The organism is Photorhabdus cinerea (genome assembly GCF_011189575.1).
GTDB lineage: Bacteria > Pseudomonadota > Gammaproteobacteria > Enterobacterales > Enterobacteriaceae > Photorhabdus > Photorhabdus cinerea.
Genome location: NZ_PUJW01000016.1, coordinates 1 through 57,671 on the forward strand (window position 1 = coordinate 1; position 57,671 = coordinate 57,671).

General features: G+C 41.4%; 51 protein-coding genes and 2 pseudogenes (1 of these 53 running past the window's edge). 13 read left to right on the forward strand and 40 right to left on the reverse strand.

What is annotated here, in order from left to right:
- Window positions 1-178: 178 nt before the first annotated feature.
- The 4 genes from hemG to pepQ are packed head-to-tail and all read right to left on the reverse strand — an operon-like array spanning window position 179 to window position 4,173.
- Complete coding sequence (gene hemG, locus C5469_RS15350) at window positions 179-715, reverse strand: menaquinone-dependent protoporphyrinogen IX dehydrogenase (protein ID WP_166308401.1); 537 nt, start codon at window positions 713-715, stop codon at window positions 179-181.
- Between the two features lie 23 nt (window positions 716-738).
- Window positions 739-2,190, reverse strand: coding sequence for a Trk system potassium transporter TrkH (trkH, locus tag C5469_RS15355; protein ID WP_166308404.1), 1,452 nt, complete (start codon window positions 2,188-2,190; stop codon window positions 739-741).
- Window positions 2,191-2,227: 37 nt separating this feature from the next.
- Window positions 2,228-2,839, reverse strand: coding sequence for an IMPACT family protein (locus tag C5469_RS15360; protein WP_166308407.1), 612 nt, complete (start codon window positions 2,837-2,839; stop codon window positions 2,228-2,230).
- On the reverse strand, window positions 2,839-4,173 hold the full coding sequence (gene pepQ / locus C5469_RS15365) for a Xaa-Pro dipeptidase (protein WP_166308410.1): 1,335 nt from the start codon (window positions 4,171-4,173) through the stop codon (window positions 2,839-2,841). Before pepQ ends, C5469_RS15360 begins: the two co-directional genes overlap by 1 nt.
- A 275-nt stretch (window positions 4,174-4,448) precedes the next feature.
- On the opposite strand from pepQ, the gene fadB reads away from it, so the two are divergent.
- Both fadB and fadA read left to right on the forward strand, forming a co-directional pair.
- Window positions 4,449-6,635, forward strand: coding sequence for a fatty acid oxidation complex subunit alpha FadB (gene fadB, locus C5469_RS15370; protein ID WP_166308413.1), 2,187 nt, complete (start codon window positions 4,449-4,451; stop codon window positions 6,633-6,635).
- A gap of 11 nt (window positions 6,636-6,646) precedes the next feature.
- On the forward strand, window positions 6,647-7,813 hold the full coding sequence (gene fadA, locus C5469_RS15375; protein WP_166308416.1) for an acetyl-CoA C-acyltransferase FadA: 1,167 nt from the start codon (window positions 6,647-6,649) through the stop codon (window positions 7,811-7,813).
- An 83-nt stretch (window positions 7,814-7,896) separates the two neighbouring features.
- Here the strand turns inward: fadA and fre are convergent, their stop codons facing one another.
- Together fre and ubiD are read right to left on the reverse strand one after the other, a co-directional pair.
- Window positions 7,897-8,598 (reverse strand): NAD(P)H-flavin reductase, encoded by a 702-nt coding sequence (fre, locus tag C5469_RS15380; protein ID WP_166308419.1) that lies wholly within the window; start codon window positions 8,596-8,598, stop codon window positions 7,897-7,899.
- Window positions 8,599-8,608: 10 nt separating this feature from the next.
- Window positions 8,609-10,081, reverse strand: a complete 1,473-nt coding sequence (gene ubiD / locus C5469_RS15385; protein ID WP_166308422.1) for a 4-hydroxy-3-polyprenylbenzoate decarboxylase — start codon at window positions 10,079-10,081, stop codon at window positions 8,609-8,611.
- A 473-nt stretch (window positions 10,082-10,554) separates the two neighbouring features.
- On the opposite strand from ubiD, the gene rfaH reads away from it, so the two are divergent.
- Entirely contained in the window at window positions 10,555-11,043 is a 489-nt protein-coding gene (gene rfaH, locus C5469_RS15390) for a transcription/translation regulatory transformer protein RfaH (protein WP_166308425.1), read from the forward strand.
- A 48-nt stretch (window positions 11,044-11,091) separates the two neighbouring features.
- On the opposite strand, the gene hemB is transcribed toward rfaH, so the two are convergent.
- The 11 genes from hemB to udp form a co-directional block, all read right to left on the reverse strand.
- Window positions 11,092-12,105, reverse strand: coding sequence for a porphobilinogen synthase (gene hemB / locus C5469_RS15395; protein ID WP_166308428.1), 1,014 nt, complete (start codon window positions 12,103-12,105; stop codon window positions 11,092-11,094).
- Between the two features lie 109 nt (window positions 12,106-12,214).
- Entirely contained in the window at window positions 12,215-12,991 is a 777-nt protein-coding gene (tatC, locus tag C5469_RS15400; protein WP_054479323.1) for a Sec-independent protein translocase subunit TatC, read from the reverse strand.
- A gap of 21 nt (window positions 12,992-13,012) precedes the next feature.
- Window positions 13,013-13,456, reverse strand: coding sequence for a Sec-independent protein translocase protein TatB (gene tatB / locus C5469_RS15405; protein ID WP_166308431.1), 444 nt, complete (start codon window positions 13,454-13,456; stop codon window positions 13,013-13,015).
- 3 nt (window positions 13,457-13,459) lie between these two features.
- Window positions 13,460-13,720 carry a Sec-independent protein translocase subunit TatA gene (gene tatA, locus C5469_RS15410; RefSeq protein ID WP_166308434.1) on the reverse strand — a complete coding sequence of 87 codons (261 nt, stop codon included), beginning with the start codon at window positions 13,718-13,720 and terminating at the stop codon, window positions 13,460-13,462.
- A gap of 107 nt (window positions 13,721-13,827) precedes the next feature.
- Window positions 13,828-15,465 carry a ubiquinone biosynthesis regulatory protein kinase UbiB gene (gene ubiB / locus C5469_RS15415; RefSeq protein ID WP_166308437.1) on the reverse strand — a complete coding sequence of 546 codons (1,638 nt, stop codon included), beginning with the start codon at window positions 15,463-15,465 and terminating at the stop codon, window positions 13,828-13,830.
- Window positions 15,452-16,075 carry a ubiquinone biosynthesis protein UbiJ gene (gene ubiJ, locus C5469_RS15420; RefSeq protein WP_242689489.1) on the reverse strand — a complete coding sequence of 208 codons (624 nt, stop codon included), beginning with the start codon at window positions 16,073-16,075 and terminating at the stop codon, window positions 15,452-15,454. Before ubiJ ends, ubiB begins: the two co-directional genes overlap by 14 nt.
- Before the next feature lie 28 nt (window positions 16,076-16,103).
- Window positions 16,104-16,859: a bifunctional demethylmenaquinone methyltransferase/2-methoxy-6-polyprenyl-1,4-benzoquinol methylase UbiE gene (gene ubiE, locus C5469_RS15425; protein WP_166308444.1), complete on the reverse strand. Its 756-nt coding sequence runs from the start codon at window positions 16,857-16,859 to the stop codon at window positions 16,104-16,106.
- A 72-nt stretch (window positions 16,860-16,931) separates the two neighbouring features.
- Window positions 16,932-18,266, reverse strand: coding sequence for a DNA recombination protein RmuC (gene rmuC / locus C5469_RS15430; protein ID WP_207629085.1), 1,335 nt, complete (start codon window positions 18,264-18,266; stop codon window positions 16,932-16,934).
- 126 nt (window positions 18,267-18,392) lie between these two features.
- The gene (locus tag C5469_RS15435) at window positions 18,393-18,929 is read right to left on the reverse strand and encodes a DedA family protein (protein ID WP_422615862.1); all 537 of its coding nucleotides are present in this window, start codon (window positions 18,927-18,929) and stop codon (window positions 18,393-18,395) included.
- 68 nt (window positions 18,930-18,997) lie between these two features.
- On the reverse strand, window positions 18,998-19,783 hold the full coding sequence (locus tag C5469_RS15440) for a tyrosine-protein phosphatase (protein WP_166308453.1): 786 nt from the start codon (window positions 19,781-19,783) through the stop codon (window positions 18,998-19,000).
- Between the two features lie 96 nt (window positions 19,784-19,879).
- On the reverse strand, window positions 19,880-20,635 hold the full coding sequence (gene udp, locus C5469_RS15445; protein WP_054479309.1) for a uridine phosphorylase: 756 nt from the start codon (window positions 20,633-20,635) through the stop codon (window positions 19,880-19,882).
- Between the two features lie 687 nt (window positions 20,636-21,322).
- On the opposite strand from udp, the gene pcp reads away from it, so the two are divergent.
- Complete coding sequence (pcp, locus tag C5469_RS15450; protein WP_166308456.1) at window positions 21,323-21,979, forward strand: pyroglutamyl-peptidase I; 657 nt, start codon at window positions 21,323-21,325, stop codon at window positions 21,977-21,979.
- A gap of 372 nt (window positions 21,980-22,351) precedes the next feature.
- Here the strand turns inward: pcp and C5469_RS15455 are convergent, their stop codons facing one another.
- Both C5469_RS15455 and metE read right to left on the reverse strand, forming a co-directional pair.
- Window positions 22,352-23,185: an intradiol ring-cleavage dioxygenase gene (locus tag C5469_RS15455; protein WP_166308459.1), complete on the reverse strand. Its 834-nt coding sequence runs from the start codon at window positions 23,183-23,185 to the stop codon at window positions 22,352-22,354.
- A gap of 239 nt (window positions 23,186-23,424) precedes the next feature.
- Window positions 23,425-25,701, reverse strand: coding sequence for a 5-methyltetrahydropteroyltriglutamate--homocysteine S-methyltransferase (gene metE / locus C5469_RS15460; RefSeq protein WP_166308462.1), 2,277 nt, complete (start codon window positions 25,699-25,701; stop codon window positions 23,425-23,427).
- A 108-nt stretch (window positions 25,702-25,809) separates the two neighbouring features.
- On the opposite strand from metE, the gene metR reads away from it, so the two are divergent.
- Entirely contained in the window at window positions 25,810-26,766 is a 957-nt protein-coding gene (gene metR, locus C5469_RS15465) for an HTH-type transcriptional regulator MetR (protein ID WP_166308465.1), read from the forward strand.
- A gap of 192 nt (window positions 26,767-26,958) precedes the next feature.
- Here metR and C5469_RS15470 read toward each other — a convergent pair whose 3' ends face one another.
- The 4 genes from C5469_RS15470 to C5469_RS15485 form a co-directional block, all read right to left on the reverse strand.
- On the reverse strand, window positions 26,959-28,608 hold the full coding sequence (locus C5469_RS15470; RefSeq protein WP_166308468.1) for a Na+/H+ antiporter: 1,650 nt from the start codon (window positions 28,606-28,608) through the stop codon (window positions 26,959-26,961).
- A gap of 271 nt (window positions 28,609-28,879) precedes the next feature.
- Window positions 28,880-30,226, reverse strand: coding sequence for an NCS2 family permease (locus C5469_RS15475; RefSeq protein ID WP_166308471.1), 1,347 nt, complete (start codon window positions 30,224-30,226; stop codon window positions 28,880-28,882).
- Between the two features lie 298 nt (window positions 30,227-30,524).
- Entirely contained in the window at window positions 30,525-31,697 is a 1,173-nt protein-coding gene (locus C5469_RS15480) for an MFS transporter (protein ID WP_166308474.1), read from the reverse strand.
- A gap of 108 nt (window positions 31,698-31,805) precedes the next feature.
- Entirely contained in the window at window positions 31,806-32,558 is a 753-nt protein-coding gene (locus C5469_RS15485; protein ID WP_166308477.1) for a sulfite exporter TauE/SafE family protein, read from the reverse strand.
- 262 nt (window positions 32,559-32,820) lie between these two features.
- Here C5469_RS15485 and eptB point away from each other — a divergent pair, with 262 nt between their 5' ends.
- The 4 genes from eptB to fghA all read left to right on the forward strand — a co-directional run bounded on the left by eptB (window position 32,821) and on the right by fghA (window position 38,512).
- A complete protein-coding gene (eptB, locus tag C5469_RS15490) occupies window positions 32,821-34,506 on the forward strand; it encodes a kdo(2)-lipid A phosphoethanolamine 7''-transferase (RefSeq protein WP_166308613.1) in 1,686 nt (561 codons plus the stop codon).
- A 791-nt stretch (window positions 34,507-35,297) separates the two neighbouring features.
- Complete coding sequence (locus C5469_RS15495; RefSeq protein ID WP_207629079.1) at window positions 35,298-35,633, forward strand: hypothetical protein; 336 nt, start codon at window positions 35,298-35,300, stop codon at window positions 35,631-35,633.
- A gap of 830 nt (window positions 35,634-36,463) precedes the next feature.
- On the forward strand, window positions 36,464-37,573 hold the full coding sequence (locus C5469_RS15500) for an S-(hydroxymethyl)glutathione dehydrogenase/class III alcohol dehydrogenase (RefSeq protein ID WP_166308480.1): 1,110 nt from the start codon (window positions 36,464-36,466) through the stop codon (window positions 37,571-37,573).
- Between the two features lie 90 nt (window positions 37,574-37,663).
- Complete coding sequence (fghA, locus tag C5469_RS15505; RefSeq protein WP_166308483.1) at window positions 37,664-38,512, forward strand: S-formylglutathione hydrolase; 849 nt, start codon at window positions 37,664-37,666, stop codon at window positions 38,510-38,512.
- Window positions 38,513-38,729: 217 nt separating this feature from the next.
- Here fghA and C5469_RS15510 read toward each other — a convergent pair whose 3' ends face one another.
- Complete coding sequence (locus C5469_RS15510; RefSeq protein WP_166308486.1) at window positions 38,730-39,263, reverse strand: single-stranded DNA-binding protein; 534 nt, start codon at window positions 39,261-39,263, stop codon at window positions 38,730-38,732.
- A gap of 360 nt (window positions 39,264-39,623) precedes the next feature.
- On the opposite strand from C5469_RS15510, the gene uvrA reads away from it, so the two are divergent.
- Window positions 39,624-42,458: an excinuclease ABC subunit UvrA gene (gene uvrA, locus C5469_RS15515; protein WP_166308489.1), complete on the forward strand. Its 2,835-nt coding sequence runs from the start codon at window positions 39,624-39,626 to the stop codon at window positions 42,456-42,458.
- A gap of 48 nt (window positions 42,459-42,506) precedes the next feature.
- Here uvrA and C5469_RS15520 read toward each other — a convergent pair whose 3' ends face one another.
- The 7 genes from C5469_RS15520 to dnaB all read right to left on the reverse strand — a co-directional run bounded on the left by C5469_RS15520 (window position 42,507) and on the right by dnaB (window position 49,470).
- Window positions 42,507-43,445: a pseudouridine-5'-phosphate glycosidase gene (locus C5469_RS15520; protein ID WP_166308492.1), complete on the reverse strand. Its 939-nt coding sequence runs from the start codon at window positions 43,443-43,445 to the stop codon at window positions 42,507-42,509.
- Window positions 43,442-44,533, reverse strand: coding sequence for a PfkB family carbohydrate kinase (locus tag C5469_RS15525; RefSeq protein WP_166308495.1), 1,092 nt, complete (start codon window positions 44,531-44,533; stop codon window positions 43,442-43,444). Before C5469_RS15525 ends, C5469_RS15520 begins: the two co-directional genes overlap by 4 nt.
- A gap of 734 nt (window positions 44,534-45,267) precedes the next feature.
- Entirely contained in the window at window positions 45,268-45,393 is a 126-nt protein-coding gene (locus tag C5469_RS23670; RefSeq protein WP_242689490.1) for a colicin E3-like toxin immunity protein, read from the reverse strand.
- Between the two features lie 8 nt (window positions 45,394-45,401).
- A complete protein-coding gene (locus tag C5469_RS24510; protein ID WP_422615863.1) occupies window positions 45,402-45,506 on the reverse strand; it encodes a colicin E3/pyocin S6 family cytotoxin in 105 nt (34 codons plus the stop codon).
- Window positions 45,507-45,692: 186 nt separating this feature from the next.
- On the reverse strand, window positions 45,693-46,889 hold the full coding sequence (locus C5469_RS15535) for an amino acid aminotransferase (protein ID WP_166308498.1): 1,197 nt from the start codon (window positions 46,887-46,889) through the stop codon (window positions 45,693-45,695).
- A gap of 53 nt (window positions 46,890-46,942) precedes the next feature.
- Complete coding sequence (alr, locus tag C5469_RS15540) at window positions 46,943-48,022, reverse strand: alanine racemase (RefSeq protein WP_166308501.1); 1,080 nt, start codon at window positions 48,020-48,022, stop codon at window positions 46,943-46,945.
- Window positions 48,023-48,060: 38 nt separating this feature from the next.
- Complete coding sequence (gene dnaB / locus C5469_RS15545; protein WP_166308504.1) at window positions 48,061-49,470, reverse strand: replicative DNA helicase; 1,410 nt, start codon at window positions 49,468-49,470, stop codon at window positions 48,061-48,063.
- A gap of 170 nt (window positions 49,471-49,640) precedes the next feature.
- Here dnaB and C5469_RS15550 point away from each other — a divergent pair.
- Window positions 49,641-50,180 (forward strand): annotated as a pseudogene (locus C5469_RS15550) (alcohol dehydrogenase catalytic domain-containing protein); the annotation flags it as partial.
- Between the two features lie 44 nt (window positions 50,181-50,224).
- On the opposite strand, the pseudogene C5469_RS15555 reads toward C5469_RS15550, so the two are convergent.
- From C5469_RS15555 to C5469_RS15580, 6 genes and pseudogenes are all read right to left on the reverse strand, one after another.
- Window positions 50,225-50,476, reverse strand: a pseudogene (locus C5469_RS15555) (zinc ribbon domain-containing protein); the annotation flags it as partial.
- Between the two features lies 1 nt (window position 50,477).
- Window positions 50,478-51,503, reverse strand: a complete 1,026-nt coding sequence (gene dusA / locus C5469_RS15560) for a tRNA dihydrouridine(20/20a) synthase DusA (RefSeq protein WP_166308510.1) — start codon at window positions 51,501-51,503, stop codon at window positions 50,478-50,480.
- 335 nt (window positions 51,504-51,838) lie between these two features.
- Window positions 51,839-52,417: a VOC family protein gene (locus C5469_RS15565; protein ID WP_166308513.1), complete on the reverse strand. Its 579-nt coding sequence runs from the start codon at window positions 52,415-52,417 to the stop codon at window positions 51,839-51,841.
- 19 nt (window positions 52,418-52,436) lie between these two features.
- A complete protein-coding gene (locus tag C5469_RS15570) occupies window positions 52,437-53,078 on the reverse strand; it encodes a VUT family protein (protein WP_166308516.1) in 642 nt (213 codons plus the stop codon).
- The gene (locus tag C5469_RS15575) at window positions 53,068-53,400 is read right to left on the reverse strand and encodes a hypothetical protein (RefSeq protein ID WP_166308519.1); all 333 of its coding nucleotides are present in this window, start codon (window positions 53,398-53,400) and stop codon (window positions 53,068-53,070) included. Before C5469_RS15575 ends, C5469_RS15570 begins: the two co-directional genes overlap by 11 nt.
- The gene (locus tag C5469_RS15580) at window positions 53,375-53,911 is read right to left on the reverse strand and encodes a helix-turn-helix domain-containing protein (RefSeq protein WP_166308522.1); all 537 of its coding nucleotides are present in this window, start codon (window positions 53,909-53,911) and stop codon (window positions 53,375-53,377) included. Before C5469_RS15580 ends, C5469_RS15575 begins: the two co-directional genes overlap by 26 nt.
- Before the next feature lie 447 nt (window positions 53,912-54,358).
- On the opposite strand from C5469_RS15580, the gene C5469_RS15585 reads away from it, so the two are divergent.
- Window positions 54,359-54,595 (forward strand): helix-turn-helix domain-containing protein, encoded by a 237-nt coding sequence (locus C5469_RS15585; protein ID WP_339414523.1) that lies wholly within the window; start codon window positions 54,359-54,361, stop codon window positions 54,593-54,595.
- A 186-nt stretch (window positions 54,596-54,781) separates the two neighbouring features.
- Here C5469_RS15585 and C5469_RS15590 read toward each other — a convergent pair whose 3' ends face one another.
- The 3 genes from C5469_RS15590 to C5469_RS15600 all read right to left on the reverse strand — a co-directional run bounded on the left by C5469_RS15590 (window position 54,782) and on the right by C5469_RS15600 (window position 56,013).
- Window positions 54,782-55,198: a tail fiber assembly protein gene (locus C5469_RS15590; RefSeq protein ID WP_166308525.1), complete on the reverse strand. Its 417-nt coding sequence runs from the start codon at window positions 55,196-55,198 to the stop codon at window positions 54,782-54,784.
- Window positions 55,199-55,200: 2 nt separating this feature from the next.
- Window positions 55,201-55,644: a gp53-like domain-containing protein gene (locus C5469_RS15595; RefSeq protein ID WP_242689491.1), complete on the reverse strand. Its 444-nt coding sequence runs from the start codon at window positions 55,642-55,644 to the stop codon at window positions 55,201-55,203.
- A gap of 177 nt (window positions 55,645-55,821) precedes the next feature.
- A complete protein-coding gene (locus C5469_RS15600; RefSeq protein ID WP_166308398.1) occupies window positions 55,822-56,013 on the reverse strand; it encodes a hypothetical protein in 192 nt (63 codons plus the stop codon).
- Between the two features lie 642 nt (window positions 56,014-56,655).
- Here C5469_RS15600 and C5469_RS15605 point away from each other — a divergent pair.
- A protein-coding gene (locus tag C5469_RS15605) for a lactate oxidase (protein WP_166308528.1) crosses the window boundary here: on the forward strand, window positions 56,656-57,671 show its 5' portion. 175 nt of this gene lie beyond the right edge of the window; 1,016 of the gene's 1,191 nt are visible here — the first part of the coding sequence; it begins with the start codon at window positions 56,656-56,658; its stop codon lies off the right edge, out of view.

Genomic DNA, 57,671 nt, shown 5'->3' on the forward strand with positions numbered 1-57,671 from the left:
CGCAGAGTCAAGCGCTTATTCACGTTGCTCTGCCTGACCCCACCAGCTTTTTTCTCAGCGGGGTGTCGGTCAGTGGGGCGCATTATAGGGCGTTCTTCGGCGCTGGCAAGTGTTTATTTGAAAAAAACTTTCGTTCGTGTTTTTTTTCAACAAAACATTGATAAAAAGAACAAATTGATTATTTTCCACTCGAACCTCTAAGGAAATCATCGGTAAAACGATCGACTTGCTGCCAATCTGTATATTCAATCTCCTTGGTTGTATCCGTTTCCCCACCAGTCATTTTCATGATCAATTTAACCATTACACGATCCAACCAGTGATAACGAGGATAAAGTAATGCACCAGCAAAAACACCGCACAGATCTGGTTTCCAAGGTGTATTAAGCAAAAACTTACGAACATATACATTCGTTTCAGGAGTACATTTCTCTGGCTTCCTTGCTGTTAGATTAACGCCAAAAAATGCGGTGGGCATTTTATTAAGTTGTTGTTGGTGGCAAATAGCGAATTTTTTCAGCACTGGATTAAAATGGCCATATCTGATTGAAGCTCCAATCATAACCTTGTCATAAGATTCCCAATTGACTCTTTTTACTGTTGCCAAGTCTTTAAGATCACATACTTCCCCTGCTCTGCGTAAATTTTCAGCAATATAGGTAATAATTTTCTTCGTCTGCCCATCTCGACTGGAATAAAGCAATAAGCAATTCATATCTATACCCTTTTCCCAATAGGCTATTCACGCCAAAAGGTCGGTGTAAATAAAACTAACAAAGTGAATACTTCCAAACGACCAAACAACATCGTTATAACTAATATCCACTTAGCTATTGGATTCATTGCAGTAAAGTTATCTGCAACAACACCCAGCCCTGGCCCCAGATTATTCAGTGTAGCGGCTATTGCAGAAAAAGCAGAAAGCTCGTCTACACCTGTTGCGATCAGTAACAACAAACTAATGATAAATACCAAAGCATAAGCAGAGAAGAATCCCCAGACAGCTTCAATAATACGTTCAGGTAATGCCCTTCGTCCTAACTTAAGGGTATAGACCGCATTCGGATGAACCAAGCGCTTCAACTCACGGGAACCTTGCAGGAATAACAATAAGATACGAATAACTTTCAGTCCCCCCCCCGTCGAACCTGCACAGCCACCAATAAAAGCAGAACACAACAATAATATGGGCAAAAATGATGGCCAACGGGCAAAGCTATCTGTACTGAATCCAGCTGTTGTCGCCATTGAGACAACCTGGAAAAAAGCTTGGTTTAATGTCTCTATTCCCGATTTATAAACAGCATAATTCCATAAGATCAGAGTACAAATAATCACCAGAACTAATTGAATGGAGATAAACATACGGAATTCAGGATCTCGCCAATATACTGTCAGACTACGTCCCGTTAACACCGCGAAATGCAAACCAAAGTTGCAACCAGAAATCAACAGAAAAATCGCAATAATGGTGTTTATCGCGGGACTATCGAAATAACCAATACTGGCATCATGAGTAGAAAATCCACCGATTGCGATAGTTGAAAAGCTGTGAGAAATAGCATCAAAAACTGACATGCCAGCCGCCCATAATGCCAGAGCACAAGCAATTGTCAGTAACACATAGATCAACCATAAAGTTTTTGCCGTTTCAGCAATTCGCGGACGCATTTTATTATCTTTCAAAGGTCCCGGCATTTCAGCTCGATAGAGCTGCATTCCCCCAACCCCAAGCAGAGGCAGTATTGCAACCGCCAATACAATAATCCCCATCCCCCCCAACCATTGCAACATCTGCCGGTAGAAGAGAATCGCTTTAGGTAAGGAATCAAGTCCAATAAGTGTTGTCGCACCAGTTGTTGTTAAACCGGAGAAAGATTCAAAGAATGCGTCTGTAATAGAAAGACTTGGCTGTTCAGAAAATATGAAAGGCAAAGCTCCAACACTTCCTAATACCGTCCAGAATAAAACCACGATAAGAAACCCTTCTCGAGGTTTTAATTCGTGTTTTTGCTCCCGGTTAGGTATCCAAAGTATCAGACCAATAACTAAGGCAAAAATAAATGTCTGACTAAATGCACGCCCAGCGCCATCACGATAGATAAGCGCTACCAACCCGGGAATAATCATAGTGACAGAGAAAAGAATGACAAGCAGCCCAACAATACGGGTTATGGCACGAAAATGCATTCAGCTGGTTCCTTCGAAATCCAGTTACAGAAAATATTTACAAATCAGGTGTTAAATTCAGTACACCACGACTCAGATCACGTAATTTATCACTGACTTCACCCACTAGGGTAGCTGGGAGTGAAATTTGCAAAGTAACACTCTCTGTATATTCACTGGAAATGATCTTCCCTGCTGACTTCTGTAATAACTGTTCAATCATAGAGATATGGGCATATTCACACTGTAAAGAACAGAGTTTCTGTGGAACCTTATATTTTGTTTCCAGTAACTTCAGCGCCTGTTGGACACCACTTCCATATGCCCTAACCAATCCACCAGTACCTAATTTTATTCCACCAAAATAACGGACAACAACCGCTGTTATTTCACCAACACTATTTCCCATAAGCTGGGATAATATTGGCTTACCAGCGGTTCCTGAAGGTTCGCCATCATCTGAAAACCCCAATTGCTGTGAATCATCTGGTGCACCAGCAACAAATGCCCAGCAATGATGGCGAGCGTCAGGGTATTGAGCTTTAATTTGCTGGATAAACGCTTTAGCCTCATCTACTCCGCAGGTATGTTCCAGAAGCGTAATAAAACGGCTTTTTTTAATCTCTTCAGTCCAACTCACTGAAGCTGCCGGTATCAAATAAGGTTTCATTATGGTAATTGAAGATCCCGGGTCATGTTTTCCACTTTATTTTCATGGATAACAATATTGTCTTCGATACGAATACCACCGAAAGGTTTAAACATCTCTATTTTATTCCAGTCAAAATGTTTACTAAATTCACTTTCACGCCAAGATGCAAGCAGCGATTCAATGAAATAGAGGCCCGGTTCAATGGTCAGCACCATACGAGGTTCCAGAATACGGGTACAGCGCAGATATGGATATATATCCGGAGCTGCTAAATGCGTACCTGTATCATCCTGCATAAATCCTGCCACATCATGAACCTGTAATCCAAGAGGATGACCAATACCATGCGGAAAAAATGGCATTGTCAGTCCTTTTTCAACCATAGCCTCTTCACTAATATTTTTCACAATTCCGTATTTTTTCAGCAACTTAGCAATTCTATGATGCATTTGGATATGATATTCGGTATAGCGAACTCCTGCTTTAATTGTACTGATGAGAACTTTTTGTTCAGCATTCACATCTTTAATCAGAGAGGCAAATTCGTTATTACTTTTTGCTGCATAAGTACGGGTAATATCTGCTGCATAGCCATTATATTCAGCACCGGCATCAATTAGAAAACTACGCACTTCAGCAGGTGCATTGTGCTGTAATACTGTGTAATGCAAGACAGCTGAATTCTCATTCATAGCAATAATATTGTCATAAGGAACATCTGTATCACGGTGACCTGTTGCCATCAGATAAGATATATTGATATCAAATTCACTCATGCCAGCCTGAAATGCTTCATGAGCTGCCAGATGCCCGACAACAGCCGTTTTCTGCGCTTCACGCATACAAACCAATTCATAATCTGTTTTATATGAACGATAAAAATGCAAATAATCCAAAACAGCCTTTGGATTGATATTATGTTCAGAAAAACCAAGTTCTTTTGCTCTTTGTTGGGAACAACCGATATAAACAACATTATGTTTTACATAAGAATTTAGCTCTGAATTAATATCTCCGGTATTTGCCAGATGAATCATTTCGACTTCTTTGGTCCAATAACTGGTTGGTAACGGTTCTACGCTGTGCCAATAATCTATTGGTGAATAAAACCATAATTTAGGTTTATTAATACCATCTACCCATAACCAGCAATTAGGCACTTTAGTTACTGGCACCCAAGCTTTGAAGTGAGCATTAACGTTGAAAGGATAGTCTCTGTCATCAAGGAAAATACGTTGTAACTCTCCAGAGTGAATAAGCAGAGCGTCAAATTGATTATGTGCCAATACTTCACGGGCACGTTGTTGTAATGTAGAGATATGTTCGTGGTACAGAGATGCCAACTTTTCCATTTCAATTGACCTTTTTTTATTTTATGGCTGAATCATCAGCTTATCACAATCGTTGATCTTTGCAGGTATCACGTCAAAATCATTTCAATATTATCTGGTCCTACTAATCCCTTATTTATCAAAATATAAAAACAATTATTGTCAATGAGATATAAATCTCACTTGTGATCACCCTTGCAAAAAATTAATCACTCATTTGCATTTACTTAACATAATAACCACAATCAAACCCATCTGGTCATACCAGATGGTATGCGCTCATTTAGGAGAACGACATGCTCTATCAAAGTGAAACAATTCAAGTAAGCTGGCTGAAAAATGGCATTGCTGAGCTAGTTTTCAATGCCCCAGCCGCTATTAATAAACTGGATACCAAAACTGTTGCATCTCTGGATAAGGCTGTCGCAAGCCTAGAGCAACAAACTGGATTGAAAGGCGTTTTATTACGTTCTGAGAAAGTCGCATTTATTGTTGGTGCAGATATTACTGAATTCCTCTCTTTATTTGATTCACCCGTAGAAAAACTGCAAGAATGGCTTGATTTCTCAAATAGCATTTTTAACCGGATAGAAGATTTACCCGTCCCAACCATTTCTGCAATAAATGGTTATGCTCTAGGTGGCGGTTGTGAATGTGTTCTATCTACAGATTTCCGTGTAGCCTCCCCCGACGTGCGCATTGGGCTGCCAGAAACCAAGCTTGGTATCATGCCTGGTTTCGGCGGCTCAGTTCGCCTTCCTCGCCTTATCGGGACAGATAATGCACTGGATATCATCGCCGCAGGTAAAGACATTGGTGCGGAAGAAGCATTGAAAAATGGCCTTATTGATGCCGTTGTTTCTAATGAAAAACTGATTGATTCGGCAGTCTCAATGCTGGAACAGGCTATTGCAGGAAACCTAGATTGGAAAGCCGCACGCCAGCCAAAGTTAGAGCCTTTGAAGCTTAATGAAATTGAACGTGGTATGAGTTTTAGTGTAGCAAAAGGCATGGTGATGAAAGTTGCCGGCCCACACTACCCAGCACCTATCACTGCGGTTAAATCCATAGAAAAAGCCGCTACACTTGGCCGTGATGAAGCACTGAAACAAGAAACTGCCAGCTTTATTCCTCTGGCACAGACAAATGTTGCCCGTGCTTTAGTCGGTATTTTCCTTAATGACCAGTACATAAAAGGACTGGCGAAAAAACATCTGAAAGAAGTCACAACACCTGAATATGCTGCAGTGCTAGGCGCAGGAATTATGGGGGGGGGTATCGCCTATCAATCTGCCCGTAAAGGGATTCCTGTTATGATGAAAGACATCAGTCAGCAGGCCCTTGAGTTAGGCATGAATGAAGCGGCGAAACTTTTAAACAAACAGTTTGAACGTGGTCGTATGAATGCCATAAAAATGGCAAAAACCCTCTCTTCTATTCAACCTACATTAAATTATGCCGGTATTGAACAGGCTCAAATCGTGGTTGAAGCGGTAGTAGAGAATCCTAAAATCAAAGCGGCTGTACTATCAGAAACTGAAAATTTAGTTAATGAAGATTGTGTCTTAGCATCCAACACTTCAACAATTCCAATTTCAGAATTAGCCAACTCCTTAAGACGTCCAGAAAACTTCTGTGGTATGCATTTCTTTAATCCGGTCCATCGTATGCCGTTGGTTGAAGTGATCCGTGGTGAAAAAACATCTGAAAAGACAATTTCAACCGTAGTTGCTTACGCCAGCAAAATAGGCAAAACCCCCATCGTAGTTAATGATTGTCCGGGGTTCTTTGTAAACCGGGTGCTACTCCCTTATCTCTTTGGTTTCGGTCTGTTGTTACGTGACGGTGGCGATTTCCGTCAAATAGACAAAATTATGGAGAAGGAATTTGGCTGGCCGATGGGCCCTGCTTATCTTATTGATGTTATTGGTCTTGATACTGCACATCATGCCCAGTCAGTCATGGCTAAAGGGTTCCCAGATCGTATGCAGCTTGATTATAAAGATGCCATTAATGTTTTATATGAAAATCAACGTTACGGGCAGAAAAACGGCACAGGTTTCTATAAGTACACACAGGATAAGAAAGGCAAACCGAAGAAAGAGCAGGACGATCAAACAGATCAACTTCTGGCAACCATCTGCCAACCGAAGAATAATTTCTCCGGTGAGGAGATCATTGCCCGTACTATGATTCCAATGATCAACGAAGTTGTCCGTTGTTTGGAAGAAGGTGTCATCGCCAGCCCGGCAGAAGCAGATATGGCTCTGGTCTATGGCCTCGGTTTCCCTCCGTTCCGTGGTGGCGTTTTCCGTTATCTGGAAACAATGGGAACAGCAGCTTACGTAAAAATGGCTGAAAATTATGCTCACCTCGGTGCTCTTTATCAGGTGCCACCTGGTCTGAAAGCCAAAGCTGAACGTAATGAAAGTTACTATCCTACAGCAGCAACGATTGCTGTCAGCACCGGAACAACAGTGTGAGGTCTGGAAACATGGAAAATGTAGTCATTATTGATGGCATCCGTACCCCCATGGGGCGCTCAAAAGGTGGTGCCTTCCGTCAGGTCCGGGCTGAAGATCTCTCCGCTCACCTGATGAAAGAAATATTTAAGCGTAATCCGGCAATACAGAAACACAAGATAGATGATATTTACTGGGGCTGTGTTCAACAAACTCTGGAACAAGGTTTCAACATCGCCCGTAATTCTGCATTGCTGGCTGGTTTTCCTCACTCTGTACCCGCCGTGACTGTTAACCGGCTGTGCGGTTCATCAATGCAGGCACTGCATGACGGCGCCCGTATGATCATGACCGGAGAAGCCAATGCTACTCTGATTGGTGGCGTAGAACACATGGGCCATGTTCCGATGACTCATGGTGTGGATTTCCACCCTAAAATGAGTCTAAGCGTTGCTAAAGCCGCCGGTATGATGGGTTTAACCGCTGAAATGCTAGCAAAAATTCACCATATCAGCCGTGAAATGCAGGATGAATTTTCACTTCGTTCTCATCAACGTGCAACACAAGCCACACAATCAGGCGCATTCTCCAACGAGATATCACCAATTTATGGTCACGATGCCGATGGCACACTGAAGCTACTTGATTACGATGAGGTGATCCGCCCGGATACTAATCTGAAAGATCTGGCTGCTCTACGTCCTGTATTCGATCCAGTAACAGGCTCAGTCACAGCAGGCAGCTCTTCTGCTTTATCCGATGGTGCATCTGCAATGCTGATAACCAGTGAAAGTTATGCCAAGAATCTGGGACTGAAACCTCGGGCCCGTATCCGTTCCATGGCAGTTGTTGGTTGCGATCCTTCCATTATGGGATATGGCCCAGTCCTTGCTACACAAATGGCGCTCAAAAAAGCAGGTTTAGAGCTGGATGACATTGGCGTGATTGAACTAAACGAAGCATTTGCTGCTCAGTCACTTGCCTGCCTGAAGGGCCTGAATTTGCTGGATAGTATGGATGACAAAGTCAACCTGAATGGTGGCGCAATTGCTCTCGGACACCCATTAGGCTGCTCAGGTTCTCGCATCACAACAACATTGTTGAATCTGATGGAATACCGCAATGTTCAATTTGGTCTGGCAACCATGTGTATCGGCTTAGGCCAAGGTATCGCCACCATCATAGAAAGAATGGATTAAGAACTTATCTGTAAAAAATACTATAACTGAGTCGTTGTTGCCGTAATTCCCGCCTGTCAGGGGCGGGTTTTTTTATTATTATTTTAAATGAATTCGAAAGCATCGCCATACATACTGTCAGCAGAGGCCCCACGCTCACAACAAAAGCGCTCACGAGCAATTTTTGCCATTTCAAAACGCCCAGCAATGTAGATATCGTAATTGGACAAACTACCAAAATCTTCTAGCACCGCTTTGAGAACTGTCCCAGTACGCCCACACCAGCCATTCTCCGACTGTTCAACAACTGGAACAACTATCAGATTAGGATAACTATCTGTAAGTAGCTGTAATTCGGCAAGATCATATAAATGTTGTGATTCTCTCCCCCCCCAGTAAATAGAGATCTGGCGTTCAGGTTGTTCTTCCAAAGCTGTCAACAATATAGAACGGGTATAAGAAAACCCCGTGCCACCTGCAATCAATAACAGCGGATTAGTGCTACTCTGACGGAACCAAGCTTTACCATGAGGGATATCAACATCAATTATTTTCCGTTCAAGAATTCTATCCATCACAGCCATTGCATACAGATTCAGTTCGGAAGCACCAATATGTAGTTCAATAAACTTCTTTTCTGAAGGCGTTGATGCCATTGAGAACGGACGTTTATCTCTCTCATCCATCACCACCATCAGATACTGACCGGCACGGAATGAGAACGGAGAATCAGGAAGTAACCGTACCCGATAAACCGTATCAGTAATAGCCTCTACGGAGGTTACTTTACAGCTCAGTGTTGTCATGCGTTCCCTCTTATGGTCTTAAAATATCTAATTCATCCCAAATTTTGTTGACGCGAGTACGCACTTCCTCACTCATCACGATAGGGCGTCCCCATTCCCTCTGCGTCTCCCCCGGCCATTTATTCGTTGCATCCATTCCCATTTTCGAACCTAATCCTGAAACTGGTGATGCAAAGTCGAGATAATCGATTGGAGTATTCTCCATTAATACAGTATCTCTTACTGGGTCCATTCGCGTAGTTATTGCCCAAATGACATCGTTCCAGTCTCTGGCATTAATATCATCATCACAAACAATAACAAATTTTGTATACATAAATTGCCGCAGATATGACCAAACCCCCATCATGACCCGTTTAGCATGACCTGCATACTGTTTCTTCATGGTTACAACTGCAAGGCGATAAGAGCAACCTTCTGGAGGCAAATAAAAATCGACAATTTCAGGAAATTGCTTTTGCAAAATCGGAACCAGCACCTCATTCAATGCAACCCCTAATACCGCAGGTTCATCTGGCGGGCGACCAGTATAAGTCGAGTGATAAATAGCATCGTGACGTTGAGTAACATGTGTCACAGTGAACACTGGGAACATATCAATTTCATTATAATAACCCGTATGGTCACCATATGGCCCTTCAGGGGCTAACTCGCCAGGCTCAATATATCCCTCCAATATGATCTCTGCACTTGCTGGCACTTCCAAGTTATTTGAAAGACATTTCACAACTTCTGTTTTATGTCCCCTTAACAGCCCAGCAAATGCATATTCTGATAACGTGTCGGGAACTGGCGTCACAGCACCCAATATCGTTGCCGGATCAGCCCCCAACGCAACAGCAACAGGAAAACGCTCTCCTGGGTGTGCCTGACACCATTCCTGAAAATCAAGAGCCCCACCACGATGAGATAACCAACGCATAATGAGTTTATTTTTACCCAACACCTGCTGGCGATAAATACCAAGGTTTTGCCGCTCTTTATTTGGGCCACGTGTTACTGTCAGCCCCCAAGTAATCAGCGGAGCCGCATCCTCTGGCCAACAGTGCATTATAGGGATACGGTTTAAATCTACATCATCCCCAACCCAAACCCGTTCCTGACAAGCCGCAGTACTAAGCCGTTTGGTCGGCATATTAAGGACTTGCTTAAATTTCGGCAACTTATCCAGCAAATCACGAAAACCTTTCGGAGGATCAGGTTCTTTCAAAAAAGCGAGCAACTTACCTACATCATGCAAAGCTTTAACATCATCCTGCCCCATCCCCATAGCAACACGTTCGGCAGTACCAAACAAATTACACAATACAGGCATTGAATAGCCTTTGGGATTTTCAAACAATAAGGCCGGTCCACCAGCACGAAGAGTACGATCCGCAATCTCAGTCATCTCCAAATAAGGATCAACTTCAAGGCTGACACGTTTCAATTCACCTTTCTGCTCTAACAAGGTCAGAAAGTCTCTCAAATCACGGTATTTCATACTATCCATTCATGCCGGTTTTTAAGGGGGGAAAACATTATAAGCTATCCCATTCAGCTTTTTTGTGTTTTTTTGGAAGACTACAAGGTAAACCAATAACTTAATAAAAAGCAATGGGTTTAATTCAACCTTGCGATCTCAGAGCCAAATACACCTGCAATTAACAGAGCAGATATCATGCTTGGCAAACATAATATCCAGCCGATCTTTAGCATAGATTAACCAGTTCGAATTATCTGAAAGTTTGCCATTATTAAGCAGAAATACTTATACATTTATTTTTTTCCCTATTAATTGCAGAAAGAATCACCAACGGTCTACCATAATATTACTCATCACTTTTTTACTGAAAATACAGTGCCTACTCATAACAATAAATATCTATCATCAAACAATTATCACTAAGATAATGCCTGTAATGCCCTTTCCTATTTTGCTATGCTTAATAATCATTGGATCAAGGTTAAATAAACATGGAAAACTGGTACCTCATCTACTGTAAACGTGGACAAATTTCACGAGCAATAGAAAATCTAGAACGACAGGATGTTGCTTGCCTGACTCCTACTGCGAGAATTGAAAAAATAACCCGTGGTAAACGTACTGTGAATACAGAACCACTTTTCCCTAATTATTTGTTTGTTCAGTTTGACCCAGAAGTTATCCATACTACGACTATCAATTCAACGCGCGGCGTCAGCCATTTTGTCCGTTTTGGTATACACCCGGCTATCGTGCCGGAAACGCTGATTAATGAAATCATGTCTACTACAGAGCAAGAATATGTATCACCAAATACACCTGTGACTGGTGACACGGTATTAATCACAGAAGGAATTTTTGAAGGATTACAAGCTATCTACAATGAGCCAGATGGAGAAACCCGTTCTATTTTGTTGCTTAATATTCTGAATAAGCAATTACCTAAGGCACTTGATAACAAGCAGTTTGTGAAAATTTAACCAAACAAAAAAACGGGCAGAATCATATTCACCCGTTTTTAATCAATATTAAAACCGCTGCTCAAATAACTGTTGAGCGACCTGTTTTGCAAAATATGTCAGTACGCCATCTGCTCCTGCACGCTTGAAGCATAACAGGGACTCTATAATTACTTGTTCCTGTAACCAGCCATTCTGGATAGCAGCCATATGCATGGCATATTCGCCAGATACTTGATAAGCAAAGGTTGGAACACCAAATGTCTCTTTTACCCTACGGATAACATCCAGGTAAGGCATACCCGGTTTAACCATCACAGTATCAGCGCCTTCCTGCAAATCCTGTGCAATCTCTTGCAATGCTTCATCGCTGTTGGCTGGGTCCATCTGATAATTCTTTTTATTACCATCTTTTAGATTACTACTTGAGCCGATAGCATCACGGAAAGGACCATAATAACCAGAAGCATACTTAGCGGAATAAGCCATAATCTGAGTATTTACATGACCTTCCTCTTCAAGCTTCTCTCGAATTGCCCTAATCCGCCCATCCATCATGTCACTCGGTGCAACAATCTCAGCACCAGCCTCCGCATGTGACAGTGCCTGTTTAACCAAGATCTCTTTGGTTACATCATTAATTACATAACCATCCTGATCGATGATCCCATCCTGACCATGTGTAGTGAACGGATCTAATGCCACATCAGTCAGTAATCCCAGTTCAGGAACTGCATCTTTTAGCTCACGTATAGTCCGTTGAATTAGCCCATCAGGACTATAAGCTTCTTTCGCATCCAAAGATTTTTTATCTGCTTCAATAACAGGAAACAGAGACAACACAGGAATACCCAACCGGGCAATCTCTTCAGCTTCTTTCAACAAAAGATCAATTGTCAGACGATACACTCCTGGCATAGAGGGAACTTCCTGACGACAGTGAGTTCCTTCCATCACAAATACAGGATAGATTAAATCATTAACAGTTAATTGATTTTCAGCAACTAAACGACGGGAAAAATCATGACGGCGCATTCGGCGCATTCGGCGGCCAGGGAAAGTGCCTGGAAATACATATCCCATATAGCTCTCCTAACTTAAAACCCAGCGCACTAGCGCTGGGTTAATTAATATGCTATCGCTTTGTGTTAATATCTTAGCACTACAGAACGACATGTTAAGATTACTATTATCACTTTTCCGTATTTGCTTCCGATGTTTGCTCGTCTTCTGAACGATCTCCCAGTTTGCGCTGCCCAGTGTAAAAACGGGAGAGCAAAATACCCAGTTCAAACAGCAGATACATAGGAATAGCCAGTAAAGTTTGTGAGAAGACATCTGGGGGCGTTAACAACATGCCGACAACAAAAGCGCCTACCAAAATATACGGGCGCTTTTTCTTCAGGGATTCAGGTGTCACCACCCCACTCCAGCACAATAAAATAATGGCAACCGGCACTTCAAAAGAAACACCAAAAGCCATAAACAGTGCCATGACAAAGCTTAAATAGTTACTGATATCTGTTGCAATCAAAACTCCTTCAGGAGCAGTCTTAGCAAAGAATCCAAAAGCTATCGGAAATACGACGAAGTAAGCAAATGCCATCCCCAAATAGAACAACAAACTACTGGAAAAAAGTAGAGGGATCATCAAGCGGCGCTCATGCTTATATAATGCAGGAGCAATAAATGCCCACACCTGATAGAGAACCATAGGTGCAGATACAAATATCGACACCATAATGGTCAATTTTATTGGTGTGAAAAAGGGAGAAGCAACATCCGTCGCTATCATACTGGCACCTTGAGGCAATTGCTTAATTAAAGGTGCAGAAATCATCTGATAGATGTCGTTAGAAAAATAAACCAATGCTAAAAAAACCACTAATACAGTCAGTAAACTGTTTAGAATTCGCTTACGCAGTTCAATAAGATGACTGATAAGTGGTTGAGTATCATCAACAGCCATGTTTTAGTGTTCACCATTAACTTAATCAGAAGTTTTTTTCTTCGCATCAGAAGCCGCTTTATCATCCACTGGAGAAGAAGATTCGGATGAAGCCACAATCTGAGACGTTGCCGACTTTTGTGCCACCCCATTTATTTCTGATGCTTTCATATTCCCCGCATCAGGTTCGTTTTGGTATGCCTTTTTCAAAGATTCAGCCGCTTCTTTCAACTCATCCATCGAAGCTTTTAATTCCGGAGATAAATTCTGCAAGCCTGCTTCTTCTTCGACTTTTTTTAGGCTTTCCTGGAGCTCCTGTAATTTCAGTTCCTGGGCAAGCTCATTTTGAACGTTAGCAGCCAAAGAACGTAATGCCCTGATCCAACCAGCAACCGTTTTTACTGCCACCGGTAGCCGTTCTGGCCCCAGAACCACCAAGCCAATAACCATAACCAATAGTAGCTCACCGAAACCAATGTCAAACACGGTTTATACCTGCTCTTTGTTTTTGCTCTCAGATGTTTCAGATCGAGCTACAGATTGTTTTTCAGTGATGTTTTTAGTTTCAAAATCAGCATCATTACTGGTTTTCTGAGCGTGCTCAGGCTGATTATCATCCCCTATCGCTTTTTTAAAACCTTTAATAGATGCCCCAAGATCAGAACCCAGAGTACGAAGTTTATTCGTGCCGAACAACAGCACCACAATGACCGCAATGATAAGTAATTGCCAAATGCTTATACCGCCCATCCTGATTTACCTCTATTAACAGGGATTATCATTCATAGCTCATTATACGACGAACTATGTCTTCGAAAATACCGACCTTCAAATAAAGCTACCTAAGACAAATTTTACTAAGTTTTACTCAACCTACACCAGCCAAACAGCCATGAAACAGCGCCCATGCCTATAAACAGCCAAGGGATATTTGCTAAGCCAGACAACAAAAACAAACTCCCACAGAGAAACAATGTCGCACCAACACCGAGCAAATACTGTGACTGTCGCTGTTTTATCTGTTGTCCTTTTAACTGATCTGACAGTTTCTCAATGTTGGCTTGCAAATGTTTATGCTGCTGAAGACTGTCATACACTAATTCGGGTAGCTCTGGCAACTTTTCTGCCCAATAAGGTGCTTTTTCTTTCAGTGCACGAATAACAGCAGGTAATCCGACTTGACTATGTAACCACTCCTCCAGAAACGGTTTTGCTGTTTTCCATAAATCAAGTTGTGGATAGAGCTGCCGTCCTAAGCCTTCTACATACAACAGCGTCTTTTGCAGAAGAACTAACTGAGGCTGTACTGCCATATTAAAACGGCGTGCAGTATTAAACAGATTCAGAAGAACATGCCCAAATGAAATTTCTGCAAGCGGCTTCTCAAATATTGGTTCACAAACTGTACGAATTGCAAACTCAAAGTCTTCAACATTGGTATCACTGGGAACCCAACCTGAATCCACATGAAGTTCAGCAACTTTCCGATAATCACGATTAAAGAAAGCGATAAAATTCTCAGCCAGGTAACGTTTATCATCTTTATTAAGAGAGCCAACAATACCGCAATCAATACCAATATAAAACGGATCTTCAGGATGTTCATAACTGACAAAAATATTTCCCGGATGCATATCCGCATGAAAGAAACTGTCACGAAAAACCTGAGTAAAAAAAACCTGAACTCCCCGTTCAGCCAGTAATTTCATATTGGTATTCTGCGCTTCCAACGCTTCAATATCAGAAACTGGAATACCATAAACCCGTTCCATCACCAGAACATTTTCACGGCAATAATCAGAATAAATTTCTGGCACATAGAGCATTGAACTTTTTTCGAAATTACGGCGAAGCTGAATTGAATTGGCTGCTTCTCGCAGTAAATTTAGCTCATCAATCAACGTTTTTTCGTATTCCCGCACGACTTCACGAGGACGTAAACGGCGCCCATCGGGCAATAACATTGGTACCCAGTTAGCCAGACGATACATTAACCGGATATCTGCTTTAATAATTGGTAGAATATCCGGGCGGATTACTTTAATAACGATTTCCTGACCATTTTCTTTTAACCGAGCAGTATGTACCTGAGCAATTGAAGCAGAAGCCAGAGCTTTAGGTTCAAAATCATCAAACCAAGTTTCCAGCTCTCCCCCTAAAGAAGTTTCAATATATTGACGAGCTAGAGCACCGTCGAAAGAGGCGACCCGGTCTTGCAACAAAGCCAATTGATCCGCTATTGCAGGTGGAAAAAGATCACGCCTTGTCGAAAGCATCTGTCCAAATTTAATCCAGACTGGTCCCAACTCCTGTAAGGCAAGTCGTAATCTCTCCCCAAGTGATTTATCTTTATGTCTGTTCGGAATCCAGAATAACAAATAACGCCCAAAACGAAGAGGCCAAGTCAAACGAATCTGGGGAATAAGTTCATCCAATCCGTAAGAAAGAAAAACCCGTATAATCAAATAAAGGCGTCTTAATTCACTTGGTGTCATATTTTTCCTCTAATACCGCCAATCGTTGCTCTATTTGCCTGATATCTTCGGTTAACACGCTAACTTCTTCACTAAAATGAGCCACTTCAAGCTTATTTGGCGCCAGTTTCCATTCTTCTGTTAATGTTTCCGCCAGATAATTTTTCTGGCACGCTATTGAACCGGAAAAAAACTGAAATCCTTTTTTAATTACCTGATTAATACCTTCAGCAGCGATATCTCCAACATAAGGGGAAAGATAATGGGCCAAATCCCATTCAACCATATCCAGCAGAACAGACCATTGCTGAACGACCTGCATATCCCCTTCAATAACTATTTCACCATTATTGAGTAACCTGGAAAGCTGTTGACGATCCCGTAGCTTAAGCAAAACAGAAAAATTAGTTTTAACTGTACAATCGGCAGATTCAGTCCATTGACTTAATACATCCACTTGTTTTTCACTGAATACCAGTGTAAGCGGTGTATTCATTTCTTTCAGTTCAATCGACAAAACTTTACCCACCAAGCGTATACGGGCTGGCCTCAACACAGGTTCGCGGTACAATATGCGATTCAACGATGTTTCCATCACTGCGGTTAAAACCGGCATCAATGTGGAATTCATAGTTTTACTCAGTGATGGCCTTTCCATCTCAGAATTTGAAACCTCTATGTAGTGCAACAATACCGCCAGTCATATTGGTATAAGTCACCTGTTCGAAGCCAGCATCTTCCATCATTGTTTTAAGTGTTTCTTGATCAGGATGCATACGAATAGATTCCGCCAGATAACGATAACTATCCGCATCTTGCACAAAAACTTGACCAATTTTTGGCAACACATGGAAAGAATAAGCATCATAAGCTTTGCTTAATGGTGCAAGCAAAGGTTTAGAAAACTCAAGCACTAATAAGCGCCCACCAGGTTTCAAAACCCGAAACATAGAGCGCAGGGCCTTTTCTTTTTCAGTCACATTGCGTAAACCGAAAGAGATAGTGATGCAATCAAAATAGTTATCAGGAAAAGGTAAAGCTTCCGCATTAGCTTGCACATAACTGACATTACCAACAATACCAGTATCACGTAATTTCTCACGCCCAACCTTCAGCATAGATTCATTTATATCAGCAAGAACAACTTCCCCTTTCTCACCAACTAAGCGGGAAAATTTAGCTGTCAAATCTCCAGTACCACCAGCCAAATCAAGCACCCGCTGACCCCGGCGAATACCACTGGCATTAATCGCCACACGCTTCCAGATACGATGGATACCAAACGACATTAAATCATTCATTAAATCGTATTTTGCAGCAACAGAATGAAACACTTCAGCTACCATGCCCTCTTTTTCATCTTTCGCTACAGTGCGGAAACCAAAATGTGTGGTTTGTTTCGCTTGGTCTACCATGTTATTTGCCCGCTTTTTACTCAAACTGTTATAAAAGTGTATCAGCCTTTCATACAAAACCCTATCCTGGCGTTAATCATTAGCACAGGATGGTTGGTTAGCCCTATCAGCTAATTCAGGATCAATAGGACGTTTTACTTCAACCCCTAAATTACGAAAACCCTCCGCCTGGCTTATCAGATTGCCACGTCCCTCAGTAAGCTTTTTCATTGCCAACCGATAATTAAGTTGAGCCTTATCCAAGCTTTGCCCTAAACCTTGCATATCCTCAACAAACAAACGCATCTTATCGTACATTCTAGAAGCCTTATCCGCGATTAAACGAGCATTTTGGCTTTGATATTCATATCGCCACAAGTTATTGATGGTACGCACAGCAACTAATAATGTTGATGGGCTAACCAGCATAATATTGTGTTTAAGTGCCTCATCAAGCAGCTCAGGTGCTCTGTTGAGCGCGATCAAATAAGCGGGTTCAACTGGAATAAACATCAGTACATAGTCCAACGATTTCAATCCAGGCAGTTGCTGGTAATCTTTACGACTCAAGCCGCGAATATGGCCTTTAATTGAGTTAATATGGTCCTGAAGGGCTAATTCCTGCTGATGCCGATCTTCACTGTTAAAATAACGCTCATAAGCCACTAGCGACATTTTTGCATCGATAACCACATCTTTCCCTTGCGGCAAATGAACAATAACATCGGGTTGGAAACGACTGTTACCCTCTACCTTGATATTCACCTGAGTGCAAAATTCATGTCCCTCTCGTAACCCAGAAGCTTCCAGAATACGAGCAAGCACCACTTCCCCCCAATCTCCTTGAATTTTGTTATCACCTTTAAGGGCATTTGTCAGATTAACAGCCTCTTTCGCCATCTGGGCATTCAGTTGCTGTAAATTACGGATTTCATGTGTAAGAGTATGCCGTTCACGGGCTTCCTGACCAAAACTCTCCTGTACCTGGCGGCGAAAACCATCAAGTTGTTCACGAAATGGAGTCAGAAGACTACTAAGACTCTGCCGATTTTGCTCATCTGTACGACGACCAGTTTGTTCAAAAATACGGTTAGCCAAATTTTCAAATTGAGTATTCAGGCGTAGTTCACTATTGATCAATAACCGCTGTTTTTCCTCAGCTGCAAGGCGACTCTCTTCCAGCCGAGTAGTCACTTCCCGTAGTTCAGATTCCTGCACACTGTTGACTTCTCTCTGGGCTCGCAATTCCTGGTTCAATTGTTCACATTCAGCCCGCCAGTAAGCCAACTGCTCAAGTTTTTCATTGGCAACTGCAAGCTGGCTGTTCAATTCCCGGAACTCCCGTTCTTGTTGCTGAATACGTTGATAAACAGAAAGCCAGACGATAACGCCCCCACCCAGCAAGCCCCCGAGAATACCAATCAACATATATAGCAACTGGATATCCACCTGTATTTCCTCTGTTACATTCTTCAGCCAGTTAAGTTAAATAGATACTGTATATATGTCCAGATTGATCTATACAAATGGTTCAGTTTGCGAAGCCACTCGCAATCAGCTCATCCATTCAGCCAGCCATTGCAAACCAAAAGCACCTGGCGCTAATACCCCAAAAGACCAGATAAGTGCAGAACAGATATTAGCAATTTGAAAATAGCGCAATGGCATAGTACAGATCCCCGCCACTAATGGCACAATTGCACGAAATGGGCCAAAGAACCGACCGAAGAAAATGCTCCAAATACCCCAACGGTCAAAGAAATGGTGCACTCGTGTCAACAACTGTGGCTTGCGGGAAATTGGCCAGATCTTGACAACATCTCCTTTAAAATAAGCACCAACGATGTAAGATACCCAATCGCCGAAAAAGGCCCCAGCTGCTGCTGCCAACCACATTGGCCAAAAATTAAGGCCACTTTCACCTATTAATGCACCTAATCCAAGCAATATGATAGTTGCTGGCAATAGCAAGGAGAAAAAAGCTAAAGATTCACCAAAAGCGAGTAAGAAAATTATCGGTATGATCCAAGTATCATGGGCTTTAACAAAATCTACAACTAGATCAACTATTTCATGGAGGCTCAAATTCATATTCCTATATTGATTAATACCATATTCAATTTAACTGCTATCGTATTAACCAGAATTAAACCGATATTTTATTCAAGGAAATAACCTTGTAATTTCTTACGGGCTGCACAATCAAGGCCAAAGTCTTTCTCCAGCCATACATCTACACTGCCATAATTCTGATTAATACTGTTTAATGCCATCATGAGAAACTCTTCTCTGACGGAATAGACATAAGCGAATTTCTCAACCACATTGTCACTCATGGTTTTCGCATGTTCATTCAACAAATACTCTCGGTAAGGAGCCAACGTAGAATTAGTCACCAAATAATCTTCCATTACCGTGTCCAAATCAGCGCCAAGTGCAAACAACACCAGCGCAGAGCCTACACCGGTTCTATCTTTACCTACCGCACAATGTTGTACTATTCCGCCTTTTTCCGGCTGTTGCAGTAAGCTAACCAATGTTTTATAAGCGGGGTTTTTTAAAGGCAATAATTCATAAAGACGGAACATAAATGCCTGTGGATTAAATTGCTCCAACGTTTCTGTCGCTAATTTTTCCAGATTAGCATTCACCTCCTCAGATAATGGATTAGCAGGGGCATGGTGATAATTAGCACCATTCCATATCTGATCGGGTTTATCAGCTATTTCACTTACGTCACGATAATCTATAATTTGAAATAGGTTTTTCTTTGCCAGGAAAGATTGGTCTTTTTCTGTCAAACGGTCTAGAGAACCGGAACGGAAAAGTAAACCTGATTTGATTTTCCCGCCACTGACTACAGTTTTACCACCTAAATCACGAAAATTAATCCCTCCATGGAGGGGAAGCGCCGATGGATGTAATAAGAAGGATGTTGTAATCATGATTACTCTTAATTAGTTGTAAAATATTAAGACATTAACAGATTTTTATCTAAAAAGAAGAGTGAGCCGGAATATTCCGGCCCCAAAGAATATGATTCACAATAGGCGGCGAGCAGCCTCTACTACGATCATCAATGCACTGCTCTCGGTTTTCTTGAGCAATTCAACATCAGGGATTTCCTGCTGAGTACGGTTAACAATGACACCAGCAACCATACCTGCACGCAGCCCCTGGCTTGCACACATAGTCAACAAAGTTGCAGATTCCATTTCATAATTCATGACACCCATTGCCTGCCATTCAGCCATTGACCCTTTGAAACGACTCACAACACGGCCAGAATAGGTATCATAACGTTCCTGGCCAGGATAGAAAGTATCTGAAGAAGCTGTTACGCCAACATGTGTCGTTGCACCTAAATCTTTTGCCGTTTCATACAACGCAGTTGTACATTCAAAATCTGCAACTGCCGGAAATTCCATCGGCGCAAAATGCAAGCTAGCACCATCCAAGCGAACAGCCGCCGTGGTTACCAGTACATCACCAACATTAATATTTTCTTGAATTGCCCCTGTTGTACCAATACGCAGGAAAGTACGAACACCTAATTGTGCTAATTCTTCAACAGCAATGGACGTTGATGGACCTCCTATACCCGTGGAGCAAACAATAACGGCTTTGCCATCAATTTCTGCTCGCCATGACGTAAATTCACGCAAAGAAGCAAGATGAACGGGGTTGTCCATTAATCTTGCAATTTTTTCCACACGTTTCGGATCACCCGGAACAATAGCTAGAGTTGCGCCTTGCAGGTCGCTTTTGGTCAGACCCAAGTGAAACACATCAGACATATCAGACTCCTCAGCGGGAAGAATTTATAATGAAATTAATTGAAATCTACTGTATTGAGTATTTAGACATCTTTTAGTGATAAATATCACTTTAAAGTAAGATAAAAAAGAAAAACGTACATTATTTTGAGACATAAGTCACAAAATGATCATAAAAAAAGAAAAAATGAGTGTTCTAACTATTACTGAACATTAACACGGGATTGAACAACAATTGCAAATTTAACAAAAAAACCGAATGTTTTCTCTCAACCATAAGCTACCTGAATACATTTACACTGGGAAACAAGCAATAAATTGTTTAATTATGTTTATGTTTCAAACAACACCAAGAAGAGAATAGGCCAAAATAGCTGATTTGATTTATTAACCGTGAAGAAGAAAAACAAAGGTCTACTACAACTTCATTAAATATAAATTATCCTCTCCGATATTTATAAACCAACAGCATAATACATCGAATTATATTTTCATTGACTTTTTATTATCGTGAAAAATTCAAAAACAAACTATATTTTATTTCCATATTTAATGAAATGTTTTTTCTTTATTATTTTTCACCATGTTATAATTATATTTACAATAAAAATGTAACAATTGACAAATATAAATATCACAATCACCTTTTTATAGAATGCATATTGTTTAAACATATTAGAATTTTTCCAACATGCAGGAGTGCTATCTATGGTGACACAGAAAACAGTTTTAATTACAGGTTTTGATCCTTTCGACGATGAAACGATAAATCCGTCATGGGAAGCAGCCAAACAGTTGCAAGGTCGCAGACTATGCGGAGCGCGGGTCGAAGCTCTCCAGCTTCCATGCGTATTCGATGTCTCTCTGGCTTGCCTATACGCCGCTATTGATGAAATACAACCTGATCTAGTGATTTCAGTAGGACAAGCGGGTGGTAGGCCAGATATTACTGTAGAACGCGTGGCAATTAATATTAATGATGCTCGCATTCCTGATAATCAAGGCAACCAGCCTATCAATACTCCCATAGTCGTAACAGGCCCTGCGGCCTACTTCTCCACATTACCGATCAATGCGATAGTCAAAGGTTTGCATAAAGCAGGAGTCCCTACCTCAATCTCACAAACCGCAGGCACTTTTGTCTGTAATCACGTTATGTATGGCTTATTGCATCATTTAGCATCCACCAATCCTGAAATACGCGGTGGATTTATCCATATTCCTTATCTGCCTGAACAGGCAGCTAGGCACTCAGGTACTCCGAGTATGGCCCTAGAAACCGTCATAACAGCGCTGGAAATTGCCATCGATGAAGCATTAAAAAACAGTGAGGATATCGTCATCAGTGGAGGTACAACTCATTAATTTGATGTTCCGCTCACTGCGGTTGAAAACTCTCCACGAAAATGACAGGCACAGAGAAACACGATCTACTGGATAATATTAACCAAACAGCGAAGATAATCCTATCTCTGTGCCTGCACAATGTCCGTATGTAACTATACCCTTCATCCTTCAAGTTGCTGCTTTGTTGGCTGCTTTCACTTACCCCAGTCACATCGTTATCTATGCTCCTGGGGAGACGTTCACTTGCCGCCGCGCTGCAATTTGAAATCTATTGGGGATATCAAGCACCTGATACTTTTTTTAAATGACTAATCAGCATACTATTTACATAGGTTACTTTATAATTTCGACTGTTACTACATTGAAATTTAGTCTATTCAACAAAATCGGTCATACCGCATGGGAATATAAATCATCTTTAGTTATGAAATTAGATATATTTTCCAAGTCTATTGATAAAATTATTTCACCCAATATTCCACGGTTAATATCAGATTCGTCTATTTTTGTTAATTTTATTTCTGAAAGATGACCATTCATATTTTTAAAATATTCATCTTCATGATTTTTGGTTCTGATTATCTTCCGTTTTGAATACAGATCATATTTATAAACCTCTGTATTGATTTCTTCAGAAAAATACATCTGACCAACAAAGGCAAAATGCTCTTTTTCATTTATATCTTTGCTAATCTGTCTAATTGCAATATGAATATGAGTTGCCCTACCAACATAAAACCCAGGATAAATAGTAGTAAAATTGACCACTCCATTTTTATCCGATTGTTGAGCCCCTCTTAGAAAAACTTGATCATCAGTTCTGTTGATAGCGGATATTTCACCGGCTTTAGGTGGTATATCAGGGCTTATATAACTCCAGCCAGAATATTTCCCCCGGCTATTACAGTGCCAAATATCAACAAATAATTTATCGACAGGTTTACATGTTTTCTCATCCATGATAGTGATTTTTAATAAAAAAGGTATTCCTGCTTCTGAATCAGTAATATCCCTCCTTACAATTTTACTATTTCGGAAATATGGCCCTGATATCTGCTCTGGGGCAAGCGTACACACGCCTATTCCATTCTGTGACGATAATTTTCCTTCCGCACGGGCCAGACCAATCGGAGCAAGTGCAGCCGTAGCCGTGATAGCAGCACCACTTTTTAGAAAATCTCTTCGAGAGCTACTTTTCTTACCTTGCAAATTATTTACATCCATATAATCCTCTCATTAATTATTTAGCTTCTATTACAATGCTTCCAGTTTCCATTTTGTTACGTTGCGGGTATTTTGTTAATAAAATATATTTTTTCCAATATCAATATGGAATATATAAATCACAAAAAGTTTGATTACAGAGGAAGCCCCATTAAGCGACAAACTCCTCCAAGAGAAAAATTATTTTATGAAAAATGCCCATCACCCAATTAAGGGTGACAGGCAAATTGCTGGATTAATTATTTCACTGATTCACGTAGACGTTTCGCCGCCTGCACCATATTTGCCAATGACTGGCGAGTTTCGATCCAACCACGAGTTTTTAAGCCACAATCCGGGTTAACCCACAAACGTTCGACCGGAATACGATCAGCTGCTTTACGTAATAGCGCTTCAATCCATTCAACACTAGGTACGTTAGGTGAATGAATATCATAAACACCCGGCCCAATCTCATTCGGATAAGAGAAGTTTTCGAATGAATCCAACAGCTCCATATCTGAACGGGAAGTTTCAATGGTAATCACATCCGCATCCAATGCTGCAATAGAAGGCATGATGTCATTGAACTCGCAATAACACATATGAGTATGAATCTGTGTGTCATCTTTAGCAATTGCAGCACTCAATTTAAATGCCTCTACCGCCCAGTCGAGATAAGCTTGCCACTCTTCCCGACGCAGTGGTAAACCTTCTCTCAATGCAGGTTCATCAATCTGGATGATACCAATGCCAGCTTGCTGCAAATCATTTACTTCATCACGCAGTGCCAATGCAATTTGCTTAGCAATCGTCTCACGGCTGACATCTTCCCTTGGGAATGACCAACAGAGAATAGTCACAGGCCCGGTTAACATTCCTTTGACAGGTTTCTCTGTCAACGATTGAGCATATTTCGCCCACTCCACAGTGATAGCTTCAGGACGGCTAACATCACCAATAATCACCGGTGGCTTAACACAACGGGACCCATAGCTTTGAACCCAACCATTCTGCGTAAAGACAAAACCATCGAAGTGTTCACCAAAGTATTCCACCATGTCGTTACGTTCAGCTTCGCCATGAACCAATACATCTAATCCTAAACGTTCCTGTTCGTTAATTGCCTGCTTAATATGTTCACAGATATTGGTTCGATAGTTAGCACCATCTACCCGGCCTTTTTTGAAATCCAGACGCAAGCTGCGGATTTCCGTTGTTTGCGGGAATGATCCAATTGTTGTTGTCGGCCACAATGGCAAGTTATAGCGCTGGCGCTGTATTTCTGCACGTTGGGGATATGGCTGATTACGCTCACTGTCCTGTGGATTAATTGCGGTAAGTCGCTCAGTAACAGTCTGATTATTCACCCGTTTAGATTCACGGCGAGCACGGATTGGCGCACTGTAAGCATCCAATTCTGCTTGTTTACTGCCTTCTGGTTGATTCAATGCTGCAGCTAGCAGAGCCAATTCCTCACATTTCTGCAATGCGAACGCAAACCAGCTTTTCACCTCTGCATCAAGCGCTGTCTCATCACTCAAATCGATAGGACTGTGCAGCAGAGAACAAGAAGAACCGATCCACAGTGTACGACTACCTACCAATGGCTTAATCAACTGATATTTAGCGGTTAAATCAGCACGCCATACGTTACGGCCATTAATCACACCAAGGGAAAGTAACCACTCTTTTGGCAATAATTCATGCAATTGCGCAATATCATCTTGACCCGCAACCAGATCCACATGCAGCCCTTGTACCGGCAAGGATTTGATCGTTTCTAGATTGTGACCAACGCTGTCAAAATAGGTAGTCAACAATAACTTAACCTGCCCCTGAAGTGCCTGATAAGCAACCGGATAAGCTGCCAGCCACTCTGCTGGTAATTCCAGTACCAGCGCCGGTTCATCAATCTGAACCCACTCGATACCACGTCTAGCCAGCTCAGCTAATACTTGCTGATAAACAGGAAGAATATCTTGCAATAAAGAGAGACGATCAAATACCTGACCTTTCACCTTACCCAACCACAGGTAAGTTACCGGCCCCAGTAAAACTGGCTTCACTTGGTGACCCAAGGCCAACGCTTCATCCACTTCTTCTAGTAACTGAGTCCAACTCAGTTTAAATTCCTGTCCTTGCTGAAATTCTGGCACGATATAATGGTAATTAGTATTAAACCATTTAGTCATCTCTGCGGCAGCGGCAGGTTCACCTGTCGGCGCACGACCGCGGGCAATACGGAATAGTGTATCCAGATTAATCGTGCCATCTGGATTCTGGTGACGCGGTGGTACATTACCGAGTAGTAAGCTAGTCGTCAGAACATGATCATACCAAGCAAAATCACCAACCGGCACTAAATCAACACCAGCCTGCTTCTGTTGCTCCCAGTGACGGGCACGTAACTCACGGCCTGTTTCCAATAATTCTTGCTGGGAAATTTTCCCTGCCCAATAATTTTCCTGGGCCTTTTTGAGTTCTCTTTTCAAACCGATACGTGGAAAGCCAAGTGTGTGATTAATAATCGTCATTTCATTATCCCGTCATTTTTAGCCGTCTAGATGTTTACACATCCATAATCAACAGGTAAGGTATAAACCACAAGCGCAATTTATTCATTATCATCCTGAAGGTTTCTCATGATCGAAATAAAACATCTAAAAACATTACAATCATTGAGTCATTGTGGTTCATTAGCGGCAGCAGCTAATCACCTGCATCAGACACAGTCCGCTTTGTCCCATCAGTTCAGTGATCTTGAACATCGCCTTGGTTTCCGGCTGTTCATTCGTAAAAGTCAGCCACTTCGTTTCACCCCACAGGGTGAGATTTTATTACGGTTGGCAGAACAAGTTCTTCCTTTGGTCCAAAGTGCACTCCGCGAATGTAAAGAGCCAGGCCAAACAAATCTACGTATCGCCATTGAATGCCATAGTTGTATTCAATGGCTGACACCTGCACTCAAACATTTCCGCGAAACCTGGCCACAGGTCAACGTGGATTTCAAATCCGGCGTCACTTTTGATCCACAGCCTGCACTACAGCAACGGGAACTGGATGTAGTTCTGACATCAGATATTCTCCCTGAAAGTCATCTACACTACACACCGCTATTTGATTATGAGGTCAAGCTAGTTGTCGCTCCGGATCACCCTCTGGCAAATAAACTGCACATCCAGCCAAAAGATTTAATTGATGAGACATTGATGATCTACCCCGTTCAGCGTCAGCGATTCGATATCTGGCGGCGTTTCTTGCAACCAGCCGGCGTTATTCCTACGTTGAAAAATGTGGATAACACGCTGTTACTGATCCAAATGGTCGCGGCCCGCATGGGAATCGCGGCTCTGCCACATTGGGTTGTTGAATCATTTGAAAGGCAAGGGTTAGTGGTCACTAAAACACTGGGGGAAGGTTTATGGAGCAGGCTGTATGCTGCCGTCCGTGAAAGTGAACAGCACCAGCCTGAGATTGACGCATTTATCCATTCTGCACGTCAGCACGCAATGGACAATCTGCCATTCGTAAAAGGAATTTCAAAACTAAGCGTTGATGACCCCAGAACAACGCAGCAAACAAACTCCCTCCAATGGTAAATTTATCAACCATACCACCGGAACCAACATATTATTCATCATTGGCAGAAGGTTCCGGTATCTACGGCGGGAGAATCAATACCACCAGACAGACCACAAATCAGCTATCAGCCTGAAAGGCGAGATATTCACCGTTCAGACTGAATAAAGTCGTTCACAATATTGTCGTGACAACCAATAAATTACAGGATATCAGTGCTCTTTCTCTACCAATAGAGCTTCCAATAAATCCAAATCATGCAGTAAGGCTTGAAGTGTCTCATTACTGATTTTTCTAGTTGCACGCAAATGATACAACTCACCGCGTTCTGCCCTTAATGCAGTCAGGCGAAAACGACGTTCCAAATCTTCCACTAGCAGGTTATGTTCTATCTCATCCTGCCCCACAGTACGGAGACGCAAATAGCCAATGACTCTGGAAGCAACTTCAGTAATAACTTCAGCATCCAGTTGCTCTTCAGGGCTGGCAGAAAGACGTTCCTCCATCTTATTCATACTGACAATAGCCACTTCCGCCATGGCTGCCCGCGCCATTCTTACTTCACTGATATCTGCCTCTTTATTGGAAGTTTGAATTCCCCGTAACAGGAATGGCAAAGAGATAACCCCAATTAACAACGAGAACAGGATGACCCCAGCAGCAATAAAGATAAGCTGATAACGAGCCGGGAATGGCGTACCATCCGCCAGAAACAGAGGAACAGACAACGCACCAGCAAGTGTGATTGCACCGCGAACACCAGCAAAAGATGCCAGCCATAATTCACGGGTGGTATAAGCCGCGAAATGCAGCGGATTTTTTTTCATAAAGGTTTTGCTGATATTTTTCATCAGCCACAACCAACAGAAACGCAATAGTAGAAGCGCACCATAAATCACTGCAACGGCAGCAAATAACATCCAGGTTTCAACCGTTGGATCAAGTTCTGCCTGTACAACAGACGTTTCCCAGATCCCCGGTAATTGCAGGCCCAACATAATAAATACCAGACCATTAAACACGAATTCCAGCATTGACCAGACACTATCAGCACGTAAACGCATCGCCAACGGCGCATTACGGATAACCCCAGCTTTACTGATAGTCATGCCCGCAGCAACCGCTGCCAGGATACCGGAAACACCGATATGTTCTGCAATCATGTAAGAAGCAAACGGCAACAACAACATGAAAACAATTTGCGTTGCGGGATCACCACCGCTCCAACGATTCATCAAGCGCAGGGATTTACTGTACAACCAAGTCACTGCCATACCAGATAACAAACCACCAATAGCAACTTTAAAGAATTCGATAGTCACGCCGGTAACAGTAAATACCATCGTTCCCATCGCTATTGCTACCGCGAACTTTAAAGCTACCAGACCGGAAGCATCGTTCATTAACGCTTCCCCTTCCATCACACTCATCATGCGCTTAGGCATACGCCCTTTTCCAACAATGGATGACAGAGCCACTGCATCTGTTGGTGATAGCACAGCAGCAAGAGCAAAAGCGGCAATTAATGGAATGCCCGGCATCAGCCAGTAAATCAGATAACCAATACCAACAACAGTAACCAGAACCAGTACCAACATTAGTATGAAAATTTCCCTTCCATGCTGGAAAAACTCTCTGGTTGGCGTTTTCCAGCCATCAACGAATAATAGAGGAGGGATTAACAGTACAAGAAACAGTTCAGGATCGAAGGTAACATGCAAACCAAAATGTGGCCAAGCCAATAATGCCCCCATCGCAATTTGTATTAACGGCAGAGGTATGCGGAACGGAATCACCTTAGTCAGAATGCCAGAGACTGAAACCACCAAAATCAAGATCAAAATAGTAAAGAATATTTCCATGTTGCCCTTACAATTTACCTGAGAACCATTGGTATATAGATTGAGACTTTTTCTTTCCGTCAAAACAAAAACAGTGAGAATAGAATCTTAATACTAAAATAACTGAATCAATCGAAAAAGGTGGATACATGCCGAGCCGTATCCAAAAGAATTGCAGGAATATTGTAAACTAATCAGATAAATAGCGGGGAAATAATTGAGAATTTAAAAGTAATCGCAAGAAATGGTAAAGTGCGTAGGCACAGACGCCCCTTACGCACTTTTTAATCAATCAAATAGCCCAATCACTAGCATAAAATGCTACCAAAGCGATCGTAATCACCACTGTCCCCGTATTCAATTTACGCCATTCACCGGAACAGATACGACCAACAACCAAAGAGCTGAAGCCCAGCATAATACCAGTAACAATATTGCAGGTCAGAACAATAAAGACCGCACACAGCATACCGGACATCGCCCCAACAAAATCATTGAAATCCAGTTTCCTGATATTACTCAACATCAACAGACCAACATACATCAGCGCCGGGGCAGTCGCGTATGCCGGTACAAGATATGAAAGTGGAGAAAAGAACAAAATCAACAGGAACAGGATACCGACAACCGTTGCGGTTAAACCTGTTTTACCGCCTGCTGCGGTACCCGCGGCTGATTCAATATATACCGCAGCCGGAGAAGCACCGATAACACCGGCAAAAATACTGCTGACAGAATCAGCAGTCAGCGCTTTACTACCGTTAATAATCTGTCCACCTTTATCCAACAGATTCCCTTGCCCTGCTACCGCACGGATTGTACCGGTCGCATCAAATACGGCGGTCATTACCAACGCTAACACACTAGGTAATACAATGGGCTGTAAAGCCCCCATAATATCCATACTAAAAATCAGGGACAATCCATCATCTCCCAGACTCGGGACTTTAAAGAACCCTTGATATCTCACCGCTGGATCAAAAATCAACCCAATAACAGAAATCACAACAATCACCAACAGCACGCCGCCGGGAACTTTCAATTTTTCCAGGCCGAAAATAACAGCCAGACCAAGCAAAGTCATCACCACAGGAAAAGAGGTGAACGACCCCAAAGCAACAGGTAAACCTTCCAACGGGTTTTTAATGACCAGCCCAACACCGTTTGACGCAATCAGTAGCAAAAACAGTCCAATGCCAATCCCAGCACCGTGCGCAATACCCATAGGTATATTACGTAAAATCCAGGAACGAATACCGGTAACAGAGATTACCGTAAACAAGCAGCCCATCAGGAATACTGCACCGAGTACAACCGGAATACTGATTTGCTGTCCTAAAACCAAACTAAAAGCGGTAAATGCAGTCAACGAAATTGCACAACCAATTGCCATCGGTAAGTTAGCCCAAAGTCCCATTAACAAAGAACCAAAACCGGCAACCAAACAAGTCGCAATAAAGACCGCCGTATGGGGAAACCCTGCCTGCCCTAACATCCCCGGTACGACAATGACTGAATAAACCATCGCCAGGAAAGTTGTGAGCCCTGCCAGAATTTCACGGCGTACCGTTGTGCCACGTTCAATCAATTTGAAATACTTATCCAGTCCGCATTTAACTGGTGCCTGAGTGACAGACATATTATTCCCCTGCATTATGTTCATGGAACTTCTTCCACCGCCTAATCAAACGAAAACGATTACCTCACTTAATAACAACTAATGAATATTGCACCAATCGGTTCAACAAATCATAAAAGCAATCGTTTGGCTTTTAGAATAGAAAACAGTGAGAGAATTTAAGGCGAAAGATTATCCAGTGATCACAGTGTCGAAATCAATAGCTAACGATATTATTTAGAGTTCAACTTATTCACTCCTCGAAAAGAAATAAGATTTACTCGATGCTGGCTGCTGCTCACAACCAGCTTCTTATACTTCAGCCATTATCACTTTGTGGATTAAACCGAGCCATTGTCGAAACCAGAAACAATGCCGCAATGATGACAAGCAGAATAGGTAAACCTGATGGTGCCACTGAACTTACTACACCTGCAAGCAATGGGCCAAACAAACTCCCAATCCCCCACAACATAGCCGCCGCCGCATTAGCAATGATCAACTCATTCCCTGAAAAATACTGACCAATTTGGACCAATGCAATGGTGTAAATAGCCCCCGCAGTTGCCCCCAAAGCAATCAACAGAGGCCAGATAAGATACTGATGTGTCATAACAAATGGCAGCAATGCACTTGCACCGAGCGTTGCCACACCACAAATCCGGTACAAACGCATACGATTCATATGATCAGCCAACCAACCAAACGGGAACTGCATCAATGCATCCCCAGCAAGAATGACACTTATCATCAAGGCAGCTACAGCTTCGGTATACCCACAACTCATTCCGTAGATTGGTAACATAGAAAGAATAGTGCCGTCGAAAAAGGAAAAAAACAGCACACCACCACAGATCGCCGGTGCAATTTTTAAAAATTGAACAATAGAGAAATTAGATTTCTTACCATGTCTCGGTAACTTATCGCCTTTATTCTGATCCATCATGACAAAAAGTACCAATGAGAAGATGTGGATCAGAGTACAAATCAGTATCGGCGTATTATCTTCAATACCATAAAGAGCAATGATAGAAGGGCCAAGCAACTGACTAACAGTAAAGACCGTCGTATAAACAGCTAATACCCTGCCCCGCTTATTCTCTTCAGAGAGTTCATTAATCCAAGTTTCGCCCAGGCAGATCATTAACCCGTTAGCAGCACCAGTAATTAGCCGCAGAGGAAAAAGTAGCTCCATCGGCAACGAACCCAAAAGAGGGAGCAAACTGACAGCAGAAACCCCTGTTGCAATCATCATAGCGTGTTTCTTACCTATCAGAGCCACAATTTTTTGGACTACCGGAGCACTCAAAAAAATACCCAATGCCGGAGCCGCAGAAATTAAACCAATATACAGCTCATCAACACCTTGGCTATTCAAGCGTAACGCTATCATTGGAATAGTCAAACCAATGACAATACCAATAACAGCGATACTAGTGGTAATAGTAAAAATGGCGAAAAAATTATTATTTCTATAATCACGGTTATTCATCTTATTTATGCCTATCCAGCAAAAATAGAGAGAATAAATACGAAACAAAGATAAAACAACAATTTAATGAAATCATAAGAAACACATTAATTATTATTAGTGACTATTTCAAAGAGTAAATATATAACGATATATCAACATTAAGCCCGAAACCAGCACAAGGATATTGATAAACTTGAGGAAAACTTCCCTGGAAATTTTCAGTGTCACCTGGCGACCAAAATAGATTCCCAACAGCATCGCTGGAATAAATACCAGTATCAATAACAAAAATGAGGTATCCAGATAAACACCCATGACAATAAAAATAACCACCCTTGTCAAGGTACTGAAACCAATTAAAGTCGTCTGAGTAATCCTGAAAACTTCCTTATCTGGTATTCGCCCCGCCAGATAAATTGCATAAAGAAAACCACCACTACCAAATAATGCACTGAAAATACCACCACTAAGACCAAATGGAATAGCTGCTTTAATTGGGAATTGACGATAGGTTTTACCAACAAACAGAGAATAAAGTGAATAGAAAACAACAAATAACCCCAACACCAGAACTAAAACATCGGGTCGCGCCATTAATAAAATAGTTGCTCCAATCAAGCTACCGATAATCATTAACGGAATAACTAATTTGATTTCGCTGAATTCCGTTTTTTTACCCTCTCTGGCGAGATTAATCACTGCTGCGGTTAGATCTATCAATGCTAATAAAGGGACAATTTTTGCTATCGGAATATAGAGAGCCAAAATCGGGCTGGCAATCAGTGCAGAACCAAACCCTGCCATACCAAAAACCAGATAAGCAAAGAAAACGACAAAAATGCAAATAATCAGATCAGACCATGCCAGTACATGTAACATTTCTATCTCCCTGAAAATAGTTTTAAAACCAAAGTGATCGTTTCCTCAATATTAATAGTTTTTACTATCGTTTGTCAGAACAATTTGCAAAAAATGGATGCACCTATAGGCTACACTTATGTACAAATGATGCAGATAATGGGCTAGTGGACAAAATGAAAGACCAAGATTATAAACAACCATAAACACTCTCTACGTAATGAACGGTCTACAGGTTTGTTTCATTCTTTTGACTTAAGTTTACTAAGGTCTTACTAAATTGATAAAAAAAATAAAATCGTTACCACACCCCACACAAGCATTGTTACTGGCAATCTATATCGGTATCTTACTCAACCTTTCGGTTTTCTATCGCCGCTTTGAAAAAATTAACGTTGGTATTCACACCCCGAAGTTAATTACCGGCAGTATTGAAGCTCTGACTATTGTTCTGTTCACCTTTTTTTTATTACGCCTGCTTTCTCTAGGTGGACGTGGGTTCTACCGCATTACGGCTAGTTTATTAATTCTATTCTCGGTGGCTGCCAGCTATTACATGACTTTCTTTAATGTCGTTATTGGCTACGGCGTTATTGTTTCAGTTCTAACTACAGATATTGATTTATCCATCGAAGTTATTGGTTATAAATTCGTTATCTGGCTGATTTTGCTAAGTATCTTGCCATTACTGATTATATGGTCAGGCAGTTTGTGTAACACTCTGCTTGAACAACTGCGAATACCCGGTCAGAGAATAAAATCACTGGGAATAATGCTTCTGGTTGCACTATTATCATGGCTCCCTCTTAGTTGGATGAATACCCTGCAAAAAGCTAACGACGAGATCAATAATATTGATATGCCAAGCTATGGTGGTGTAGTCGCACATTCTTATTTACCTTCTAACTGGCTGGCTGCATTAGGGTTATACATTACAACTACGATAGATGAACATCTGAACCAAAATGAATTGTTCAACCCAGCACAAACATTCACTTATATCGCTCCGCAGGGAATCGATGATACCTATGTAATATTTATCATTGGCGAAACTGCGCGTTGGGATCATATGGGAATACTGGGATATGAACGTGATACAACACCACTGATGAACCAAGAACCAAATCTTGTCGCATTTCGTGGTGAATCCTGCGATACCGCTACCAAACTTTCCCTACGTTGTATGTTTGTACGTGAAGGTGGTACTAAAAATAACGACCAACGCACACTTATAGAGCAAAACATATTTTCAGTACTGCATAAATTGGGATTCAGTTCAGAACTTTTCTCTATGCAGAGCGAGGTTTGGTTTTACAACAATACCGATGTGGATAATTTTGCTTTCCGTGAACTCATTGCTTCCGAGTATCATAACGCCGGGAAACCTGTCGACGATATGATGTTGATTGATGAATTGAAAGAATCACTAGAACATTATCCAAACGGCAAACATCTAATCATCCTACATACCAAAGGTTCCCACTATCTGTATTCACAACGCTATCCACGCAGTTTTGCCAAATATCAGCCGGAATGTATGAACGTCGATGATGCTTGTAGCAAAACACAGCTCATCAACGCATTTGATAACAGCATTTTATACACCGATTACTTTATCAAAAACGTTATTGACCAAATCCGAGATAAAAAAGCACTGGTGTTTTATACCTCAGACCATGGCGAATCAATCAGTGACGATACCCATTTACACGGCACCCCTCGTCGTATAGCACCACCGGAACAATTCCGTGTGCCGTTAATAGTTTGGACATCAGATAAATTCTTAGATGTAGAAAAAAATGCCCAAGCTTTTGAAAACCTCAGAACACAAGCCCAAATAGGTAATATCTATCGCCATGTTGAATTATATGACACGATTCTCGGTTGCCTCGGTTATACCTCACCTGATGGCGGGATCACGGCGAAAAATAATAGGTGTGGCAGTAGAATAAATTCGGCAACGCGCTAATCAGAAGAAAAACGTCAATCTGGCTACACAGTTAATATCATAAGTCAAACCAATATCTCAGAAGCAACGAAACCCAATTATCTACACTTTTAGCTCTCAAGGGTATAAATGCACCTTCCCTAATAGCCTTCTCAATTCTCTATAACTGAAACAATTATTCTAATTAAACACACGCTATTAAATATACTTTCACAATATCACTCCAAATATATTATTATTTACAAAGATTCAATTATTCATATTCCAATATAACACCGAAAAAATTGTACGTTCTCTTAATTAATTTAATGACATTATAGTTTTCTAAAATAGAATTATAAACTGATACTCCAGAATGACAAACAACTAATACTGATTCAATGAATGAAGTCCAATAGCCTCCCCTTAACTCAAAGAACTATACATTAAATGCTATTTGCAAAACCATTCAAAAATAAACATTTAATTCCAAACTCTCAACAAAAATATTATACATTGAAATTATTGCTAATAAAAACAATATAATAGCATTATAAAAACAATATAAAAACGTTACTATATAATAAAAAACAAACATCACACTGAATTATATTTCAAAGAAAAATAATGAACTATATTAAATATCTGCGAAAATAAAAACAAATAAATCATATATTCTTGATGCTTATCAGCATAATTTTATCACCCCCTAAAATAAACATAATATTTATTTGCCCCAGTTGTTTTAAGATGTTATTTATTTTTTATAAATCTTGGACGATTTGTGCAATCGAATATCTTAATGTTATTAATGTTTTTCTTAAGGGTAAATTATGATTAAATTTCAACAAATTGGACAAATGAGCCTAAAAAATTCAGGCGGATTTGTTGCCAGAATTCTGTTTAGTTATATTGATTCTGACGGCGAAAAGTATTTAAGTAAACAAAGTGATGACATTACTCTTGGAGTAACAAAAACTATTGACCCAGGCGATCTTGGCGTTCCTGATGGCGCGACGGTTTATATGCATGTATTTGTAGTATGGGGTCGTGATAATGAAGCTCATCAAGTTTTTTCATACAAAAAAGGAAGTCAAGCGATTGCCAACTATATGATTAGTGGCACAACATTAAATAATGATCTCGGTTTGGTCGATGTTACGCAGTAATATATATCCTATGGATTTCAAGATGCATCGCGACGGCAAGGGAGCGAATCCCCGGGAGCATAGATAACTATGTGACCGGGGGTGAGTGAGTGCAGCCAACAAAGAAGCAACTTGAAAGATGACGGGTATATATAGGCCCTGATTATGCAGGGCCTTATAAGGTGAAGCCCTACTTTCCTTGTCTAAGATAAAGCTTATCTATTTCATACATACCTGTGGGGAAAATTTACTTTAACAAATTAAATTATAAACCTTAAGAAATAATCCTTTAATTTATGTCAAGTTTTATATAAATAATTTACTAATTTAAATATCTAAACTTAACATGAAAATCATCCAATTTTTATTATCATTTTTCAGCTAAAGTTAAGTCCCTGCTCTTCCAAAATTAACGCTAAAATCAACCAGAAATTTTACCTTAATAAATAAAGCCAATGAATTTCCAATCATATAATGAGAATAACATCATTCTATTTATTCCAATTAATTGAAACGAAATTTCAACGAAAAAACTGGTAAATATTTATCAGAGCAGGATACCGAATTAAAAAAATAAATAGCCACAATAGTGCGATCTAAATCCATCTTTCACCACACGCTATATACATCCCCCACTATTCAGGAGATACTTGTTTTATACCCATTCGTCAGAAAGAGAAAAAACGCATTCTCACTCAGATCAGGAGGATCAAAGGCCAGATTGAAGCACAAAAAACCTCGATCGAAGATGCCATTTTCCCTGATCCGAACATATCTTCGCTGACAAACCGACTGACTTTATTAATCTGTATTCGCGAACACATGACACTGTCTATTCAAAAGGAAAGATTATGAAATCACGAGCCGCTGTTGCATTTGGACCAAATCAACCCCTTGAAATCGTTGAAATCGATATCTCCCCGCCTCAGGCCGGTGAAGTACTGGTAAAAATCAGCCATACCGGTGTGTGTCACACGGATGCCTTCACCCTGTCAGGGGATGATCCGGAAGGCGTTTTTCCTGTCATACTTGGACATGAAGGCGCGGGTGTTGTCGTTGAGGTTGGCGAAGGCGTCACCAGCGTCAAACCCGGTGATCACGTTATCCCTCTTTATACCGCGGAATGCGGAGAGTGCCTGTTCTGTAAATCAGGAAAAACCAACCTGTGTGTGGCCGTGCGGGCAACTCAGGGGAAAGGTGTCATGCCAAATGGCACAACCCGTTTTTCCTACAAAGGGCAGCCTATTTATCATTATATGGGATGCTCCACATTCAGCGAATATACAGTCGTAGCCGAAGTATCACTGGCAAAAATCAATCCGGAAGCAAACCACGAAAAAGTATGTCTACTGGGCTGCGGTGTCACTACCGGTATTGGTGCAGTGCACAATACTGCTAAAGTGCAACCCGGTGATTCTGTCGCCATCTTTGGACTCGGCGGCATTGGCCTTGCCGTGATCCAAGGCGCTCGTCAGGCAAAAGCGGGCAGGATCATTGCCATCGATACAAATCCAGCAAAATTTGAGCTGGCCAGACAGTTCGGTGCAACCGACTGCCTGAATCCGAATGATTACGACAAACCTATTCAGCAGATCATTATCGAGATGACGGAATGGGGAGTGGATCATACCTTCGAGTGTATTGGTAATGTCAATGTCATGCGTGCCGCGCTCGAAAGTGCACACCGTGGCTGGGGGCAATCAGTAATTATTGGTGTGGCCGGTGCAAGACAAGAAATCTCAACTCGCCCATTCCAACTAGTCACTGGCCGTTCATGGCGAGGCACCGCCTTTGGCGGTGTTAAAGGCCGCAGTCAATTGCCTAAAATGGTGGAAGAGGCAATGAAAGGTGAAATTGAATTAAAACCTTTTGTTACTCACACTTTGCCGCTCGAACGCATCAATGAAGCATTCGATTTGATGCATGAGGGAAAATCTATTCGTACAGTCATCCATTACTAAGCCGTTTTGCAGAAGTTAAAAACCGTACTGTAACAGACGGTTTTTAACGTGAAATGAGTGAATCTGTCAGTTTTACAAAGAGGAAAAAGAATGGAGAGGATTGAACGCCACGCTTGTTTTGGGGGATGGCAGGATGTTTATCAGCACGAATCAGCTGTACTTGGCTGTACCATGAATTTTGCTGTCTACCTTCCTCCTCAAGCTGAACATCAGAAATTACCGGTACTGTACTGGCTCTCAGGCTTAACATGCAATGAGCAGAATTTCATCACTAAAGCCGGTGCTCAACGCCACGCTGCCGAACTGGGTATTATCCTTGTCGCCCCGGATACCAGCCCGCGCGGCGAAAAAATTGCGGATGATAACGCTTATGATTTGGGTCAGGGAGCCGGTTTTTACCTCAACGCAACGCAGGAACCTTGGGCGACGCACTATCGCATGTACGATTATGTGGTGTCAGAGCTACCGGCACTGATCGAAACACACTTCCCGGCAACAACCGCTAGAGCCATCAGTGGTCACTCTATGGGCGGTCATGGCGCACTGATGATCGCGCTACGCAATTCAGAGCGTTACCGCAGTGTATCGGCCTTTTCACCGATTGTTGCGCCCTCCCAAGTTCCTTGGGGAGAAAAAGCTTTTCGCGCTTATTTGGGCGAAGATCGTGACACATGGAAAGCCTATGATACAGTCGAGCTGCTCGCCAATAGCGCTGAACCATTGCATGTGTTAATTGATATCGGTACCGATGACCCATTTCTTGAAGAACAACTACGTCCTGAGCTGCTAAAAGATGTATGCGAAAGCACTAGACATTCCTATACACTGAACCTGCGTACCGGCTATGACCATAGCTACTATTTTGTTGCCAGTTTTATCAGCGAGCATATCGCGTATCATGCCAAGATATTGAAGGGAAATTGTTCTGGTAATCAATAAATCGCATATGAATCTATTAATATTTTTACGATAGAGAGTACCAAAACCATTTGGGGCTATTCACTAAATTTAGTAAAGGGCAATCCTGTAGAGTAAACCGCTGGTTTAAAGTCATCTCCCCAGCGGCTTCTCATCAAACCGTGCATCACGGCTGCGTATTTTCGCACTCCCACGCAGATATGATAACAAATTGTTTTATAAAGAAAAAAGTCGAACTCTAGAACGGAATATCATCATCAAAATCCACTGGCAGCTCATTGCTCTGTGGAGCAAAGGATTGAGCTGGACGAGAAGTAGCACCGCCACCGCTGAACTGCTGAGATTGTTGTGGCTGTGATTGTGGCTGCTGTGGCTGTCCCCAACTTCCCCCTTGTGGTTGCCCCTCCTGGAAATTACCACCAGCACGGCCACCCAACATTTGCATGGTACCACCCATGTTTACCACTACTTCAGTGGTGTAACGATCCTGGCCGTTCTGATCCTGCCATTTGCGAGTTTGCAGGGAACCTTCAATATAAACCTGCGAGCCTTTACGCAGATATTCACCCGCAACTTCTGCCAGTTTGCCGAATAAAACCACCCGGTGCCATTCAGTCTTCTCTTTCATCTCGCCGGTTTGTTTATCGCGCCAGCTTTCAGAAGTCGCCAGAGTAATGTTGGTAACTGCGCCACCGTTTGGCATGTAGCGGACTTCAGGGTCCTGCCCCAGGTTACCAATTAAAATAACTTTATTTATGCCTCTGCTGGCCATTTGGGAATACTCCTGATGAAATGAATTTCTACAATTATTAAGCAACGCAGTTTAACATGCGACGCTAAAAATGAAACGTAACCGCTTTAGAGCGAACTTTGCGAAGCTTACCGTACTTTCATACTGTACTTATTACATTATTTCACTTAAATACTGTATGTCTAATCAGTCAACTCTGTGTAATAATAACTCACTTATTATTATATACCCTATGAATTTCAAGATGCATCGCGGCGGCAAGGGAGTGAATCCCCGGGAGCATAGCAAACTATGTGACCGGGGTGAGCGAGTGCAGCCAACAAAGAGGCAACTTGAAAGATGACGGGTATATGCACGTATGAATAATCCGGGAAATAGTTCATGGATAACATCGAAGTTCGGGGCGCACGCACCCATAATCTCAAAAATATCAATCTGATAATTCCCCGAGACAAGCTGATCGTTATCACGGGTTTGTCCGGCTCAGGTAAGTCTTCTCTAGCATTTGACACCCTTTATGCAGAAGGACAGCGCCGTTATGTTGAATCGCTTTCAGCTTATGCGCGCCAGTTTCTGTCACTGATGGAGAAACCTGATGTTGACCATATCGAAGGGTTATCCCCGGCCATTTCCATTGAGCAAAAATCCACTTCCCACAATCCACGTTCAACCGTGGGGACAATTACCGAAATTCATGATTATCTACGTTTGCTGTTTGCCCGCGTAGGTGAACCACGTTGCCCCGATCACGATATTCCATTGACAGCTCAGACTGTTAGCCAAATGGTAGATAATGTATTAGCACTGCCGGAAGGTAATCGCTTAATGCTGCTAGCACCAATTGTAAAAGAGCGCAAAGGCGAACACACGAAATTACTGGATAATCTGGCAGCACAAGGTTATATCCGCGCCCGTATTGATGGTGAAGTCTGTGATTTATCCGATCCACCAAAACTGGAATTACAGAAGAAACACTCCATTGAAGTGGTCATTGATCGTTTTAAAGTTCGCGCCGATCTGGCGCAACGTCTGGCGGAATCTTTTGAAACCGCTCTGGAGCTTTCAGGCGGTACAGCCATTGTCGCCGATATGGATAACGCTCAGGCTGAAGAGCTGATTTTCTCCGCCAACTTTGCGTGTCCGACATGTGGCTACAGCATGAGTGAGCTGGAACCTCGCCTGTTCTCTTTTAACAACCCAGCCGGCGCTTGCCCAACTTGTGATGGTTTAGGCATTCAGCAATTTTTCGATCCTGACAGAGTGATTCAGAATGGTGATATCTCCCTCGCCGGTGGGGCAATTCGTGGCTGGGATCGCCGTAATTTCTACTATTTCCAGATGCTATGTTCACTGGCAGAACATTATAAATTCGATATTGAAGCACCTTTCAACTCCCTGAGCAGCAGTATTCAGAAAGTGGTGTTGTACGGTTCCGGTAAACAATCTATCGAATTTAAATACATCAATGACCGTGGCGACACCACAGTACGCAACCATCCGTTCGAGGGTGTACTGCATAATATGGAACGCCGCTATAAAGAAACGGAATCCATTGCTGTTCGTGAAGAGCTGGCGAAATATATTAGTAATCGCTCATGTATCTCCTGCCACGGAACCCGCTTGCGCAAAGAAGCACGTTACGTATTTATCGAGAATACAACCCTGCCGGAGATCTCAGATTTCAGTATCGGCCATGCGATGGACTTCTTCCAAAATATCAAACTCAGCGGTCAACGTGCACAAATTGCTGAGAAAGTACTGAAAGAGATCCACGACCGTCTGAAATTTCTGGTTAATGTTGGTCTGAACTATCTGACACTCTCCCGTTCTGCCGAAACGCTGTCCGGTGGTGAAGCTCAACGTATCCGCCTTGCCAGCCAAATTGGTGCCGGTCTGGTGGGAGTGATGTATGTACTTGATGAACCTTCTATCGGATTGCATCAGCGGGATAATGAACGCTTGCTGGAGACACTGATTCACTTGCGCAACCTGGGAAATACCGTGATTGTGGTTGAACATGATGAAGATGCAATCCGCGCTGCCGACCATATCATTGATATCGGCCCCGGTGCTGGTGTGCATGGTGGCGAAATCGTCGCAGAAGGCACAGTTAAGGATATCATGGTGAGTAAAGATTCACTGACAGGTAAGTTCCTGAGTGGTGAGCGAGAAATTGCGATTCCAGAAAAGCGTATTCCGGCAGATCCGAAAAAGATGCTGAAACTGATTGGTGCCAAAGGTAATAACCTGAAAAATGTGATGTTCAATCTGCCTGTCGGGTTATTCACTTGTATTACCGGGGTTTCTGGCTCCGGTAAATCAACACTAATAAATGATACGCTGTTCCCCATTGCCCAACGCCAATTGAATAGTGCGACCAATATCAATCCCGCTCCTTATGTTGATATTCAAGGGCTGGAATATTTCGATAAAGTGATTGATATTGACCAGAGCCCGATTGGCCGAACTCCCCGCTCTAACCCGGCAACTTACACCGGCGTATTTACGCCAGTCCGTGAACTATTTTCTGGCGTACCGGAATCCCGCGCCCGCGGTTATACACCTGGGCGATTCAGTTTTAACGTTAAAGGTGGACGCTGTGAAGCTTGTCAGGGTGATGGTGTGATTAAAGTAGAAATGCACTTCCTACCTGATATTTATGTCCCTTGCGATCAATGTAAAGGTAAGCGTTATAACCGTGAAACATTGGAAATAAAATATAAAGGCAAGAATATTAATGAAGTGCTGAATATGACTATCGAAGAAGCTCGTGAGTTCTTTGATGCTGTTCCGGCTTTGGCTCGTAAACTGCAAACACTGATGGATGTTGGTCTTTCCTACATTCGTCTGGGGCAATCAGCAACAACATTGTCAGGTGGTGAAGCTCAACGAGTAAAACTGGCACGCGAGTTATCCAAACGCGGAACTGGACAGACATTGTATATTCTTGATGAACCAACAACAGGTTTGCACTTTGCTGATATTCAGCAATTGCTGGTGGTTTTGCATCAGTTACGCGATCAAGGAAATACTATTGTAGTTATTGAGCACAACCTTGATGTTATTAAAACCGCTGACTGGATCATTGATCTTGGCCCTGAAGGAGGTAGTGGCGGCGGTGAAATTCTGGTTTCTGGCCCCCCAGAAGAGGTAGCCGAATGTGAAAAATCACATACCGCCCGTTTTCTAAAACCTATATTGCAGAAAAAAGCATAACGCGCAAGTAGGGGCTTAGTTAGGCCCCTCTATTTCCTGGCAGGAACTTCACATATAGTTTTCCCAATAATGACAAGCAATTTTCGCCGCCAATTCAGCGTTATTGAGCACTAATTGAATATTAGAAGACCGGCTATTGCCGCCAGTCAACTCAGCCACTCTAGCTAACAAAAACGGCGTGCACTCTTTCCCATTCACTCCCTGTTCAATGGACTCACGTACCGCTTGCTCAATAGCAGCATTAACCTCCTCTTCTGGCATGGCGTACTGCTCAGGGATCGGATTAGCAATCACTAATCCCCCCTGCAATCCAGTACGCCATTTTATCGCCATGACTTGGGCTATCTGTTCTGGGGAATCTAAACGAGCACTAACCGAAAATGGACTGGTACGGCAGAAAAACGCCGGCAAAGAGTGAGTCTGATAACCAATTAATGGTACACCATGAGTCTCAAGATATTCTGTTGTCAAACCAAGATCCAGAATGGATTTAGCCCCGGCACAAACTACCGCAACACTGGTTTTAGCCAGTTCTTGCAAGTCGGCGGAAATATCAAAAGTATGTTCCGCCCCACGGTGCACACCACCAATACCGCCAGTAGCAAAAATTTTAATGCCCGCCATTTCAGCGATAATCATGGTAGAAGCAACCGTAGTCGCACCGTTTTTTCCAGCAGCGATAACAAAGGGTAAATCACGGCGACTGACTTTCGTCGCCTTATAACCTTCTCTACCTAAACGTTCTACTTCTTCATGTGACAACCCCGCTTTCATCCGCCCATTAATGACGGCTATCGTTGCGGGAACAGCTCCATTTTCCCTGACTTTCTGTTCAACCTGTAGTGCAACCTCCACATTTTGCGGATAAGGCATCCCTTGAGCAATAATCGTGGATTCAAACGCCACGACAGGTTGATTATTCGCTAAAGCCTCAGTAACTTCTGAAGAAATATCCAGATATTCATTTCCAATAGCATGATTTTTCATGATTGTAATTCCAAAAGTTTTTGAACACTGCCATTCGACAGATTTGGATTATTGGTAAATTCACAAGAGAGCGTTAACGCAGAACATCCTTGAGCAAAGCGAACACTCTCAGCCAGCGTCATATCCTCCAGCCAGCAACTCACCAGCCCGGCCATCATGGCGTCGCCGGCACCTGTTACATTGACAATCTTGCTATTAATGGGACGCGACCAGCCAGCCACGCCGTCTTTTTCGCTGAAATAGGCACCCTCCACGCCCATACTGAGTACCAACCGCTGCACGCCCTGATCATGAAACCATTGTGCTACACCAGGAACATCAGAAAGTTGGGTTATTTTCATACCACTAAGCACCTCCGCTTCCAGGCGATTAGGCTTTAAGATGTGGATATAGGAAAGCCAATTTTTAATTTTAGGTGCTTTAAATGCAGATACCGGATCGACAAATACAGGGACTGTTCCGGCATTGGTAAACAGCCAGGTCAAGGCTTCTTCGGATAAATTGCAATCAACAACCAGTACACCAGCATGCTGAATAAGATCACAATTATCCACCAACAACGATGGTGTCAGTTTTTCCAGAATATGCATGTCGTTAATGGCAACTAACATCTCGCCATTGTCATCTAATAAAGAAATATAAGTTGAGGTATTCTCACCATGAAGCTTATAGCAATGATCGATGTTAACACCTGCACGTTTGGCTAAATCCAATAAAGTACTACCATAGAAATCATCACCAACAACAGAAATAAGATGACATTCTTTACCTAACAACGCGATATTTTGGGCAATATTTCTCCCTACACCGCCAGGTGCACACTTTACTTTTCCCGGGTTAGAATCTTCATAAATTAATTTAGAAGATGCATAACCACAGACATCCATATTAATAGAGCCAACCACCACCACATAATTGTGATCAGACAAAATATAACCTTTCCCCTTTATATAGCCCTTATTCATTAAATTCATAATGTGACCCGCGACACCAGAGCGGCTTATCCCTAAAATATTGGCAATTTCCTGCTGTAGGATCAACGGATCTTGTCTCAGAAGATACAATATTTGTTTTTCCCGGTTCGTCATTTTTAGGCACTTGTTTGTTTCTAAACATACGTTTGTTTTATGCGTGAAACGCAAAACAGTAAAGAAGATTTTTCACTTTATAACGAAGTTGGGAGAGTGATCGTAAGAATGGGTTGCTGAGTTTTCAGTCCTATTTTATGTGATAACCATCAAGTTAAATCCTGCTAAAAAACATTTTTACCAATACATTGATAATTAGTCAGTGTTTCACTTTAAAAATAGATCTTATAAAACAAAGAAATAAGAAAATTCTTATCGAATATTAACACGTGTTTGGGTATACCTTGAAATAGTCAGAATCAACTTTTACCACTGAAACACGTTTCATGAGAAAATGATCTATTTCACAATAAATAGGGATAGCCGGAGCATTATCAAATAGTAAGATTATTAGATAAGACAGTTATCCTGTAACCATAATAATCAGAAATTATCGTTTACCTCGGTAAGTAAATTCAAGAAAATAACTATACAAGTATATTCGTCATTACCATTAAGAGTAGTACATAAAAGAACTGAATTCTATGACGCATAGAACTCAGATCTTGTTATCTATATGATTTTTTTGACAATTTATGTTAGCAAGGTTTAAGTCAGAACAAATAATTACCATTTATCTCGGTAAGAGAATCCAACAAAATAATCATATTTTTTAAGTCAACATGATGAATAAAATAAGGCTGAATAGCTTGAATCCATCCATCTCGTACCTCAAAAACGCCTTGATTAATTGTCTAATCAATCTCTAAATCCAGTTTTTCAATAATAGAACCATCATCATCAAAATCCTTTGAATTTTCTTTCCCTGCAAGATAATCTGTTTTTTTATTAAACCACTCGAGTCTTAACTTTAATCCCATTTTCTACCTCACAAATATTTTTTTATATTTCGTTTTGGATTAGCTGATTTTAATGGTTTCCCCGTATTGGGATCAAAAGAACCGATGTTATGATAGTTGATACAATTTAAGATTAGTAATACTCGTTATTCACTTGGCACAATATGGGAATAAAATCGTTATAAATTCAATTTATTAAATTAATATATGAAGAGAAAATTAGCGCACTATAAATAATGCGCTTCTAAAGAGGGTGTACTACTATTTTACGAAACTGCCGATCACTATCATCAACAGCAGCTCATTTACATTAAATTTTATTACCTATTTACCGCCGCAAATGTCTCAGCAATACGCGCGACATTATGGCGATTAACGCCAGCCATACAGACGCGGCCAGTACCAACCAGATAAACACCAAACTCTTCACGCAGACGATCCACTTGTTGCTTGCTAAAACCGGTATAACTGAACATTCCACGCTGTTTCAGCAAATAATCAAAGTTTTTCTCTGGTAATTCGGTTTTCAGGGCATCCACCAGCACTGTGCGCATTTCCAAAATACGCAGACGCATATGCTCAACTTCTTCCAGCCACTGTGCTTTCAATGCTGGATCAGTCAGCACCTTAGCGACAACCTGTGCACCAAAATTCGGCGGGCTAGAGTAGACACGACGTACACCCGCTTTCAGTTGCCCCAATACTCGCTCTTTAATCTGCTCACCATCACAAATGACAGATAAGCCACCGACGCGTTCACCATACATGGAGAATATCTTGGAGAAAGAATTAGTTACCAGACAAGGCAAACCGGCTGTCGCCATAGCACGAATGGCATAAGCATCGTGTTCCATACCATCTGCAAGCCCCTGATAAGCAATATCAAGAAATGGCAGCAATTCCCTCTCTTTTACAACCTGAACAACCTGATCCCACTGATCATTTGTTAGATCAGACCCCGTTGGATTATGACAACAAGGATGCATTAAGATAACGCTTTTTGCTGGCAAATTTCTGAATGTTTCCAACATCTCACTGAATTTTACCCCTTTGGTCTGTGTATCAAAATAAGGGTAATAGTTCACCTTCACGCCAGCACCCGCAAAAATAGCTGCGTGGTTTTCCCAGGTTGGATCACTGCACCAGACTTCTGAATCAGAGAAATAGCGATGCAGAAAATCAGCGCCAACTTTCAGACCGCCAGAACCACCCAATGCTTGAATGGTTGCCACCCGCTGCTGTTTCAACACCGGATGATCTTTACCAAATAACAGTTCCTGAACCGCAAGACGATATGATGCCAATCCTTCCATTGGCAGATAAAGAGAGGCAGTCTGCGATAGCGCTCTAAGTTGTTCTTCAGCGGCTGCCACAGACTGTAATTGCGAAGTTATGCCCTGCTCATCGTAATAAAGCCCGATGCTCAGATTAATTTTTTCCGCACGAGGATCTTTTTTAAACTCTTCAGCCAGCGAAAGAATCGGATCACCAGCATAAGCATCAACATTCTGGAACATCAGGCTCTACTCCTTATCAGTGAGTTATTTAATGAACAATATAACCTACAACATCATTCGTTCAGGTATTCCATTACCACTCTGGAAGTGAGTTTGGTCACCAACTCATAAGTAATGATACCAGTGCATTCAGCAACCCGTTCCACTGGCAGCACATCTCCCCAGAGGACCACTTCATCACCGACTTTATCTGTCGCACCTGGCCCTAAATCAACAGAGATCATATCCATCGAGACACGGCCAGCAATCGGCACTTCACGGCCATTAATATATATTGGTGTCCCTGAAGGAGCACTGCGAGGATAACCATCACCATAGCCGATAGCCACAACACCTAGACAAGTATCACGTTCACTAACCCAAGCCCCACCATAACCAACTGACTCGCCAGCTTTATGCTTACGAACAGCAATTAAGCTCGACTTTAAGGTCATCGCTGGGATCAGGTTAAAATCCGTGGCCGTTTTATCAGACAATGGCGATACACCATACATCATCAGCCCAGGACGCACCCAATCCTGATGGACTTCCGGCCACAACAGGATACCTCCCGATGCATCAATAGATTTTTCTCCCGGTTTGTCAGCACAAAAAGCCTGAAAACAGGCTATCTGCTGGCACGTTGTGTCTACCGTTGGTTCATCAGCCCTGCCAAAATGGCTAACAATATTGACTGGTTGCTGCACATTTTTACAACGACTTAACCGTTGGTAAAATTCTTCAGCATCTTCCGGCCTTACACCTAACCGATGCATCCCGCTATCCAATTTCATCCATACTTTTACCGGATGAGATAACTTAGCCTGCTCCAGTGCTTCCAACTGTTCAATGCTGTGAACCACAGTCTCAATCTGGTTAGCTACCAACACAGGCAGGTCAGCCGCACCAAAGCATCCTTCTAATAATAGAATCGGTTTGACGATACCACCATGACGCAACGTCAATGCTTCACCAATTCGCGCTACACCGAAACAATCGGCGTCATCCAGCGTATGTGCTGTCTCCAGTAAACCGTGGCCATAAGCGTTTGCTTTCACAACTGCAATCAGATTGCTTTTAGGGGCGAGCTGCCTTACCCGTTGCAGGTTATGTCGCAGAGCGCGGCGGTCAATAATTGCGGTTGCCGCTTTCATTCTATTCCTTAATCTATTGATTCTTTGGTGGTTAATACTTATTCGTCGTCATAACTTGGCCCAGCATAGCTATCAAACCGCGACAATTGACCATTAAACGTCAGGCGAACTGTACCGATTGGGCCGTTACGCTGCTTGCCAAGAATGATTTCAGCCACACTTTTCATGTCGCTGTTCTCATGGTAAACCTCGTCACGGTAGATAAACATAATCAGGTCGGCATCCTGCTCAATAGAACCAGATTCACGTAAGTCGGAGTTAACTGGGCGTTTATCCGCCCGCTGTTCAAGGCTACGGTTGAGCTGAGAAAGTGCAACCACCGGCACTTGAAGCTCTTTAGCCAACGCCTTTAATGAACGGGAAATCTCTGCAATTTCTAGGGTACGGTTATCAGATAAGGACGGAACACGCATCAATTGCAGGTAGTCGATCATGATAAGACTCAATCCACCATTTTCACGAAAGACACGCCGGGCGCGGGAACGGACTTCGGTAGGCGTCAGACCCGACGAGTCATCAATATACATATTACGTTTTTCCAGCAGTAGTCCCATCGTACTGGAGATCCGCGCCCAATCCTCATCATCAAGCTGTCCTGTACGAATACGAGTCTGATCCACTCGAGAAAGAGATGCCAACATACGCATCATAATCTGGTTGCCAGGCATCTCAAGGCTGAAAATCAGAACCGGCTTATCCTGCGTCATGGCTGCATTTTCACACAGGTTCATAGCGAAAGTGGTTTTACCCATAGAAGGACGAGCGGCCACAATAATCAGATCCGATTTCTGTAACCCTGCGGTTTTCTTGTCCAGATCCTGATAACCGGTAGAAACACCGGTTACGCCATCATGAGGACGCTGATAGAGTTGTTCAATACGCTCCACCGTTTCCTCAAGAATACGTTCTATTCCTTTTGGCCCTTCATCTTTGCTGGCACGGTTTTCTGCGATCTGGAATACTCGTGATTCAGCCAGATCCAATAATTCTTCGCTGCTCCTTCCCTGAGGATCATAACCTGCATCCGCAATTTCATTCGCAACGGCGATCATATCGCGGACAACAGCACGTTCACGGACAATATCTGCATAAGCGTTAATGTTAGCCGCACTTGGCGTATTTTTTGATAACTCGGCCAGATAAGCAAAACCGCCTACATTGCCCAGATCGCCGCTCTGCTCAAGAGATTCAGATAACGTAATCAGATCGATTGGATTACCCATCTCCAGCAATCGCTGCATTTCAGAAAAAATGCGCCGGTGTGGACGGCTGAAAAAATCATTGCTAGTAACACGTTCGGATACATTATCCCAGCGTTCGTTATCTAACATTAAACCGCCTAACACGGATTGCTCTGCTTCCAAAGAGTGTGGCGGAAGCTTCAGCCCTTCCATTTGGCGATCTCTTGGTTCAGCCATTTTGTTGTGAGTTGATTTTTTTCCCGCCATGAATCCCGCAATAATCTACTGATAAATCTGCAACAGCACATGAGTATACGCTATGAAGTGCCTTGAGTAATTACATATAGTTTGTAATTATTTCTGACGCACTAAAGCCCATTTACAATGAGTTCAGCTGTTACGTACAAACGTTCCACCAACATTTAAGAGGTTGAGTCATGGCAAAACATATCGAATTTTCCGCAACCGGTGGTCCCGAAATCCTGAAATATTGTGAATTTACACCTGTAGATCCTGCTGATAATGAAGTACAAGTAGAAAACAGAGCTATTGGAATTAACTATATCGATACTTATATTCGTAGTGGGCTCTATCCGCCGGCACAATTACCAAGCGGTCTGGGGACTGAAGCCGCAGGCGTAGTTACCAAAGTCGGTTCTACTGTCACTACCCTAAAAATCGGTGACCGAGTTGTTTATGCACAATCAACTTTAGGCGCTTACAGTGAAGTGCATAATGTCGCGGAAAATAAAGTCACTGTTTTGCCTGATACTATCTCCTTCGAGCAAGCTGCTGCTTCTTTTTTAAAAGGATTAACGGTTTATTATCTTCTACGTCGTACCCACCAAATTCAACCAGGAGAAATCTTTTTATTTCATGCCGCTGCCGGTGGAATTGGGCTAATTGCCTGCCAATGGGCAAAAACTTTAGGTGCAAAACTTATTGGAACAGCTGGCTCTGATGAGAAAGCACAACTCGGTGACTGCTCCCCGCCGTAAAAAACGGCGAGGCTTCCCACTTCTCAGGCCGCCACCGTCTTTATGACGGATTTACACTGGCCTCCGTGGGCAGAAACGACGAGTCCCGCCGCCTGTAATGCTGTTATGCCCTTGTGCTGGATGTTGATCGCCGCATTGATATCGCGGTCATGTTCAACACCACTGCAAGGGCATTGCCAGCTCCGCTTACGCAGCGGCATTTCCGGCATTTTGTGACCGCAGCAATGACAGGTTTTCGAACTGGCGAACCACTGCTCCAGTTTGACCAAGCGGATATCACATCCGCTCTGTCACCATAGCCAACGCCTGCTTTACAACGGAAATATCTGCTCCCGGTTTGTGGGCATTCTCACTAAGATGACGACGCCATTGACGCGCCCCCGGAATCCCCTGAAAAATACCTAAAATATGGCGAGTGATATGACCCAAATATGTCCCTTGTGAAAGTTCTTGCTCTATATAAGGATAAAGCGCTCTGACTACCGCAACGGTATCAACTACCGGAATTGCAGCATCAAATAATTCATGATCAACCAGTGCCAAAATAGCCGGATTCTGGTACGCCTCACGCCCAACCATAACCCCATCCACATGTTGCAGATGTTGTTTTGCTTCTTCCAGCGATTTAATACCGCCATTAATAGCAATCGTTAATTGAGGGAAATCTTTTTTCAGTTGATAAACTCGTAGGTAATCCAGCGGTGGGATCTCGCGATTTTCTTTTGGACTCAGACCAGAAAGCCAGGCTTTGCGGGCATGAATGGTAAATATATTGCAACCACTATTCTGTACAACGGTATCAATAAAATCACATAGGAATTGGTAACTATCCTGTTCATCAATACCGATACGGGTTTTAACGGTCACCGGCACACTGACCACATCCTGCATTGCCTTGACACAATCAGCAACCAGTTTAGCCTCTCCCATCAAGCAAGCACCAAAGCGACCATTTTGTACCCGATCAGAAGGACAACCCACATTCAGGTTAATTTCATCATAGCCACGTTCCTGAGCAATTTTCGCACAATAAGCCAGTGCTTGCGGATCACTACCACCCAGTTGCAATGCCACCGGATGCTCTTCTTCACTATATGCCAGATAATTGCCTTTGCCATGAATAATCGCGCCAGTTGTCACCATTTCGGTATACAACAGAGTTTGTTTACTCAACAAACGATGGAAATAACGGCAGTGACGATCGGTCCAGTCCAGCATCGGTGCAACAGAGAACCGGCCTTGCCATAACTTACTGGAAATATTGGTTTCTCTATTCTTTTCAATTTCTTTACTTTCGTACATTTTTACTAATTTTACTCTCTCAGCTCCCCAAATATCATAGGAAACCAGACGCGGAAATAGTGGAAATATCACCTACTATAACATAAATGCCGATGATATTAGCAGGCATTATTGCACTGTTAGGGTTAAAGTGGATGGGAAATATATTTATCTAGAAAATCACATCTCTATTTTGTGAAATCAAATAACAAACTATCATTCCAGATGTTTAGTATCATATAAGGCCATTAAAATTATTAGGAAATTTTAGTTATACATGTAAATATGATAGAATATTTACATGTATATTTATCAATTAATCCAATCGTACTCAATTGATTATATTCTTGAGTGACTCAATTAGATCCAATATCATCATGACCTTCTTCAAATTCCCATTGAATATTATATTTATCTATAAAATAAAAATATCTGATTTTACCTATAATCTTACAAGTTTCTTGTTTCAGAGCAGTATTTTTTTCATCTTCCTCATTAAAGAACATAAACTCATCGCTAGTGATTTCATCTATCTTATATGCTTTATATAATGGTGATGAGTTTATCAATCTGACACCAGGGAAGCTTTTTACGTGATCAAATACACTATCTATATTTTGTACTCTAAAACAAATATGCCCAACACCACCAATGTCATTAGCCTCTTTTAACTCAACCCTTTTTATTCCGGTTGGATTGTGATATTCCATCAGTTCAATAAAAACCCCAGTCCCAGGAATTTCCAAGAATGCTATTGATACATCTACCTGGTCAGCGTTGTCAATGAAACCAGCTGCTTTTGAAAAGCCACTATTTTTAAAATGAGGAAATAATTGCTTTGGTATGGCACCAAATAAATTCTTATATAAATCAATTGCTTCCTGAATATCATCTACGACGATATTAATGTGACCTAATCCTTTAAAGTTTATCATTACTTTTTTCTCCACTAGTTTATATCAAACTTCTGTTTATATAACGTACAATTTGGTTTGAAATAAGAGAATAAAAAATTATTAAAACAGAATTAGTAACCATATTGGTTAAAGTAAGACTATATATTATATCAGAATACATTTCATTAAAAGCTAAATAATCAGTTATGGTTGTATATACCACAACAACTACTGCAAATGAGAGTATTGATGATGTTATAAAAGACAACTTTTTATTTCTGTAGAAATAAGAAAATATTATAGAATTTAAAACAAATGCTACGAATGAACCAAATATATTAGCAACAAATAAATTAGAAATTGGATTAAAAGTATTGTAATAATCCATACTCTCCTTAAACACATCAGGATAAGGCATGGAAATTACAATATTTGTGATCAAAATCATAATTAAATTAGTGATTGCCTCTAATGCTATAATGAGTAGGACTGTTTTTCTTGCATTAAAGCTGGAGAAAATATCTACTATAGAGAAACATAACATGTAAGTAACCGTGGAAGGGATTATTACATAATCACCAAAACTCACTAATCTGTAAGCGATCAAATGTGAAGTAATTGACAAACAAATAAATAATGAAGCAAAAACAATATTATAAAACTCAGATCTATTTCTGGTTCCCAATCGATTATAAGTCATCTTTCTTTATTTCCATTTTAATATTATCCAAGAACTCTTTCTCTGTACAATTTCCATCATTGAACAATTTTAAGAAAATATCATAATAAGTAATATATTTTACTATCAATAACTTGTCACTCGTTACCAAATTATTGTAATAGCTATCTGCAAAACTTCTTAATTCCATTGACGAGTTTATATCATGCTTGTTAATATGGTAAGAAACAAAGAAACTTCCTGAAAATAATTTTAAACTGTCAATCTTTACGTGCAAATTTTCTTCTTTCAATAAATCCTTCAAATAATAAAAATAATCAATTGCTCTGCGAAAAATCGACATTATAAATCCTCCATTCACAAATAGTATAGACATTTCTTTGATCATATAAATCCTTACTTTCCACAACCTTGCAATAATCTTCTGTTACATATAAATACTCATGAAAAAATACAGATTCAATCTCGAATTCCTTTGAACAACAAACAGCTATCTTGTTCTTCTCAATTCGTTTCGCAAAAGGTCTATTACCCAGGAACCGGGCTGTAAGCAAATATTGAGTATCTTCGCCTAACTCTTGCCCTCTGATGTATAATCCGAGAGAAAAATAGTTATCTATCAGAGGGACCCTATATATCTCAGGGTTACGAAAATTTCCTTTACCACTAATCAACCATTCCGGATTCAAATTTAACCCTTCCGCGATCCTGTTCGAGAGCTTTGATTCATCAAGATTATTTCTAATAATGTAGTTTAATGATTGTTGAGCCAATCGGCAGCGCTTTGCTGCTTCCGCCTGAGAAATATCCAGCTTATATAGTACAAATTTCAATCTATCTGCAAGATTTTTCATATGTTAACAATATCTTATTGATTTTTAATGTTTTTATAGATTTATTATTGATAAATCCTTTCCCTGCATATGGCTATACTTACAACTAGTATTATGCAATACCTTAACAGTTCCAGATTATAACTAACATTATGAAAAATTTATCTATTTTTTAGCAATTTATACGTTAATTTCTCCATGACAACTACAAATTTGTTATTAAAATACAAAATACTTGTTGAAAATTCATGTGTGAGTAGTTACATTAAACTTATTGAAATTTTTAAAATCCGATTAAGTATACTTATCGATTCCTTTTCATATTATATTTATTTAAAATAGCTATATATTTTAAATTCGGGGTTATTACAGCTAAAAAATCACTTTAGTCATACAAAGATACCCAGTCTTACTGACTATGGAAGTGAATTAATTGTACAAATACTTATATAACTTTGGAGAATTATTGTGGACAAAAAAGATTGGCATCCAGCTGATATTATTGCCGCTTTAAAAAAGCAAGGAACAACCCTCTCAGCCGTATCTCGCAAAGCAGGGTTAGCATCATCCACACTGAGTAATGCATTACATCGCCAATGGCCAAAAGGAGAAGCAATAATCGCCACAAATTTGGGGTTGCTCCCCTCCGAAATATGGCCTTCTCGTTACCAAAATAAGACTAATAGTGCGAGCAAATTACTTTAAGAGGGAAGTATAGCGAGAAAAATAGAAATGGATCAGAGTGTTTTTCATAATCTACATTATAGTGAAGGAAGAACTATTGATTAACGAAAATAAAATTAATCTATAGCAGATAATTGACAATTAAAGTTTTATATCCCCCAGAAAACTACACGGTTAATTTTTGGGGGAAACTCAGACTTTATTCTATCACTCTGGCAGTTCAGGCCAATCCATTTCCTGTGAAATATCTATCCGGTTAAGCATCACTCTATATTCCTTCCATGTCAATAAAGCCGCTTTCTCTTCTTCCGTGGCAATATCTAAATCGATAGCATCCTGTAATAATGCGATTTGATTTGTTGCCTCGGTCATTAGTTGCTGTTTTTTGAGTTTAGCATGCTGCTGCAATTCTTCTCTTGTCGGTGGTGGAATATCCGCCCATTCTGGTAAACCATTTTTACCCGCTATACGATATTTACCTTCTGGTGCACCACTAGCCGCATATTCCTGATAAATATCGTTACTAACCTCAGTAATATCATCCGGCAATGAACCGGCAGCAATATAATTCTGCTTCAGTTCTATCGGGTAGAATGCATTCTTTTTTGCGCTATAATAATACATAATTAATATCCTATTGCCATCCAAAAAAATGGGCTATTCCATTTGGCATTTACCCATGAATTAAACAATTCGAAAGATGAGTCACTAATCAGATTTACATATCCAATAGTTGCACCCATAACACCTATCTTGCTCTGAATCGGATTAATAATTACAGAGTAATCCATACTGGAAAAACTAATTGGTAGCTGAATACGAGCCACATGACCACTGTGGATCACATCAGTGCGCCCCCATTGATAAATTACATCGGTGTCTCCACATTTCCACCAGCCATTAATGGCTTTACCGGCAGTGTTCTTATTACCTTTAGTATTAATTTGTTTGTCTACTTCTGCTCTGGTATACGCTCCGACATCCACTGCATCCAGATGAATGTCTTCAAACAGTTCCTTACTGTTGATTTTCCGAATATTAGGTACTCTGCTACTAATATTTTCACTCAACGAATTTATTATCTCTTGGGCAAGTCTTTGCGTAATCGCTAATGCGTCATTGTGTAGATACAAAATCAGCTACCACGGATGATATAGTTGAAGACTGGCGCAAGACCTTATTTAATATACCCTTCATCCTTCAAGTTGCTGCTTTGTTGGCTGCTTTCACTTACCCCGGTCACATAGTTATCTATGCTCCCGGGGATTCGCTCCCTTGCCGCCGCGCTGCAATTTGAAATCTATTGGGTATAGATCAATAGAAATAAAATTTGGCGGTATTCCAGTATTAAGATACTGACTTTCTTCATATTCTCCTTGAGAAATAACATTAGCATCCTGGCTAACAGAAAAGGCTTTAAAATCATTTTTATTACTCATAATTTTTCCTTAAGAAAAAACCAATGCTTTCATTAAATAAAATCCTGAGTTAATAGGAATAAAAATAAAACATCTACCTTATCATCGAATATTATTTTTATATTTCATTTCAATCATAGCCTCTTTCTAATAAAGAACGATGAAAAATTTTTATAACTAAATACGATTAATCATTTTCATATAATTTATGAAAAAAATATCTTCCATTGAAACCAAAATATATCCAAACCACCTATTTACATTCAACATTCGCCCTCCTCTACCTTCTTGCGATTTTTCTGTTTCAGCGTAAATATGTTGGCATAAGTCAGCCTCTTAATGCTGAAATGATATAAAATTATTTTTTAATCAAAATTAAAAATTTAAAACTCCAATGACACAAGTAAACTTTACAAACTCATAAAAATACTCTTAAGTATTTATTAACCTGAACTATCCAGAAATAGGTCTATTCTTAAATATGTAGATAGCTTGATTATTGATACTTATATACCCAATGGATTTCAAGATGCATCGCGACGGCAAGGGAGCGAATCCCCGGGAGCATAGATAACTCTGTGACCGGGGTGAGTGAGTGCAGCCAACAAAGAGGCAACTTGAAAGATAACAGGTATAAGCCTACTTTAAGTAAGGGAGAATTGTATGCCATCAAGAAGAGACGTCATGGTTGGAGGATTAAGTCTTGCTGCTGCCGGTATTCTATCCACGGTATCTTCAACCAACGCTGCAACTGCTAATATAAAACTGCAAGGAGCTTATAAAGCAAGTAATACAGAAAAAGCACTTGATATTATTAGTCTTTATGATTTAGAAGAAGAAGCGCGTAAATTGATCCCTGCTTCTCATTTTGGTTATATTAGCAGTGGTTCAGGTGATGAATGGACTTTACGTGAAAACACGAGAGCCTTTGATAATTACCAAATTATTCCGCGCTATCTCGCAGGAGTAAAAGATCCTGACACCACAACCGAATTACTCGGCAGCAAAGTAGATATACCTATTTTCGTTCCTCCAATGGCAGCACATGGGCTGGCTCATGTTACCGCGGAACTGGGAACAGCTAAAGGAGCCGCCGATGCTGGTACACTGTTTACTGCACAAACGCTGTCTAATTCATCTCTTGATGAGATAACAAAGATAAGTAAGGGACCTAAATGGTTCCAAATTTATTTTACCAAAGATATGGGTATTAACCGTGAACTCATACATCGGGCTAAAGCTATGGGTGCAACCGCAATAGTATTTACAGTTGATTTAGAATGGGGTGGTAACAGAGAAACCGATAAACGTAATAAATTTGTCTTCCCAAATTCACTTCCGTTTCCTAATATCCCTAACGCCCCCGTCGGCGCAACATTAAAAGAGATCTCTTCCATATTTAAACGGGATCTTGATTTCAAGGATCTTGAGTTTCTTGCCAAAGAATCGGGCCTTCCAATTATCGTAAAAGGTATTCAATCTGCCGAAAACGCTAAAGAATGTGTTGACTACGGAGCCTCGGCTATTCAGGTATCTAACCACGGTGGCCGACAGTTGGATACTGTCCCGGCAGCAATCACTTCATTACCAGGCATTGTTGAAGCTGTTGGGTCTAAAATTCCGGTCTATTTAGATGGAGGTATCCGTCGTGGCGTTCATGTGTTTAAAGCTCTCGCGTT

Bases quoted from the DNA above. Each gene is read 5' to 3' on its own strand.
- hemG (WP_166308401.1), bottom strand. From the start codon at position 715: ATGAATTGCTTATTGCTTTATTCCAGTCGAGATGGGCAGACGAAGAAA.
- trkH (WP_166308404.1), bottom strand. From the start codon at position 2,190: ATGCATTTTCGTGCCATAACCCGTATTGTTGGGCTGCTTGTCATTCTT.
- C5469_RS15360 (WP_166308407.1), bottom strand. From the start codon at position 2,839: ATGAAACCTTATTTGATACCGGCAGCTTCAGTGAGTTGGACTGAAGAG.
- pepQ (WP_166308410.1), bottom strand. From the start codon at position 4,173: ATGGAAAAGTTGGCATCTCTGTACCACGAACATATCTCTACATTACAA.
- fadB (WP_166308413.1), top strand. From the start codon at position 4,449: ATGCTCTATCAAAGTGAAACAATTCAAGTAAGCTGGCTGAAAAATGGC.
- fadA (WP_166308416.1), top strand. From the start codon at position 6,647: ATGGAAAATGTAGTCATTATTGATGGCATCCGTACCCCCATGGGGCGC.
- fre (WP_166308419.1), bottom strand. From the start codon at position 8,598: ATGACAACACTGAGCTGTAAAGTAACCTCCGTAGAGGCTATTACTGAT.
- ubiD (WP_166308422.1), bottom strand. From the start codon at position 10,081: ATGAAATACCGTGATTTGAGAGACTTTCTGACCTTGTTAGAGCAGAAA.
- rfaH (WP_166308425.1), top strand. From the start codon at position 10,555: ATGGAAAACTGGTACCTCATCTACTGTAAACGTGGACAAATTTCACGA.
- hemB (WP_166308428.1), bottom strand. From the start codon at position 12,105: ATGGGATATGTATTTCCAGGCACTTTCCCTGGCCGCCGAATGCGCCGA.
- tatC (WP_054479323.1), bottom strand. From the start codon at position 12,991: ATGGCTGTTGATGATACTCAACCACTTATCAGTCATCTTATTGAACTG.
- tatA (WP_166308434.1), bottom strand. From the start codon at position 13,720: ATGGGCGGTATAAGCATTTGGCAATTACTTATCATTGCGGTCATTGTG.
- ubiB (WP_166308437.1), bottom strand. From the start codon at position 15,465: ATGACACCAAGTGAATTAAGACGCCTTTATTTGATTATACGGGTTTTT.
- ubiJ (WP_242689489.1), bottom strand. From the start codon at position 16,075: ATGAATTCCACATTGATGCCGGTTTTAACCGCAGTGATGGAAACATCG.
- ubiE (WP_166308444.1), bottom strand. From the start codon at position 16,859: ATGGTAGACCAAGCGAAACAAACCACACATTTTGGTTTCCGCACTGTA.
- rmuC (WP_207629085.1), bottom strand. From the start codon at position 18,266: ATGTTGATTGGTATTCTCGGGGGCTTGCTGGGTGGGGGCGTTATCGTC.
- C5469_RS15435 (WP_422615862.1), bottom strand. From the start codon at position 18,929: ATGAATTTGAGCCTCCATGAAATAGTTGATCTAGTTGTAGATTTTGTT.
- C5469_RS15440 (WP_166308453.1), bottom strand. From the start codon at position 19,783: ATGATTACAACATCCTTCTTATTACATCCATCGGCGCTTCCCCTCCAT.
- udp (WP_054479309.1), bottom strand. From the start codon at position 20,635: ATGTCTGATGTGTTTCACTTGGGTCTGACCAAAAGCGACCTGCAAGGC.
- pcp (WP_166308456.1), top strand. From the start codon at position 21,323: ATGGTGACACAGAAAACAGTTTTAATTACAGGTTTTGATCCTTTCGAC.
- C5469_RS15455 (WP_166308459.1), bottom strand. From the start codon at position 23,185: ATGGATGTAAATAATTTGCAAGGTAAGAAAAGTAGCTCTCGAAGAGAT.
- metE (WP_166308462.1), bottom strand. From the start codon at position 25,701: ATGACGATTATTAATCACACACTTGGCTTTCCACGTATCGGTTTGAAA.
- metR (WP_166308465.1), top strand. From the start codon at position 25,810: ATGATCGAAATAAAACATCTAAAAACATTACAATCATTGAGTCATTGT.
- C5469_RS15470 (WP_166308468.1), bottom strand. From the start codon at position 28,608: ATGGAAATATTCTTTACTATTTTGATCTTGATTTTGGTGGTTTCAGTC.
- C5469_RS15475 (WP_166308471.1), bottom strand. From the start codon at position 30,226: ATGTCTGTCACTCAGGCACCAGTTAAATGCGGACTGGATAAGTATTTC.
- C5469_RS15480 (WP_166308474.1), bottom strand. From the start codon at position 31,697: ATGAATAACCGTGATTATAGAAATAATAATTTTTTCGCCATTTTTACT.
- C5469_RS15485 (WP_166308477.1), bottom strand. From the start codon at position 32,558: ATGTTACATGTACTGGCATGGTCTGATCTGATTATTTGCATTTTTGTC.
- C5469_RS15495 (WP_207629079.1), top strand. From the start codon at position 35,298: ATGATTAAATTTCAACAAATTGGACAAATGAGCCTAAAAAATTCAGGC.
- C5469_RS15500 (WP_166308480.1), top strand. From the start codon at position 36,464: ATGAAATCACGAGCCGCTGTTGCATTTGGACCAAATCAACCCCTTGAA.
- fghA (WP_166308483.1), top strand. From the start codon at position 37,664: ATGGAGAGGATTGAACGCCACGCTTGTTTTGGGGGATGGCAGGATGTT.
- C5469_RS15510 (WP_166308486.1), bottom strand. From the start codon at position 39,263: ATGGCCAGCAGAGGCATAAATAAAGTTATTTTAATTGGTAACCTGGGG.
- uvrA (WP_166308489.1), top strand. From the start codon at position 39,624: ATGGATAACATCGAAGTTCGGGGCGCACGCACCCATAATCTCAAAAAT.
- C5469_RS15520 (WP_166308492.1), bottom strand. From the start codon at position 43,445: ATGAAAAATCATGCTATTGGAAATGAATATCTGGATATTTCTTCAGAA.
- C5469_RS15525 (WP_166308495.1), bottom strand. From the start codon at position 44,533: ATGACGAACCGGGAAAAACAAATATTGTATCTTCTGAGACAAGATCCG.
- C5469_RS23670 (WP_242689490.1), bottom strand. From the start codon at position 45,393: ATGGGATTAAAGTTAAGACTCGAGTGGTTTAATAAAAAAACAGATTAT.
- C5469_RS15535 (WP_166308498.1), bottom strand. From the start codon at position 46,889: ATGTTCCAGAATGTTGATGCTTATGCTGGTGATCCGATTCTTTCGCTG.
- alr (WP_166308501.1), bottom strand. From the start codon at position 48,022: ATGAAAGCGGCAACCGCAATTATTGACCGCCGCGCTCTGCGACATAAC.
- dnaB (WP_166308504.1), bottom strand. From the start codon at position 49,470: ATGGCGGGAAAAAAATCAACTCACAACAAAATGGCTGAACCAAGAGAT.
- dusA (WP_166308510.1), bottom strand. From the start codon at position 51,503: ATGTACGAAAGTAAAGAAATTGAAAAGAATAGAGAAACCAATATTTCC.
- C5469_RS15565 (WP_166308513.1), bottom strand. From the start codon at position 52,417: ATGATAAACTTTAAAGGATTAGGTCACATTAATATCGTCGTAGATGAT.
- C5469_RS15570 (WP_166308516.1), bottom strand. From the start codon at position 53,078: ATGACTTATAATCGATTGGGAACCAGAAATAGATCTGAGTTTTATAAT.
- C5469_RS15575 (WP_166308519.1), bottom strand. From the start codon at position 53,400: ATGTCGATTTTTCGCAGAGCAATTGATTATTTTTATTATTTGAAGGAT.
- C5469_RS15580 (WP_166308522.1), bottom strand. From the start codon at position 53,911: ATGAAAAATCTTGCAGATAGATTGAAATTTGTACTATATAAGCTGGAT.
- C5469_RS15590 (WP_166308525.1), bottom strand. From the start codon at position 55,198: ATGTATTATTATAGCGCAAAAAAGAATGCATTCTACCCGATAGAACTG.
- C5469_RS15600 (WP_166308398.1), bottom strand. From the start codon at position 56,013: ATGAGTAATAAAAATGATTTTAAAGCCTTTTCTGTTAGCCAGGATGCT.